51 protein-coding genes and 1 pseudogene (1 of these 52 only partly in view) are annotated in these 56,163 nt (G+C 70.2%); 21 read left to right on the top strand and 31 right to left on the bottom strand.

The genetic code is table 11. The features are described 5' to 3' along the window. On the bottom strand, positions 1-890 hold the 5' portion of the coding sequence (locus tag A6A27_RS19525; RefSeq protein WP_073836065.1) for a M14 family zinc carboxypeptidase. Its footprint begins 256 nt before the window's first position; the window shows 890 of its 1,146 coding nt (coding positions 1-890); its start codon is at positions 888-890; the stop codon falls past the left edge of the window. Positions 891-1,132: 242 nt separating this feature from the next. After that, positions 1,133-2,554, bottom strand: coding sequence for an MFS transporter (locus tag A6A27_RS19520; protein WP_073836064.1), 1,422 nt, complete (start codon positions 2,552-2,554; stop codon positions 1,133-1,135). A 246-nt stretch (positions 2,555-2,800) separates the two neighbouring features. On the opposite strand from A6A27_RS19520, the gene A6A27_RS46010 reads away from it, so the two are divergent. From A6A27_RS46010 to A6A27_RS19505, 3 genes are read left to right on the top strand one after another with little or no spacing between them, the layout of a single operon-like run. Further along, positions 2,801-3,085 carry a heavy-metal-associated domain-containing protein gene (locus A6A27_RS46010; RefSeq protein WP_073836297.1) on the top strand — a complete coding sequence of 95 codons (285 nt, stop codon included), beginning with the start codon at positions 2,801-2,803 and terminating at the stop codon, positions 3,083-3,085. A gap of 46 nt (positions 3,086-3,131) precedes the next feature. Then, entirely contained in the window at positions 3,132-3,458 is a 327-nt protein-coding gene (locus A6A27_RS19510) for a glutaredoxin domain-containing protein (RefSeq protein ID WP_083672705.1), read from the top strand. Between the two features lie 58 nt (positions 3,459-3,516). Next, a complete protein-coding gene (locus tag A6A27_RS19505) occupies positions 3,517-4,104 on the top strand; it encodes a carboxymuconolactone decarboxylase family protein (RefSeq protein ID WP_073836063.1) in 588 nt (195 codons plus the stop codon). Between the two features lie 24 nt (positions 4,105-4,128). On the opposite strand, the pseudogene A6A27_RS19500 reads toward A6A27_RS19505, so the two are convergent. Together A6A27_RS19500 and A6A27_RS19495 are read right to left on the bottom strand one after the other, a co-directional pair. Continuing rightward, a pseudogene (locus A6A27_RS19500) lies at positions 4,129-4,266 on the bottom strand (VOC family protein); the annotation flags it as partial. A 27-nt stretch (positions 4,267-4,293) separates the two neighbouring features. Further along, positions 4,294-4,668: a VOC family protein gene (locus A6A27_RS19495; protein WP_073836062.1), complete on the bottom strand. Its 375-nt coding sequence runs from the start codon at positions 4,666-4,668 to the stop codon at positions 4,294-4,296. Positions 4,669-4,722: 54 nt separating this feature from the next. Between A6A27_RS19495 and A6A27_RS19490 the strand changes: the two genes are divergently transcribed. Both A6A27_RS19490 and A6A27_RS19485 read left to right on the top strand, forming a co-directional pair. Next, positions 4,723-5,010 carry a hypothetical protein gene (locus tag A6A27_RS19490; RefSeq protein WP_073836061.1) on the top strand — a complete coding sequence of 96 codons (288 nt, stop codon included), beginning with the start codon at positions 4,723-4,725 and terminating at the stop codon, positions 5,008-5,010. 26 nt (positions 5,011-5,036) lie between these two features. Then, complete coding sequence (locus tag A6A27_RS19485; RefSeq protein WP_073836060.1) at positions 5,037-5,378, top strand: ArsR/SmtB family transcription factor; 342 nt, start codon at positions 5,037-5,039, stop codon at positions 5,376-5,378. Here the strand turns inward: A6A27_RS19485 and A6A27_RS19480 are convergent. The 3 genes from A6A27_RS19480 to A6A27_RS19470 form a co-directional block, all read right to left on the bottom strand. Beyond that, entirely contained in the window at positions 5,375-6,868 is a 1,494-nt protein-coding gene (locus A6A27_RS19480) for an FAD-dependent oxidoreductase (protein ID WP_083672704.1), read from the bottom strand. The genes A6A27_RS19485 and A6A27_RS19480 overlap by 4 nt on opposite strands. A gap of 76 nt (positions 6,869-6,944) precedes the next feature. Then, on the bottom strand, positions 6,945-7,442 hold the full coding sequence (locus A6A27_RS19475) for a GNAT family N-acetyltransferase (protein WP_073836059.1): 498 nt from the start codon (positions 7,440-7,442) through the stop codon (positions 6,945-6,947). Further along, positions 7,442-7,768, bottom strand: coding sequence for a metalloregulator ArsR/SmtB family transcription factor (locus A6A27_RS19470; protein WP_143194077.1), 327 nt, complete (start codon positions 7,766-7,768; stop codon positions 7,442-7,444). The genes A6A27_RS19475 and A6A27_RS19470 overlap by 1 nt, the downstream gene beginning before the upstream one ends. A gap of 250 nt (positions 7,769-8,018) precedes the next feature. Between A6A27_RS19470 and A6A27_RS19465 the strand changes: the two genes are divergently transcribed. From A6A27_RS19465 to A6A27_RS19450, 4 genes are all read left to right on the top strand, one after another. Next, the gene (locus A6A27_RS19465) at positions 8,019-8,402 is read left to right on the top strand and encodes an ArsR/SmtB family transcription factor (protein WP_073836058.1); all 384 of its coding nucleotides are present in this window, start codon (positions 8,019-8,021) and stop codon (positions 8,400-8,402) included. A 184-nt stretch (positions 8,403-8,586) separates the two neighbouring features. Further along, positions 8,587-9,330, top strand: coding sequence for an aquaporin (locus tag A6A27_RS19460; RefSeq protein WP_073836057.1), 744 nt, complete (start codon positions 8,587-8,589; stop codon positions 9,328-9,330). Continuing rightward, the gene (locus tag A6A27_RS44290) at positions 9,327-9,515 is read left to right on the top strand and encodes a hypothetical protein (RefSeq protein ID WP_073836056.1); all 189 of its coding nucleotides are present in this window, start codon (positions 9,327-9,329) and stop codon (positions 9,513-9,515) included. The genes A6A27_RS19460 and A6A27_RS44290 overlap by 4 nt, the downstream gene beginning before the upstream one ends. Further along, positions 9,512-9,919, top strand: coding sequence for an arsenate reductase ArsC (locus A6A27_RS19450; RefSeq protein ID WP_073836055.1), 408 nt, complete (start codon positions 9,512-9,514; stop codon positions 9,917-9,919). Before A6A27_RS44290 ends, A6A27_RS19450 begins: the two co-directional genes overlap by 4 nt. Before the next feature lie 148 nt (positions 9,920-10,067). On the opposite strand, the gene A6A27_RS19445 is transcribed toward A6A27_RS19450, so the two are convergent. Both A6A27_RS19445 and A6A27_RS19440 read right to left on the bottom strand, forming a co-directional pair. After that, entirely contained in the window at positions 10,068-10,583 is a 516-nt protein-coding gene (locus tag A6A27_RS19445; RefSeq protein ID WP_073836294.1) for a SigE family RNA polymerase sigma factor, read from the bottom strand. A gap of 71 nt (positions 10,584-10,654) precedes the next feature. Continuing rightward, positions 10,655-11,263, bottom strand: coding sequence for a permease-like cell division protein FtsX (locus A6A27_RS19440; RefSeq protein ID WP_073836054.1), 609 nt, complete (start codon positions 11,261-11,263; stop codon positions 10,655-10,657). A 148-nt stretch (positions 11,264-11,411) separates the two neighbouring features. On the opposite strand from A6A27_RS19440, the gene A6A27_RS19435 reads away from it, so the two are divergent. Beyond that, positions 11,412-13,232 (top strand): NAD(P)-binding protein, encoded by a 1,821-nt coding sequence (locus tag A6A27_RS19435; protein WP_073836053.1) that lies wholly within the window; start codon positions 11,412-11,414, stop codon positions 13,230-13,232. Between the two features lie 64 nt (positions 13,233-13,296). Here the strand turns inward: A6A27_RS19435 and A6A27_RS19430 are convergent, their stop codons facing one another. Then, positions 13,297-14,178, bottom strand: coding sequence for a LysR family transcriptional regulator (locus tag A6A27_RS19430; RefSeq protein ID WP_073836052.1), 882 nt, complete (start codon positions 14,176-14,178; stop codon positions 13,297-13,299). A gap of 162 nt (positions 14,179-14,340) precedes the next feature. Here A6A27_RS19430 and A6A27_RS19425 point away from each other — a divergent pair, with 162 nt between their 5' ends. After that, positions 14,341-15,237 (top strand): EamA family transporter, encoded by an 897-nt coding sequence (locus tag A6A27_RS19425; protein ID WP_143194076.1) that lies wholly within the window; start codon positions 14,341-14,343, stop codon positions 15,235-15,237. Here A6A27_RS19425 and A6A27_RS19420 read toward each other — a convergent pair. From A6A27_RS19420 to A6A27_RS19410, 3 genes are all read right to left on the bottom strand, one after another. Continuing rightward, a complete protein-coding gene (locus A6A27_RS19420; RefSeq protein ID WP_073836051.1) occupies positions 15,224-15,880 on the bottom strand; it encodes a maleylpyruvate isomerase N-terminal domain-containing protein in 657 nt (218 codons plus the stop codon). The two genes, A6A27_RS19425 and A6A27_RS19420, sit on opposite strands and share 14 nt — an antisense overlap. A 211-nt stretch (positions 15,881-16,091) precedes the next feature. Beyond that, positions 16,092-19,529: a phosphocholine-specific phospholipase C gene (locus A6A27_RS19415; protein ID WP_073836050.1), complete on the bottom strand. Its 3,438-nt coding sequence runs from the start codon at positions 19,527-19,529 to the stop codon at positions 16,092-16,094. 219 nt (positions 19,530-19,748) lie between these two features. Beyond that, positions 19,749-20,507, bottom strand: coding sequence for an LPXTG cell wall anchor domain-containing protein (locus A6A27_RS19410; RefSeq protein WP_143194075.1), 759 nt, complete (start codon positions 20,505-20,507; stop codon positions 19,749-19,751). A gap of 768 nt (positions 20,508-21,275) precedes the next feature. Between A6A27_RS19410 and A6A27_RS19405 the strand changes: the two genes are divergently transcribed. From A6A27_RS19405 to A6A27_RS19395, 3 genes are all read left to right on the top strand, one after another. Beyond that, the gene (locus tag A6A27_RS19405) at positions 21,276-21,932 is read left to right on the top strand and encodes a YeeE/YedE family protein (RefSeq protein WP_073836048.1); all 657 of its coding nucleotides are present in this window, start codon (positions 21,276-21,278) and stop codon (positions 21,930-21,932) included. Then, positions 21,932-22,348 (top strand): YeeE/YedE thiosulfate transporter family protein, encoded by a 417-nt coding sequence (locus A6A27_RS19400; RefSeq protein ID WP_073836047.1) that lies wholly within the window; start codon positions 21,932-21,934, stop codon positions 22,346-22,348. Before A6A27_RS19405 ends, A6A27_RS19400 begins: the two co-directional genes overlap by 1 nt. A gap of 119 nt (positions 22,349-22,467) precedes the next feature. Next, positions 22,468-23,628 carry an alkaline phosphatase PhoX gene (locus A6A27_RS19395; protein WP_073836046.1) on the top strand — a complete coding sequence of 387 codons (1,161 nt, stop codon included), beginning with the start codon at positions 22,468-22,470 and terminating at the stop codon, positions 23,626-23,628. A 110-nt stretch (positions 23,629-23,738) separates the two neighbouring features. Here A6A27_RS19395 and A6A27_RS19390 read toward each other — a convergent pair whose 3' ends face one another. Further along, the gene (locus A6A27_RS19390; protein ID WP_073836045.1) at positions 23,739-24,677 is read right to left on the bottom strand and encodes an AraC family transcriptional regulator; all 939 of its coding nucleotides are present in this window, start codon (positions 24,675-24,677) and stop codon (positions 23,739-23,741) included. A gap of 72 nt (positions 24,678-24,749) precedes the next feature. Here A6A27_RS19390 and A6A27_RS19385 point away from each other — a divergent pair, with 72 nt between their 5' ends. Next, on the top strand, positions 24,750-25,589 hold the full coding sequence (locus A6A27_RS19385; protein ID WP_073836044.1) for an NAD(P)H-binding protein: 840 nt from the start codon (positions 24,750-24,752) through the stop codon (positions 25,587-25,589). A 230-nt stretch (positions 25,590-25,819) separates the two neighbouring features. On the opposite strand, the gene A6A27_RS19380 is transcribed toward A6A27_RS19385, so the two are convergent. The 8 genes from A6A27_RS19380 to A6A27_RS19345 form a co-directional block, all read right to left on the bottom strand. After that, entirely contained in the window at positions 25,820-27,283 is a 1,464-nt protein-coding gene (locus A6A27_RS19380) for an FGGY-family carbohydrate kinase (protein ID WP_073836043.1), read from the bottom strand. Then, a complete protein-coding gene (locus A6A27_RS19375) occupies positions 27,283-28,902 on the bottom strand; it encodes a fucose isomerase (RefSeq protein WP_073836042.1) in 1,620 nt (539 codons plus the stop codon). The genes A6A27_RS19380 and A6A27_RS19375 overlap by 1 nt, the downstream gene beginning before the upstream one ends. After that, the gene (locus tag A6A27_RS19370; protein WP_073836041.1) at positions 28,899-29,909 is read right to left on the bottom strand and encodes a ketose-bisphosphate aldolase; all 1,011 of its coding nucleotides are present in this window, start codon (positions 29,907-29,909) and stop codon (positions 28,899-28,901) included. The genes A6A27_RS19375 and A6A27_RS19370 overlap by 4 nt, the downstream gene beginning before the upstream one ends. A gap of 13 nt (positions 29,910-29,922) precedes the next feature. Next, positions 29,923-30,558 (bottom strand): class II aldolase/adducin family protein, encoded by a 636-nt coding sequence (locus tag A6A27_RS19365; protein WP_073836040.1) that lies wholly within the window; start codon positions 30,556-30,558, stop codon positions 29,923-29,925. Then, the gene (locus tag A6A27_RS19360) at positions 30,555-32,027 is read right to left on the bottom strand and encodes an FGGY-family carbohydrate kinase (RefSeq protein ID WP_073836039.1); all 1,473 of its coding nucleotides are present in this window, start codon (positions 32,025-32,027) and stop codon (positions 30,555-30,557) included. Before A6A27_RS19360 ends, A6A27_RS19365 begins: the two co-directional genes overlap by 4 nt. Continuing rightward, a complete protein-coding gene (locus tag A6A27_RS19355; RefSeq protein WP_073836038.1) occupies positions 32,024-32,914 on the bottom strand; it encodes a carbohydrate ABC transporter permease in 891 nt (296 codons plus the stop codon). Before A6A27_RS19355 ends, A6A27_RS19360 begins: the two co-directional genes overlap by 4 nt. Next, a complete protein-coding gene (locus A6A27_RS19350; protein WP_073836037.1) occupies positions 32,911-33,822 on the bottom strand; it encodes a carbohydrate ABC transporter permease in 912 nt (303 codons plus the stop codon). The genes A6A27_RS19355 and A6A27_RS19350 overlap by 4 nt, the downstream gene beginning before the upstream one ends. Positions 33,823-33,895: 73 nt before the next feature. Further along, on the bottom strand, positions 33,896-35,221 hold the full coding sequence (locus tag A6A27_RS19345; protein ID WP_073836036.1) for an ABC transporter substrate-binding protein: 1,326 nt from the start codon (positions 35,219-35,221) through the stop codon (positions 33,896-33,898). A gap of 277 nt (positions 35,222-35,498) precedes the next feature. Here A6A27_RS19345 and A6A27_RS19340 point away from each other — a divergent pair, with 277 nt between their 5' ends. Then, a complete protein-coding gene (locus tag A6A27_RS19340) occupies positions 35,499-36,572 on the top strand; it encodes a LacI family DNA-binding transcriptional regulator (protein WP_073836035.1) in 1,074 nt (357 codons plus the stop codon). 27 nt (positions 36,573-36,599) lie between these two features. Here the strand turns inward: A6A27_RS19340 and bla are convergent, their stop codons facing one another. After that, positions 36,600-37,526, bottom strand: a complete 927-nt coding sequence (bla, locus tag A6A27_RS19335; protein ID WP_073836034.1) for a class A beta-lactamase — start codon at positions 37,524-37,526, stop codon at positions 36,600-36,602. A 279-nt stretch (positions 37,527-37,805) separates the two neighbouring features. Here bla and A6A27_RS19330 point away from each other — a divergent pair, with 279 nt between their 5' ends. Further along, on the top strand, positions 37,806-39,695 hold the full coding sequence (locus A6A27_RS19330; RefSeq protein ID WP_073836033.1) for a CocE/NonD family hydrolase: 1,890 nt from the start codon (positions 37,806-37,808) through the stop codon (positions 39,693-39,695). Positions 39,696-39,911: 216 nt separating this feature from the next. Then, positions 39,912-40,634, top strand: a complete 723-nt coding sequence (locus tag A6A27_RS19325; protein ID WP_073836032.1) for a VOC family protein — start codon at positions 39,912-39,914, stop codon at positions 40,632-40,634. Here the strand turns inward: A6A27_RS19325 and A6A27_RS19320 are convergent. Then, positions 40,585-41,517 (bottom strand): LysR substrate-binding domain-containing protein, encoded by a 933-nt coding sequence (locus tag A6A27_RS19320; protein WP_073836031.1) that lies wholly within the window; start codon positions 41,515-41,517, stop codon positions 40,585-40,587. The genes A6A27_RS19325 and A6A27_RS19320 overlap by 50 nt on opposite strands. Here A6A27_RS19320 and A6A27_RS19315 point away from each other — a divergent pair. Next, on the top strand, positions 41,499-42,926 hold the full coding sequence (locus A6A27_RS19315) for an aspartate aminotransferase family protein (RefSeq protein ID WP_241825343.1): 1,428 nt from the start codon (positions 41,499-41,501) through the stop codon (positions 42,924-42,926). The genes A6A27_RS19320 and A6A27_RS19315 overlap by 19 nt on opposite strands. 50 nt (positions 42,927-42,976) lie before the next feature. On the opposite strand, the gene A6A27_RS19310 is transcribed toward A6A27_RS19315, so the two are convergent. The 3 genes from A6A27_RS19310 to A6A27_RS19300 form a co-directional block, all read right to left on the bottom strand. Next, complete coding sequence (locus tag A6A27_RS19310) at positions 42,977-43,735, bottom strand: SanA/YdcF family protein (protein WP_083672701.1); 759 nt, start codon at positions 43,733-43,735, stop codon at positions 42,977-42,979. 159 nt (positions 43,736-43,894) lie between these two features. Then, on the bottom strand, positions 43,895-44,713 hold the full coding sequence (locus A6A27_RS19305; RefSeq protein WP_143194074.1) for a DivIVA domain-containing protein: 819 nt from the start codon (positions 44,711-44,713) through the stop codon (positions 43,895-43,897). A 102-nt stretch (positions 44,714-44,815) separates the two neighbouring features. Continuing rightward, positions 44,816-45,037, bottom strand: coding sequence for a hypothetical protein (locus A6A27_RS19300; RefSeq protein WP_073836028.1), 222 nt, complete (start codon positions 45,035-45,037; stop codon positions 44,816-44,818). 330 nt (positions 45,038-45,367) lie between these two features. Here A6A27_RS19300 and A6A27_RS19295 point away from each other — a divergent pair, with 330 nt between their 5' ends. After that, positions 45,368-47,770 carry a PEP/pyruvate-binding domain-containing protein gene (locus A6A27_RS19295; RefSeq protein WP_073836027.1) on the top strand — a complete coding sequence of 801 codons (2,403 nt, stop codon included), beginning with the start codon at positions 45,368-45,370 and terminating at the stop codon, positions 47,768-47,770. Between the two features lie 130 nt (positions 47,771-47,900). Here the strand turns inward: A6A27_RS19295 and A6A27_RS19290 are convergent, their stop codons facing one another. From A6A27_RS19290 to A6A27_RS19275, 4 genes are all read right to left on the bottom strand, one after another. Next, entirely contained in the window at positions 47,901-48,764 is an 864-nt protein-coding gene (locus A6A27_RS19290) for a ricin-type beta-trefoil lectin domain protein (RefSeq protein ID WP_143194073.1), read from the bottom strand. A 318-nt stretch (positions 48,765-49,082) separates the two neighbouring features. After that, positions 49,083-50,459 (bottom strand): FAD-binding oxidoreductase, encoded by a 1,377-nt coding sequence (locus A6A27_RS19285; protein ID WP_198940364.1) that lies wholly within the window; start codon positions 50,457-50,459, stop codon positions 49,083-49,085. 168 nt (positions 50,460-50,627) lie between these two features. After that, positions 50,628-54,104 carry a BREX system ATP-binding domain-containing protein gene (locus tag A6A27_RS19280; RefSeq protein WP_073836025.1) on the bottom strand — a complete coding sequence of 1,159 codons (3,477 nt, stop codon included), beginning with the start codon at positions 54,102-54,104 and terminating at the stop codon, positions 50,628-50,630. A 13-nt stretch (positions 54,105-54,117) separates the two neighbouring features. Further along, a complete protein-coding gene (locus A6A27_RS19275; RefSeq protein ID WP_073836024.1) occupies positions 54,118-54,603 on the bottom strand; it encodes a GNAT family N-acetyltransferase in 486 nt (161 codons plus the stop codon). 103 nt (positions 54,604-54,706) lie between these two features. On the opposite strand from A6A27_RS19275, the gene A6A27_RS19270 reads away from it, so the two are divergent. Then, positions 54,707-56,125 carry an RNA-guided endonuclease InsQ/TnpB family protein gene (locus A6A27_RS19270; RefSeq protein WP_338013299.1) on the top strand — a complete coding sequence of 473 codons (1,419 nt, stop codon included), beginning with the start codon at positions 54,707-54,709 and terminating at the stop codon, positions 56,123-56,125. The last annotated feature ends 38 nt before the right edge of the window (positions 56,126-56,163 follow it).

The raw sequence follows: 56,163 nt of genomic DNA, 5'->3' as shown, positions 1-56,163 counted from the left end.
CTCTTCTGGCCGACGGAGCGGACCTCGTAGAAGATGGCGCCCCGGGTGGCTGTCTGCGCCACGGGCTGCTCGCCCGCGGGAGCCGTCCCGCCCATGAGCATGCGGCTGAGCACGGCGTTGGTGATGTCGATCAGCGGGTAGTGCGCGACGTTGGCGAGTCCGTAGCGGCTGAGTGCGTCGACGCTCACCATGGCCATCTGGCGGTTCGTGAGCCACTGCTCGACCGTCATCCGTGACGGATCGATGGACCGGGCGCCGATCTGAAACTGGTTGAGCTGGTCGGTGCCGTTGACCACGGGAGCCTGGCCCATGTGGTGCAGATCGAGCGCCAGCTCCGGGGCCACCTGGCGCCACAGCCGCCAGAAGGCGGCGGACTCCGGCTGGGCGAAGTTCTCCCAGTCGCGGTTGAGGTCGACGCGGTTGGGGGTCGTGCTCTGCCGGATGTTCGCCTCGGAGCCGTCGGGGTTGTACATCGGGATCACCACGACGGTGAGCTTCTCGCGGATCAGGCGTGCCTCCGGGGACCCACTGGCGAGGTGATCGAGGATCTGGAGCACCGCCTCGGTGCTGTGCAGCTCATTGCCGTGGATCCGCGCCTGCAGCCAGAAGGTCATCGGCCCGCTGCCGACCGTCGCGTACAGCAACTCCCGCCCCTCGCCGGAAGTCCCCGCCGAGTCGACCCTGACCAGTCCCCGGCTGGTCCGCTCGATCCGATCGAGCACCTGACGGACATCGTCGTAACCGGCGACGCTGGACAGGCTCACATTCTGGTTGGGCTGCAGGCATGGACCGCCCGGCAGATGTGTCGGGCTGGCGGAGGCCGGCAGGGCGCCGGTCAGGACGGTGGCGAGCAGACCGGCCGTGGCGAGCGCCGCGAGGCTTCTACGCATCGATGCTCCTTGCGATCGGTTGGAGGCGAGTCACATGGCTGGTGGTTTGACGCCTTCGTATCCCGGACTCACCACCGTGGACAAGTCTTGTCTTTGCCAAGGCATCGGGGTAGCAGGGTGTTGCCGAAGGGCCGGCGGCGACCTCGGACATCCGGGACCGGGTCGCGTGGTTGACGCCGGTGGGCCAGCCAGGATCTGTCCGACCCACCGGCGTTCCATGCCGGCCATGGTTCCCGTACGGGTCAGCCCGCGGGCACCGGCTCGGCGGCGTCGGCCTGCCGCCGCTTCGCCGCGCGCAGCGTGAGACCGGCGGTGACGGCGCCTGCCCCGGCGATGATCCCAGCGCCGACGAAGGCGGCGGAGTAGCCGTCGGTCAAGACGGGCAGGTCGCCGAGCCGGTCCGCTCCGGCGGAGGAGGCGACCGCGGTCATGGCGGCCAGGCCAAGGGCGGAACCGACCTGGTAGCTGGTGTTGACGATGCCCGAGGCGAGGCCACCCTCCTCAGGCTGGGCGCTGGAGATCGCCGTACCGAGTGACGGGATGAACGCCAGGGACATGCCCAGCGCCGCGACCAGCGAAGCGGGCAGGACGTCCACGGCGAAGCTGCCGTCCGGGCGCACCAGGGCGAGCCAGCCGAGCCCGACGGCGAGAACCGCGAGGCCCGTGACCACCATGGGCTTCGCGCCGAACCGGACGATGGCCCGCGGGGCGAGCGCGACCATACCGACCATGATGAGGATCGTCATCGGCAGCAGCGCGGCGCCGCTGGGAAAGGCGCTGTAGCCGAGGACGTGCTGCAGGTAGAGGTTGAGGAAGAACCACATCGGGATCCACGCCGCGCCGAGCAGCAGTTGGGCGACGTTGGCGGCAGCGAGGTTCGGGGCGCGGAAAATCGACAGTCGCACCAGCGGCTCGCGGCGCGCCGCCTGGATGGCGACGAACGCGCCCAGGGCGACGACGGCTCCGGCGAGGACCAGCCAGGTCTGCCCGGAGGCCCAGCCGATCTCGGGGGCCCGGACGATTCCGTAGACGGCCCCGCCGAGGCCCACGGTCACCGTCAAGGCGCCGAAGACGTCCAGCGACCCCTTACGCGTGCCGCCGGCGGGCATCAGCGCCGGGGTGACCAGCAGCGCGAGCGCCGCGATCGGGATGTTGATGTGGAAGACCCAGGGCCAGCTGACGTATTCGGTGATGACGCCGCCGAGGAAGACGCCGGCGGTGCCGCCGGCGGGAGCCGCGGCGCCGTAGAGGGCGAGAGCGCGGGTAAGTTCCTTGGGTTCAGCGCCGAACAGCGTCATCAGCAGGGTGAGCGCGGACGGGGCGATGAGGGCCGCGCCGGCTCCTTGTACGGCACGGGCGCTGAGCTCGACCGCCACGCTGTCGGCCAGGCCGGCGACGGCGGAGCCGATGAGCAGGATGAGCCAGCCGGCGGCGAACATGCGTCGGGCGCCGAGGAGATCAGACAGTCGGCCGCCGAGCAGGAGCAGGCCGCCGAACGCGACGACGTAGGCGTTGAAGACCCAGGACAGGTTCTCGGGTGAGAAGCCGAGATCCGCCTGGATGCGTGGTAGCGCGACGCCGATGATCGAGGTGTCCATGATGACTATGAACTGGGCGAGGGCGATGAGTCCGAGGGCCCACCAGCGCTTCGATGGAGATGACATGGTGATTACTCCTTCAGTTACCCCTAGGGGGTATCGGTAGCGGAGTTTTTCTACCCCCCACCCGTATAGGTCGTCAAGTGGTATCGGCTTACACCTGCTGCAGAGCATGAGGGTCTGCCGAGGTCTTGAGACGGATACCAGGGAGGGGTATGTTCAGAACACCGGTCGACGGGCAGCTGGCCCGATCGCTTGGGCGGCCACCTGGCGCACCGCCACGGCATCGTCTGCGACACGGAGGAGATCCACATGTGCGGCAATGAATCGAACTGCGGCTGCGGCGCCGTCGCGATCGACAGCGGCCCTGCGGCCGCCGACACAGGTGCGGCGCCCCGGAGCACCTATCAGGTGTCGGGCATGACCTGCGGCGGCTGCGCCAAGAAGGTGACCGGACACGTCTCCGAGATCACGGGTGTGACCCATGTCCAGGCCGACGTGGCCGCGGGCACCATCACCGTCCTCAGCAAAAAGCCGCTGGACACCGCCGAGGTCCGCGCCGCCGTGCAGCGGGCCGGCTACCAGCTCGCGGACTGACCCGCAGGCACACCGCATCCCCGCGGCACCGTCTGGCACCCTGGGGATGCGGCCTGCCATCCGTCCCGGCGACGAGGAGACCGACCTGACTGCGAAGAATCTTTCCCACCACGATGCGCTCGTCGTGTACGGCACTGGCTGGTGCCCCGACGTCCGGCGCAGCCGCGCCCTGCTCGACCGAGCCGGGATCGCCTACACCTACGTCGACCTCGACGAGGACGAGGCCGCAACTGAACTCGTCCGGCGTCTGCAGCGGGGGCGACGACGCATTCCCACCCTGCTATGGCCCGACGGCAGCCTCCTGGTCGAGCCCACCGATGACCAACTACGAGCCCACCTGAACAGCTGCGGCGACATTGGGACAAGAAGGTGACTTCCCAGCTGTCGTTGATCGGTCCTCGGCTGGTCGCTGGGTGCAGCACGCTAACCCCATGAACCGCCAGGCTGCATTCCTCACTGACCCACCGAAGAGTTCGGCGGTGGCCGCCGCGTACGAGGCCGATGTCACCTCCGACGGCTACGTCAACAACCTCACTCGTGTCTGGTGCTGGCGCCCTGACGTGCTGGCGTCCTTCCAGGCCGTGCGTGCCGAACTCCTGGCCGGCTCAACCCTGTCGCCGAGGGAGGTAGCCGTGATGGTTGCTGCCACCGCCGCGGCCCTCGGCGACGCTTACTGTGCACTGGCGTGGGGATCCAGGCTGGCCGAACTCAGTGACGAGGCGACCGCCGCCAGAGTGCTGCAAGGCGTTGACAGTGACCTGTCCGAGCGGGAGGCCGCACTCGCCGGTTGGTCCCGCCAGGTCGTCCAGGACCCGAATGCCACAACCGAGGCCCACGTGGAGCGTCTGCGCGACGCGGGCCTCAACGACCAGGAGATCTTCGAGGCGACGACCTGGATCGCGTTCCGGCTGGCGTTCTCCACTATCAACGACGCGCTCGGAGCATCGCCTGATCCGCAGCTTGCCGAGAAGGCGCCGCGGCTCGTCCGGGAAACCGTCACCTACGGCCGCCAGGTCTAGGCCCACACCGGGGACACGGAGCCGTCAGAGCGGGTTGAGGCGGGACTTGAGCAGGCAGAACTCATTGCCCTCGGAGTCGGCAAGAACGTGCCAGGACTCCTCGCCGGTCCGGCCGATGTCGGCCGGGCGCGCCCCAAGCTTCAGGAGGCGTTCGAGCTCGGCGTCCCGATCGCGACGACAGAATTGCCCTTAGCGGGGCTGACTCACGGCGAGAATGTTGCCTTCGCTGTCCTTGAACCAGGCGCCACGCATCGTCGGCAATTCTGCGATGCCGTTGACGGTCTTGAGCCCAGGGATGTCGTACTCCTCGAACGTCACGCCGCGCCCCCGCAGGTCCGCCACTTCGGCGTCGAGGTCAGCGACCAACCAGGCCGCCAAAGTGTGGGGCGCCTGCCCGGCATTGGAGGTGGGATAGATGAAGAACTGCGTTCCACCGGACTCGAAATGAACGGCGTCCTCGCCCTCCCGCGAAATCGTCAGGCCCAGCGTGTCGCGATAGAAGCGCTTGGCCCGTTCCATGTCGCCCGCGGGAATGGCCGCCTGCGCCGGTGCGCCTGTCAACATGATGGTTCACCTCCTGCGACAGCGTAACCAGCACTAGGCCGGCGCGGTTCCGCTTTGTCCGGGACCGGTACCGTCACCGACAACCTGACCCGCGCTCTGACGAACCTCGTCGAGCCGGTCGTGGTAGCGATCGTGGCCCTCGTCATCGCCCGCGACGAACTGCGTACGCGGCTGCGCACGGCCGGCACCGCCCGGTTCCCGCTCGTCGGCGAGGGCGCAGCCGTGATCTCCGCCTACTTGACGGCCGAACGCAACCACGGCCGAATCGCGTCCGACGCCGACACGCTCGCGCCCACTGGTCCCGGTTCCACCGGCCGATCGATGGTGCTCGTGGAACGATAGAGGGCGTGAGAACTGCGAAAACTGCTATGCCTGCTATCTCGCCGCTGGCTGGCGAGCCGATCAAGCGTGCCGATGCCGAGCGGCTCGCGGGAGTGCTGAAGGCATTCGCCGACCCGGCCCGACTGCGGCTGCTCAGCCTGATCCAGTCCGCCCCGGAGGGCGAGGCGTCCGTCAGTGACCTCACCGCGCCGCTGGAACTCTCCCAGCCGACCGTGAGTCATCACCTTCGGATCCTCACCGAGGCCGGCCTGCTCGAACGCGAGAAACGCGGCGTCTGGGCGTACTACCGGGTAGTGCCGTCCGCGATCGCGGCGATAGCCGACCTGTTGACCCCACCCCGCAAGCGGACGACGAAGAGGACTCGCTAAGCGGCGCTGCCGAGGACCGCGCTGTCGTAGCCGGCGGGCAGGATGATCCGGTACGCCACCGCTTGCCTCGTGGCGTCCTTTTCGCGTGCGCCACCGGTGGTGCCAGCCGACCCAGGGCAAAGCTGATCAGGGACGCTGATCAGGTTCAGCGGTGGCAGGCCGCCGGAGCTTCCGGTGGCGAGGCCATGGCCGACCGGCTCCGGGCTGGTGCCGCAGCAGCTGTCGGTGCCCGAGGAGTCGGCGGGGTTGCTGTTGCAGACTCCGGTTTCGGGCAGGTCGAGCTGGACGTCGCGGGCGGCGGTCCAGTCGCCGGCGAGGGCGGCGACGACGGAGCGGACCTGCTCGTAGCCGGTGGCCATGAGAAAGGTGGGCGCCCGGCCGTAGCTCTTCATGCCGACGGCGTAGTAGCCGGGCTCGGGGTGGGCGAGCTCGTCGACCCCGTGCGGGGGGACGGTGCCGCAGGAGTGCTCGTTCGGGTCGATCAGGGGGGCGAGGGCGCGGGTGGCACCCATGATCGGGTCGAGGTCCAAGCGCAGTTCGGCGGCGATGGTGTGGTCGGGTCGGAATCCGGTGGCGGCGACGATCCGGTCGACGGTGACGGACTCGTCGGTGCCGTCGACGTGGCGGACGACGACAGCGACGCGCCCGCCGGTCGGGGTGATCGCGTGGACGGAGAAGCCGGTGAGCAGGCGGATGCGGCCGGCGTCGACGTGGTCGCGCAGGCGCGAGCCAAGCGCCCCCCGCGTCGGGAGGGCGTCGGCGTCGCCGCCTCCATAGGTGCGGGTCGGGGAGGCGGAGCGGATCGCCCAGGTGACCTCGGTGCCCGGCGTCTCGGCGGCGAGTTCGGCGAGGGAGAGTAGGCTGTTGGCGGCGGAGTGGCCGGCGCCGACGACCAGGGTGTGGCGGCCGGCGAACCGGTCGCGGTCCGCGCCGAGCACGTCGGGGAGGGCGTGGTCCAGGTACGCCGTGGCGTCCTGCTCACCGCGGGCGGGGAGGCCGGAGCCGCCCAGGACGTTGGGGGTGCCCCAGGTGCCGGATGCGTCGATGACCGCACGGGTCAGCAGTTCTTCACCGTCGGTGAGGCGGATCAGGAACGGGGCCTGCTCGCGGCCGGTGGTCCGGAGCCGATCAAAGCCGAGGCGGCTGATCGCGTCCACGCGGATGCCGTAGCGCAGGTGGGGCTTGAGCTGCGGCAGGTCGGCGAGCGGCTGCAGGTAGTCGGCGACGAGGTCGGCGCCGGTGGGCAGGGCCTCGAGGTCGGGGGCGGCCCAGCCCGCGTCGTCGAGCAGGCGCCGTGCGGCCGGATCGATGTTGTACCGCCACGGGGAGAAGACGCGGACGTGGCCCCACTGCTGCACTGCCGTGCCGGCGGTGTCGCCGGCTTCGAGGACGGTGAAGGGCAGGCCGCGCTCATGCAGGTGGGCGGCGGCGGCGAGGCCGACCGGGCCGGCGCCGATGACGGCGATCGGCAACTGGTCCAGGGTGCTCATCACAGAACTCCTTGTGTTGATGTTTATCGAATCAGCATGGTGCAGTAGGCCGCCTGTCCAAGGCGGCGGTCGAGCGTCAGGTGATGGTGGGGCTGCGGCGTTCGAGGAGGATGACGTCGCGCCAGTGGCCGTGGTGGCGCCCGACGCGTTCGCGGGTGCCGATGACCCGGAACCCGGCGCGCTGGTGCAGGGCGAGGCTGGCGGCGTTCTCGGGGAAGACGCCGGACTGGATGGTCCAGATGCCGGCGGCCTCGGTCGACGTGATCAGGGCACCCAGGAGCAGCCGGCCGGCGCCGCGCCCCTGGGCGGCGGGGTCGATGTAGACGGAGTGCTCGACCACGCCCGCGTAGACGGCGCGGGTCGAGGTGGGTGAGACGGCGACCCAGCCGACGACGGCATCGTCTGCGTCGACGGCTACGAACCGGTGTTCGGCCAGCCTGCCGGCGTCGAACGCCGCCCAGGTCGGCGCGGTGGTCTCGAAGCTGGCGTTGCCACCGTCGAGGCCGGCCTGGTAGATGGCGAGGACCCGGTCGGCGTCGTCCGCCGTCATGGGGCGGACGGTGACGTCGGCCATCAGCAGCCTCCCTTCGGTTGGGGAGCCGGGCGGCCCATCACCACGTCGGCGGCCGACGGGAAACAGCCGACGCAGGCGTCGTTGAGGCGGTAGTGACGGGCGGTGCCGACGGGCTGGACGAGCACGAACCGCACCTCGGTGAGGATCTTCAGGTGTTGGGAGACGGTGGACTGGGCCAGTCCGACCGCGGTGACGATCTCGCCGACGCACATCGGACGGGCGTGCCGGGCGAGGTACTCGACGATCTGCACCCGGGTCGGGTCCGCGAGGGCCCGGAACCACGAGGCGTAGGTCTGGGCGGTGTCCCGGTCGAGCAGGTCGTCCACCAGCACTCCTTCTATCGTTTATCGTCGATTGGCGATGAAAGTCTAGCGGGTCTGGGTCGCGGCAGCGCTCGGCCCGCTGCGCGGGGTGGACACCTGGGCACAGGAGTCGCAGAACCGGGCACCCGGCAGCAGCGTGCGTGGGCGGCGGGTGGAGCCGAACATGCTGGTCCTCGTTTCGTCGCGACGCCTGTCTTGACGTTCGTCGAATCAGAGGCTTGCACGCTGATTATAGAGATGTCAACCTAGAGGGATGTCGAAGCAACAAGCGTCGCTCCCCCTCGTCGACCTCAACGCCGAGGCGCCGTGCTGCCCCCCGCTGGCGCAACGCCGGGTCCCGGCCGAGATGGCCGCGGTGCTCGCGCCCGCGTTCAAGGCACTCGGCGACCCGGTCCGCCTGCAGCTGATGTCGATGATCGCCTCCGCCGAAGGCGGCGAGGCGTGCGTGTGCGACCTGACGCCGCCGTTCGACCTGACCGGGCCGACGATCTCCCACCACCTCAAGACGCTGCGCGAGGCGGGCCTGGTCGACGCCGAACGGCGGGGCACCTGGGTCTACTATCGCGCCCGCCCGCAGATCCTGCGCCAGCTCGCCGCCCTGCTGTCGATCGAGCCGACCGCCGCAACTCAGCGGTGAGCCGCCTCTGCCGCCGCGCAGGCCGGAAGACTGTCGTGCTGCGACGCGGCAGTGTGGTCATCTCGCGGCGGGACGGCAGGACGGTGTTCGATCGGGCCGACCGGGACGGCACCCTCGCCGCACTGGCGGATCTGCACTCCTACCCGGCAACCTGCTGTTGATCAGCAGGAGAGAGAACAAACTGATGACCATCACACTTCGGCGGCGCCTGCTGGCCGAGTTCGTCGGCACCGCCCTGCTGGTCACCGCCGTGGTCGGCTCCGGCATCATGGCCACCACCCTGTCCCCCGGCGACGTCGGCCTCCAACTGCTGGAAAACTCCACCGCAACCGCCTTCGCCCTCGGCGCGCTGATCCTGATCTTCGGCCCCGTCTCCGGGGCCCATTTCAATCCGGTCGTGTCCGCCGCCGACTGGTTCCTCGGCCGCCACGCCGGCACCGGCCTCACCGCCCGGGACCTGGGCGGCTACGTCGCGGCCCAGGTTCTCGGCGCGATCGCCGGATCAGTGCTGGCGAACCTGATGTTCGACCTCGCCGCCGTCGACTTCTCCCACAAGGACCGCGCTGCGGGCCACCTGTGGCTCGGTGAGGTCGTCGCCACGGCCGGCCTGATCCTGCTGATCTTCGCCCTCGCCCGCTCTGGCCGCGCCGCCGTCGCCCCCGCCGCGGTCGGCGCGTATATCGGCGCGGCGTACTGGTTCACCTCGTCCACCTCGTTCGCCAACCCGGCGGTCACCGTCGGCCGCGCCTTCACCGACACCTTCGCCGGCATCGCCGCCACCTCGGTACCCGGCTTCGTCCTGGCCCAGATCGTCGGCCTCGCCGTCGGTGTCGGCCTACTCGCCGCCCTCTACCCCGACGCGGACGCCGCCGCGGACCAGGTTGTCGTCCCCACCGACGAGGACGTCGCCCTCAGCCGCCCTTCATGACACCGCACCCGCGCGATGCCGACACGGCTCGGCCTGACCACGTCTTCGTCAACCGCCATCACGACCCCGGCCTCTACCGCACCGTCGACCGCAACAGCAACCCGGATCGCCATCTGGCCCTCGACCCCGACGGCGCGCCGGTCAACCGGCCCCACGACCCGTACTGCCCGAAAGGCACCCCATGAACGACAAGCCCAGCGTCCTGTTCGTCTGCGTCCACAACGCCGGCCGATCCCAGATGGCCGCCGGCTGGCTGCGCCACCTCGCCGGCGACACCGTCGAGGTCCGCTCCGCCGGCTCCGCCCCCGCCGAGACCGTCAACCCGGCCGCCGTCGAGGCCATGCGCGAGGTCGGCATCGACATCACCGACCAGACCCCCAAGCTCCTCGAGTACGAGACCGCGGAGTCCTCCGACGTCATCGTCACCATGGGCTGCGGCGACACCTGTCCCGTCTTCCCTGGTAAGCGCTACGAGGACTGGAAGCTCGAAGACCCCGCCGGCATGGGCCTCGTGGCGGTCCGCCCGATCCGCGACGAGATCCGCACCCGGGTCGAGAAGCTGCTCATCGAACTGCACCCCGACGCCTGACCCATCGCCGGGTCATCAGCCAAGCGTCCAACGGGCTCCCCCGGCGTACGCCAACCGGGCGTCGCCGCGGATCCCCTTGCCAAATATTTCCATCTGTCGCTGCCCTTGGCGTGGGCATGAGGCGGACGGCCAGACTGGCTGCGGGCGGTCAGGTCCGTACGAAGTCCTCGCCGAGCAGTGCCCGCAGTCTGTTCAGTGCACGGGCGTTCTGAGTCTTTACCACTGACACCGATACGTTGAGGATGCCGGCCACTGTTTCGACGCTCTGATCCTCCCAATGGCGGAGCACCAGGATGGCCTGGTCGCGGATGGGCAGGGCGGCCAGGGCCTGTAGCAGGGCGACGTGCAGTTCCACGGTGTCGTCGAGCCGTCGGTGCGCCGCCTCGGGCAGGTCGGCGAGCACGAGTTCGGCGTCGCTGCGCCGCTTCTTCTGGTCGAAGACGGCGTTCATCAGGACGCGGCGGCTGTACGCCTCGAGATTGGTGGCATGCCGGATTCTGCCCCACGCCGCGTACATCTTCGCGAAGGTGATCTGGGTCAGGTCCTGTGCGAGATGCCAGTCCCGGCACATCAAGTAGGCGGTACGCCGCAGCCTCGGCGCGGTGGCCTCCACGAACGCGGTGAACTCCGCCTGTCGAGCGGTTTGCTCACGCCGTCGGGCCACGCCCCACCGGGCCACGAGACCGTGCCTGGCGTCAGGGAGTGATCCGGCGGCGTCGGTCCGGGTATCCGCCATCACCTGGCCGCCCAGGCATTCGTGCCGGGCGGGCATTCGCTGCCGATGACCTCGTCGACCCCGGGCATACGCTCGACGCGCGCCGCCAGGTTGGCGTACTGTGACCGCCCGGTCAGCTTGATCCCGAACGACTCCGGCAGCTGGCTGGCTTTGACGGCGGCGACGAGTTGCGGCGCGTCCTCGAATATCTTTCGATACCTGATCAGGGCCTGTTCGCGGCTTTCGTAGGCCATGGTGTGGACTGCCGGATCGGCGTGCAGCATGCTTTCCACCGCGCTGCGCTGTTGATCCGTGAGGTCCGCGGTGAGGAAGATCGAAACATCGGTTGAGGTGTCCTGGACCGGAGAATCGCACGCCGGGTTCACCAGCATCGCAAACCCTGCTGGCACGGTCGCCGGTGACGCCGAACGTTCCGCCGGTGGCGCCACGTTCACCGCCCCCAGCGCCGCGATGGTGGCCACGCCCGCCACGCCTGCCGCCACCAACCGGTGTCGGCGGCGGCGCATGCTGGTGCCGGTGGCCATGGCCTGTCCGGCCAGGTCACCCGGCGGCGGCTCGGGCTCGTCGGCCAGGGCGCGGGCGAAGAGTAGCCGCAGGTTCTGATCCAAGGTTCACTCCCGTGCTCTGGTGGACTCCACCTCTGATGACTGGTCAGGACACCGGATCGGTCACATCGACGGATGGACGGTTGCCGTTGCTGCCTGCCGCCGGCCGGTCGGGACGCTGGCCGTGGCTGTCGCTGACTACCATTCAGGTGTGTCCGATGACACCAGGCAGGGGTTCGACCCGGAGCCGGTGGGCCAGCGGTTCGTGGTCTGCGGGGCCGGAGCACTGGCCCGCCGGCTGGTCACCGAGTTGATGGACCGCTACGGCGTCCCTGTCACGGTGGTCCTGCCGTCGTTGACTGACAGCCACGCGCCGGACATCGCCGAGTTCGGGCCGGAGACCGGAGCTGCGGTACCGCGCCCGAACCTCGTCGTGGCCCACCGCCTGACCGCCGAGGTGCTGGAGCGCGCCGGAGTGCGTGATGCCGCTGCCGTGGCGCTGGTCGGCGACGACGACGTGACCAACGTGGACATCGCGATGATCGTGCGTGAGCTGGCACCGGAGGTACGGCTGGTCGTTCGGCTCTTCAACGCGGTCCTCGGCGAGGGTGTGGCCACCATGCTCGGGGACTGCGTGGTGCTGTCCGGGTCAGAGATCGCCGCGCCGGCGTTCGTCGCCGCCGCCCTCGGCGAGGACGCTCCGGCCTACCTGCGGCTCCGCGACGATGATCTGGTACGTATCGCGAGCCGCGCCGCCCTCGACCCCGCTGCGGACGTCGTCTGCGGCCTGGCCGACACGACCGGTCCGGAGCCGATCGCCCTCCCGGCGGACCAGGAAGCCGCCGACCTGGTCCTGGTCCGGACGTATGGCCGACGTCCGCCGCCACCGACCCGCCGGCGTCCCCGCCTGCTGCGGGCCGCCGGGTTGGTCTTCGGCCGCCGCCTGCGGCTGGCGCTCACCGGGATGGTCGCGCTGTTCGCCGTCGGCAGCGCCGTGCTCGCGTACGCCCGCGGCCTGAACCTGGCCGAGGCCGGCTATCTGACCCTGCTCACCACATTGGGCGGCGCCAACGCCGACCCGGCCGCCCCGCTGATGGCGAAGGTGACGGAGGTCGTGCTGGTGGTCGCCGGCGTGGCCCTGCTACCCACGGTCACGGCTCTGATGGTCGACTCGCTGGTGCACGCCCGGCTGGCAGTGGCCGCCGGCGGGCTCATCGACCCGGTCGACGACCACGTGATCGTTGTGGGCCTGGGCAACATCGGCACCCGGGTGATCGAGGAGCTGCACTCGTTCGGCATCGAGGTGGTCGCGGTCGACCGAGCGGAGTCAGCCCGGGGCGTCGCGGTCGCCCGAGAGCTGGGCCTGCCCGTGATCGTCGGGGACGCGACCCGCCCCGAGACGCTGCGGGCCGCCTCGGTGCAGACCTGCCGGGCGTTGGTGGTGCTGACCTCCGACGACGTGACCAACCTGGAGACGGCCCTGACCGGGCGCTCGGCGCACCGGGCGCATTACACCGCGCCGGACACGACGGTGGAGCCCCTGCGGGTGGTGCTCCGGCTGTTCGACGACGGCTTCGCCCAGCGGGTCCAGCGGACCTTCGGCATCCACCAGTCGCGCAGCGTGTCCTACCTCGCCGCGCCCGCGTTCGCGGCCGCCATGATGGGCCGCCAGGTCATCGACACCATTTCCGTCGGCCGCCGGGTGCTGCTGGTGGCCGACCTCCCGGTGGGCGCCGGTTCCGACATCGAGGGCCGATACTGCCGCGACCTGTCCCAGCCCGGCGCGGTCCAGGTCATCGCGATGCGGACCGGGCGGGCCGATCAGACGATCTGGGCCCTGCCGGAGCGCCGGCCGCTGGTCCGGACCGACCGGCTGATCGTGGTGGCCACCCGCGCCGGGCTCGCCGCGCTGCTGCCCCGCACCGTGCCCAGCGCCGATCCGCCCCCGCTCGCCGCCGCACCTCCGATGCGGCTGTTGGGTCCGCCGCCGGTCCACCCGACCACACATCCGACAGAGCCCGAACCGGCGTGACCCGGGACCGCCCGATGACGACACCACTCCCCCGCCGTCCGTCGACCTCTTGCGGTGGGCTCCGCTACGCGGGGCGCTCCTGCCGGGGTTGTCCCGTCCGGTAGGTTTCGCAGGCCAGGTTGACGAGTTCGGTGAGGTGGGCGGGCGGGTCGTCCTTCCACCACGCCAGCCAGACCGGTATCGGCTGGGCGTCGCGGACGGCGCGGTACGCCACCCCGGGTCTGGGGTTCTGGTTGGCGGTGGCCTCGGAGGTGATGCCGACCGCTTGGCCGGCGGCGATGAGGGTGAGCCACTCGTCGACGCCGTGGGTGGTGCGGATGGTCGTGGGTTCGGCACCTGGCGGGAACAGGGCGGTTGTGGTGGTGCCGGTCCGACTGTCGATGGCGACGGTGTACCTGGCCAGGTCGGCGGTGCGTACCGATCGTCGCCGGGCCAGCGGGTTGTCGGTGGCCACGGCGGCGTAGCGGGCCTCCACGCCGAGTAGCGCCGTGTCGAAACGGGGATCGGCCAGGTGCCGGCGGATCACGGCGACGTCGGCGGTGCCTTCGCTGAGCCCGGCGGTCGGGGTGTTGGATTGGACGAACACCAGCGGCACCTGGGGGTGGGCGGCGGCCCACGTCTTCTGCAGCCGTCTGGTGTGTTTGCCCAGCGCCGCCCAGGCATAGCCGACGCGCAGCTCGGTGCGGGACTCCTCGACGATCCGTTGCAGGTGGGCGACCTCGTCGAGTACCCGGCGGGCGGCGGCGACGACGCGGGTGCCGGTGGGGGTGAGCGAGACGTGCCGGGTCGTTCGCTGGAGCAGGCGAGCGCCGAGCGCCGCCTCCAAGGCACTGACGGAACGTGAGACCGCCGCCTGGGAGACGCCCAGGACAGCCGCCGCGTCGGTGAATGTGCCGACGTCGACCACCGCGACGAGGGTACGGAGCTGACGCAGCTGCACATCCATACGCCAAGCGTATAACTCTGACGGCTAGTGCATTTCTTGTATCAGTCGGTGCGGGTCGACACTGCCTTCATGACCGTGAAGACGGCAGGTGAAGTTGCTGCTCAGGGCCGCTGTCAACCGGCTGGACCCGACCGTGGACCGCTGCTGCGCGGGATCGCCACGATGACCGGAAGTGCGGCGAGCAGCCAGGTCGGGGCGGCCCTGGGTGCGCACGCGTTCGCCACCCTCGGGCCCGCCGGGGTCGTCGCCGTGCGGCAATTCGTCGCGGCGGCGGTGCTGCTGCCGGCCGTACGCCCGAACCTGCGTCGCTTCACCTGGGCGCAATGGTGGCCGACCCTGCTGCTCGGGCTGGTCTTCGCCACGATGAACCTCAGTCTCTACACCGCGATCGACCGGGTCGGGCTCGGCCTGGCCGTCACCCTGGAGTTCCTCGGCCCGCTCGCCGTCGCCCTGGCCGGTTCCCGAACCCGGCTCGACCTGCTCTGCGCGGCGGGCGCCTGCGTCGGCGTGTACGTCCTGGTCCTACCGGGTCCGGCCAGCGACTACCTCGGAGTGGGGCTCGGCCTGCTGGCGGCGGCGTGTTGGGCGGCGTACATCCTGCTCAACCGGATCGTCGGGGCCCGGCTGCCGGGGTTGCAGGCACCGGCGGCGGCAACCCTGGTGTCTGCGCTGCTCTACCTGCCGGTCGCGGCGATCCTGCTCGCGCAGGGACGACTGGCCGGTACCGCGATCCTCTACGCCGTCGGTGCGGGCATCCTCAGCTCGGTGGTGCCCTACGCCGCCGATCTGGTCGCGCTGCGTACCGTGCCGGCCCGCTTCTTCGGCGTGTTCATGAGCATCCACCCGGTGCTGGCCGCGCTGGCCGGCCTCGCCCTCCTCGGCCAGGTCCTGGAACCGCACGAGTGGCTCGGCATAGCCATCGTCGTGTCGGCCAACGCCCTGGCCGTCCAGGCCGCCTCGACCGCCAAGCCGCGGCACGCCGCGACGACTCGTGCCCGGGCCGCCCTGGATCGACTTACGGCGGGAGGGATCATCCGAGGCCGGCTCAGTCGAGGATGAACGGGAGCCGCACGGCCAGCTCGCCCAGTTCGACCTTTTCCGCGTCGGTCGGCGCGCGGCGTCCGGTGCCGACGAGCAGCGCATCCCTGTCGGAGTACGACGCGGGGAACGAGGCCCCGGCGATCTCTTCCAGCAGCTCGCGTGACCAGGCGAGTCCCTCGGCGGGCGGGTCCGCCGCGCCCGGGAGATGCGCGGTCAGGTCGAGGTGGTGCAGCGTCCACTCCAGGACGTAGGCGGACAGGTAGTCGGCCACGGTGAGGACCTCGCCACGCGTGCCGACCCGGACCGCTGGGTCGGCGAGTTCGGCGGCGCGCCCGGCGGCGGAGCCGACGTCGTCGAGGTGGAACTTCAGCAGCCGCGGATCCTCGTACGCGGCGGCCAGCCGGACGATCAGCGCGTCGAGCGGGTCGTCGCCGGTCGGCGGCGTTTCGGCGACGTCCCAGTAGGACACCGCGTTCCGGCTCGGTTCCGTTTCGGCTGGGGTCACGAGGGTGATCAGGACGTCCTGAGCGTCGATGATCAGGTGGGAGACCAGGTCCCGCACGAGCCAGCCGGTACAGCCGGACGGCTGTGCGAAGTCCTCGTCCGGTAGTTCGGCGACCGCCGTGCGCAACGCTGCCCAAGAGCGTGAGAAGAGATCCACTGCGGCACGGTATTGCCGGATCGGGGCGGTGTCGAGGGCGACACCGTTGGGCGCGAACAGGTGTCGCCGGCGCTCCGGCCAGGAGACGGGCCGGCCGGCACGGCGGCCCGTCTCCTGCCCAGCACCGAAGCTCCGCGCGCGGGGACGATCATGCGTCCCCGCGCGGGGGCGGTCATGCGCCCCGCGCGGGGGCGGTCAGGCCGCCGGCCGGTCAGGCATCGGCGATCGGGCTGGTGCCGAGGCGGACGTTGTCGATCGCCCAGTACCAGTTGTTGCCAGCATTGAAGATCCGGAAGTTGACCTTCGCCGACGTGGCCCCAGCCGGGACGGGGCAGGAGAGCCGGACGAGCCGGTTCTCCTGGTCCTGGCCCTGGTTGGTGTTCCCGGAGGTGGCGCTGCTGTAGCGCAGCAGCTGGACCTTGTCGCCGGTGTCGAACTGGACGGTGACCTCGGCCTCCTGCGGGCTCTCTTGGCGATAGTGGGAGTCGAAGCCCAGGTGGAGGGTGGCGGTGCCCGATGGGATGGCCACCGCCGGGGTGGTCAGGGTCGAGTCGAACCGGCCCCGGCCGGACGGGCTGCCGGTGTCGTCCCAGTCGTCGGGGTCGGCGACCGCGACGACGCCGAGAGAGCGGCTGAAGTTGGGGCGGTTCTGCCCGCCGGGGAACCAGAACTGCTTGGACAGGAAGGTCCAGCCCTGCAGCTCCCGGGTGCCCTGCGGCATGGCCGGCGCGTTGGTGACCGTCCAGCCCTCGGGGGTGGTCCGGGTCCAGCCGAGCAGGCCGGGCCGGCTGAGGTCGGCCGCCGGGGCGAGCGCGGGGACGACGGACTCGAAGTCCTCCGCGAGCAGGTAGCCGGTCATGACCGGCCCGGTCTTGGCGGACAGGGACGCCGTCGCCTGCTGGACGCTGCCGCTCAGATTCGCCGTGACGGTCGCCTTGAGGCTGCCGGAGACGCGCGCCGCCGAGGCGGGCGCGACGACGTCCCACTCCAGCCGGGTGGAGGAGCGGGCCGGAACGGCCGTCGGCGCGTCGCCCCTGGGGGTGGCGGTCCAGCCCGTCGGGAGGGCCAGCGTGGCGGCCAGGTTGGTAAGCGGAGTGGCGCCGGCATTGGTGATGGTGGCGGTCACGGTCACCGGCCTGCCCGGCGAGATCACGGTGCCGTCGGTGCCGGGCGAACTCGCCGGACCGGTCAGCGAGACGCTCATCGCAGGGGCGACCCGGGAGCGGACACGTGCGTCGGCGAGCCTCAGCAGGCCGTTGCCGTCGCCGTGGGCGGCGACCACCAGGCTGCCTGCGGTGGCGTTCGGGGCGGGCGTGACGGTGAAGCGCACCTCGGCCGAGTCCCCGGCGGCAACCACCGTCGGCGCTGCGGCGGCCCGCTCGACCGTCCAGCCGGAGGGGGCGAGCAGGGCGACCGAGAGCCGGTCGAGCTTGGCGTCGGCCTGGTTCCGCACGGTGACGACGACGTCGGCCGGGCTGCCCTGCGCGAACGGCGTGTCCAGGGAGGGCAGCGGCTCCGGCGGGGTGATCGTCGCGGCCAGCGCCGGGGCGGTACCGGTCGCCGGGTCGGTGACGCCGGGCCTGCCGTCGGCCAGGCGGCCGGTCATCCGGCGCAGGAACGCCGGGTCCTCCTGGTCGACGACCACGACGTCGTACCAGCCGTGGTCGGGGAGCTGGATCGGCACGGTCTGGGTCTCGCCGGGCGCGAGGGTGACGGTCTGGACATGGTCGCCGGGGTTGCGCGGGTAGACCGATTCGCCGACGAGGAGCGTGCGGGTGGCGGTGGAGGGGTTGGCGCACTGGACCTTCACCTGGCCGGGGACGGCCTGCTCGACCAGGTACGCCTCGGCGCCCACGCCGGTGCCGCGCAGCTCCCAGACGGACCAGCCGGGGCCAGTGACCTGCAGGTCGTAGCCGCCGGCGTCATACCCGACGGTGTTGTCGGCGGTCCCGCCCGCGGAGACGGTCCACGTGCGTGGGGCGGTGCCGTCACCGGGGTAGGCGGTGAACGTTGCGGCGGTGGTGCCCGCGTTGCCGAGCCGGAGGCGGACGCCGGAGCCGGTGACGTCGGCCCGCAGGGACAGCCGGTACGGCGAGGGGCGGGTCGGGCGGGTGCCGGCCTCCTGGTTCGGGAGCGACTGGTTCTTCGGCGGTACGGGGTTCCAGCGGCCGACCGCCGACGGCACCGAGCCGGGCTGCTCCAACCTGGGCTGCGGGTATCCGCGGTTGAAGTCGAAGGCGGAGGTCAGGTCGCCGAACACGCTGCGGCGCCAGGCGCTGATGTTGGGCTCCTGGACACCGGTCCACTTCTCTAGGAACCGGATGACCGAGGTGTGGTCGAACGCCTCCGAGCAGACGAAACCGCCCACCGTCCACGGCGAGACGACCGTCATCGGCACCCGCGGGCCGGGGCCGACGGGGAGGCCGTTGAACCAGTCGTCGCTGTTGCCGGAGTCCGGCCGGGGCTCGACCGGGGCCGGCACGTGGTCGAAGTAGCCGTCGTTCTCGTCGAAGTTGATGAACAGGGCCGTCTTCGACCAGGTCTTCGGGTCGCTTGCGATGGCGTCGAGAACGTCGTAGATGAGGTTGGCGCTGCCGACCGGGGTGGAGGAGCTGGGGTGCTCGGAGAGCGCCGCCGTCGGAACCAGCCAACTCACCTTCGACAGCGTGCCGTTCTTGATGTCGGACCGGATCCGCTGGACGAGGGTGTTCGGCTCGGAGCGGTAGGCACCCCGCAGGAACAGCCGACGTTCCGCCTCGGTCAGCGCGTCGACACCCTGCTGGAACTGGGCCAGCGCGGCCTTCCGCTGGTCCGCGGTCTTGCCCCACAGGCCGTCGTAGAACTGCTCGGTGGTCGAGTACTGGCCGCTGACCTTGGCGAGGATCTTCCGGCCGATCTCCTTCCAGGGCCGGAAGTACTCCACCGCGTTGTCGGTGAAGTTGTCCCACTCCTGGTAGATCTGCCAGGAGACGCCGGCGGCCTCCAGCCGCTCGGGGTACGTCGTCCAGTCATAGCCCGCGTGGGTGTAGGAGTAGGCGGCGTTGGTGACCGCCCGGTTGACGCCGTCCGGCTCGTAGCCGGTCTTGCCGGTCCACAGGTAGTTGCGGTTGGGGTTGGTCGAGCCGTAGACCGAGCAGAAGTAGGCGTCGCAGATGGTGAAACGGTCGGCCAGTTCGTACTGGAGCGGGATGTCGCGCCGGTCGTAGAAGGCCATGGTGCTCTGGCCCTTGGCCGCGATCCAGTCGTTCCACCAGCCGTTCGCCCGGGCCTGGTTGGCGTCGGAGAAGCCGTGCGGGAGCGCACCGAGGTACTGGATGTCGCTCTCGCGGCGGCCGGCATCGACCGCCGCCTGCCGGGCCGAGAACGGCAGGACCTTGCCACCACCGGACCGCGGCTGCTCGAAGGCGGTGGCCCCGGTGGGCAGACGCAGCGGCGTACGGTCGCCGAAGCCGCGCACGCCCTTGAGGGTGCCGTAGTAGTTGTCGAAGGAACGGTTCTCCTGCATCAGGATGATGACGTGTTCAATCGCATCCATACCGCCGGGAGGCAGCGGCGCGGCCATCGCCTTCAGCAGTGACGGGGGCAGAAAAGAAAGGGCGGCGCCACCGGCGACAGCACCGAGAAGCCTGCGGCGGGAGATGTCAGACATGGTGCGGAGAGTAGGTCGCGCCGGTAGCACGAGGTAACCCTTGAGCGACGAGTCTTCGTTGACTGTTCAAGCATCAACGTGGAATGTTCCATCGGCCGTATTGCCACGTTCTCCGTCGCACCCGTTCACCTTCGTCGCCCACGTGCAGCGGCATGACCGAGAACGAGACCGGCCGCCGGACGCGAGGTCCGACGGCCGGGTTCCCGAGTGGCGCGGAGGTCAGCTGGTGAAGCGGATCTTGTCCCGGCGACGACGCAGCGCCATCAGCAGGACACCGCCGCCGATCAGCGCAAGGCCGGTGAGCGAGATGCTCGTGGCAGCCACACCGGTGATCGGCAGGCCGCCCTCGGTACCGCCGCCACCGGTGCCGCCACCCACGGATGAGCCCGGGGCACCCGGCGTGCCGGAAGGATTCCCGGAGGGGTTCTCCGAACCGCCCGGGGTCGCCGGGGTCGACGGGTTCGGCGACGGCGACTCCGAGGAGGCGCACGGCTTCAGCCAGAACACCTTGTGCTTGCCGTCGGCCGACTTGCCGCCGATCAGCTCCACATCGAGCTTGATGTGGTAGCCCTGCTGCTTCTGCGTGAGGCCGGACAGGTCGAGGTCGTTGGCGGAGAGCCGGATGACCTCGTCGTGGTCGTTCTCCGCGCCGGAGGCCGGATCGTTGCTGATCAGCACGTTCTGCCGAGACCAGACGACCTTGTCCTTCGGCGTGCTCGACGGCGGCTGCGCCCAGAGGGTGACGTTCGCCTTCTGATTCTCGTCGAAGTTGAAGAACTCGAGCTCGAACTCGCAGGTGACGTGCGGCTCGTTGTCGACCTTGTCCGAGAAGGGCATCCCGTCGATCTTCACGGTGCCGTTGTCGCCCGGCGGGTTGTGCGGGTTGCCGGTAGCCCAGGCCGGGGCGGCCAGCCCGAGCAGGGCCGTGGCGGCGGCTGTGGTGAGGGCCGCGCGCGCCACGCGCCGACGCTGTCGCATGAGGAATCCTCCGAAAGTGGTAGAGGGGACGGCACATGATCGCACACCCGACACGCCCGTCGATATTGGATGTTCACCGGCTGCGACGACGCGGTGCGAAGGCGGAGGTCGAAGAAGGCCACGTCCAAGGGGGTCGGGTGCGGACGTCCGACCGCGCCGAGGCCGGAGCAGAGCGCCACCAAGCCGTTGATCAGCGACGTTTCGCCATGATCATCCCCGGATCGCTATTAATCCATACGGTATGTATGCTCGCTGACCGAGACCTACCCCTCCAACTCATGCCAACCCGCCCATTCGCCCCGGGTGACGATGGCCAGATCGGAGCGACATGGCCTGCTCACACGTGCGGGAATGCCCCCTCTTCCCGCTGCTCAACGCAAGCTTGCGCGACTGGCGGAACTACTACTGCGACAGTGCGGAGGGTTGGCGGACGTGTGCTCGATACAAGCTGTCCCGGACGGGGCAGCTCGTGCCGATCACGCTCCTGCCGAATGGAGTCGACGCGTCACACCTGAGACGCGCTCCCGCCGCTGGCGGGTCAGGCCCGGCCGGTCCGCCACAGGCACCGTCACCGTTCAATCCGGGGCCCTCACAGCGGTTCGAGCCGGTACCGGTCCGGGAGTCCAACCCGGCACCGGCAGCCGCTCAAGGCGTCAACCCCGGGTCACCCGCACCAGGTACGCACCCCTCCGAAATGCCATCGACCCCACCGGCGCCTCGGCAGGCTCGTTGGTGGACCCGCCTCGCAGAATGGATCGCAGGTTCCGCATGACCGAATACTGGCCCTGGTGGGCCGGGGCTGTCGGGCTCGCCCTCACCACCATCAACTACGCCGTCACGACCGATCGATCCTTCGGGGTGTCCGGTGCATGGGACCGGGTGCTGCACTGGCGCGCCGAACGCCGGGTCGAACGGGTGAACGCCCAGTTCGCTGACGAACGTGTCCTCGCCGAGGCTCTCGCCGCGGCCGCCGCCGACCAGTTCGGAGCCGGTTCCGCCGCACCTGCCGCGCGTCCCGCCCCGCACGACGACGCGCGGGCCTCAGAACCGGACGTGCGACCGCCAGCGGCGGCCAGCCCCGCCCTGGCGAGCCTGCTGCCGGCACCCCTGATCAGCCAGGTCGCCCTGCTCCTGTCGGTCTTCGTCGGCGGCTGGGTGGCGGCGGTCACCACCGGCCGGTTCCAGCTCCGGCTCGACATGGGCGCCGCCTTCGCCCAGATCGTGACCGACAAACCGATCGCGATGATCGGCGCGCTGTTCGTCGGCGGTCTGCTCGTCGGCTTCGGCACCCGTCTCGCCGGGGGGTGCAGCAGCGGTCACGGGCTCAATGGCTGTGGCCGGCTACAGCCGGTCAGCATCGTCGCGACTGCCGTCTTCTTCGGCACCGGCGTCCTCGTGTCGTTCCTGCTGTGGAAGGTGATCTGATGCGCACCCGGGGTGGGCTACTCGTCGCCAACATCATCGCTGGTCTGGCCCTCGGCTACACCGTCGCGAACATCGGGTTCGGTGACTACGCCGAACTGAACCGCATGTTCACCTTCCAGGAGCTTCGCATGCTCCTGGCCTTCGCCGGCGCCGTCGCGATCATCGTCGTGGTGTTCGCCGTATTGCGCGTCCGCCGCACCCCGGGGCGCATCCATGCTGGCGTGATCCCCGGCGCGGTGCTCTTCGGCACCGGCTGGGCGATCTCGGGTGGCTGTCCGGCAATCCCGATCGTGCAGGTCGCCAGCGGGTACCTCCCCGCCTTGGTCACGATGGCCGGCATCGTCGTCGGCGTCCGGCTCTGCCGCTGGGCCAACACGCGGTACTTCCACCTCGACAGCGGATCCTGCGAGCGGTAACCGAACCTGAGGGGTGTCTACCGATCGCCAAGCGGTCGCCGTGCGCCGTTCACCTCACGCTCCGCCGTTGGATAGAAAACCACCATTATGTTCTCGGTACCCGATATCGAGGAGGGTTCATGGATCGGCGCACACTACTGAGGGCGACGGTGGCCGGAGCGGGTGGTTTGGTACTGCCATTCACGGCGTGGTCCACGGCGTACGCGGCACCGGCACAGAGCGCCGCCAGCCCCTACGGTCCGCTGCAGGCCGCCGACGCCAACGGCATCCAACTGCCGGCTGGCTTCACCAGCCAGGTCATTGCCCGGTCCGGCCAGGTGGTGCCCGGCACGTCGTACGTCTGGCACAGCGCGCCGGACGGTGGTGCCGTGATCCCGAACGGCAGCGGCTGGATCTACGTGTCCAACGCCGAGACCAGCGCCACGTCGGGCGGCGGCGCGTCGATGATCTCGTTCAACTCCAGCGGCCAGATCACCGGCGCCTCCCGCATCCTGTCCGGCACCAACAACAACTGTGCCGGCGGCAAGACCCCGTGGAACACCTGGCTGTCCTGTGAAGAGATCAGCCTCGGCCGGGTCTGGGAGACCTACCCCCTGGGCGGTGCGGCCGTCGCGCGACCGGCCATGGGCCGGTTCAAGCACGAGGCCGCCGCCGCCGACCCGGTCCGTAAGGTCATCTACCTGACCGAGGACGAGACCGACGGTCGGTTCTACCGGTTCGTCCCGACCACCTGGGGTGACCTCTCCGCCGGCACCCTGCAGGTCCTCGTGGCCGGCACTGCAACGTCCGGCACGTTCACCTGGGCCACCGTCCCTGACCCCGACGGGTCCCCCACGGTCACCCGCAGGCAGGTCTCCGGCGCCAAGGTTTTCAACGGCGGGGAGGGTTGCCACTACGCCAACGACACCGTCTGGTTCACCACCAAGGGCGACAACCGGGTCTGGCAGGTCAACCTCGCCAACAACACCTACGAGCTGGCCTACGACGACAACCTGGTCAACCCGGGCCCGGCCCCGCTCACCGGTGTCGACAACGTCACCGGCTCGACGTTCGGGGACCTCTACGTCGCCGAGGACGGCGGCAACATGGAGATCTGCATGATCACCCCGGACGACAAGATCTCGGTGTTCCTGCGGATCAACGGACAGAGCTCGTCGGAAATCACCGGCCCCGCCTTCACCCCCGCCGGCGACCGGCTCTACTTCTCGTCCCAGCGCGGCACGACGGGATCCTCGTCCGGCGGCATCACCTACTGCGTGACCGGGCCCTTCCGTACCTGACCCCTGACCCGCATGGCTCAGCCTGGCCCGTCCCATCCGTGGGGCGGGCCAGTCGGGCCTGTCTCGCCAACGGTGTTTCCAGCGCATCGCGACTTGACCGCCGCACCCTGCTACACCCCGGCGGCCACCCGGTGTTGTCGCGGGCTCACGCCACGCCGACGTTTGAAGGCGGCGCTCAGGGCGAAGGAGCTGCCGTAGCCGACGCGATGGGCGACCGCGCCGACGGTGGCGCCGGGCTCGCGGAGCAGGTCCGCGGCGAGGGCCAGGCGCCATCCGGTGAGATATGACATGGGCGGTTCGCCGACCAGCGCCGTGAAGCGGCGGGCCAGCGCCGCCCGGGATACCCCGGTCTTGGCGGCCAGGGACGCCACGGTCCATGGCTGGGCGGGGTTGTTGTGCAGCGTCTGCAGGGCCCGGCCGACCACCGGATCGCTATGTGCCTTGTACCAGGCAGGGGCATTCGCTCCCGGCCGGGCGAACCACTCGCGCAACGTGGCGATGAGCAGCAGGTCGAGAAGGCGGTCGAGTACGGCTTCCTGACCGGGGTCGTCCTTCACGATCTCGGTGGCCAGCAGTGGCACCAACGGGGACTCCCACGATTCACGCGGGACGACCAGCAGCGGCGGCAGTGCGCTCAGCAGCCGTTGGCCGACTGCGCCCTGCATCGTGTAGGTGCCGGTGAGCAGCATCGTCGGGCCGTCCACGCTGTTGCCCCAGGTGCGTACGCCCAGTTGCGTCATCTCGAACAGTTCCTGCCCGTCCGGGGACGTACAGCGCTGGCCCGGCTGGATGATCACCTGCGGCGCCGTGGTCGGGTCGTCGGCGACGGTGTACGGCCCGGTGCCGCGAATGATCGCCACATCCCCGAGGTGCAGCCGTACGGCCGCGCCCTCGTCGGGAACGATCCAGGCGTCGCCTCGGACCATGGCCACCAGGGTGAGCGGCGCCTCGTCTTTGATCGCCATCGACCAGGGTGGCGTCAGCATCGAGCGGAGCAGGAACGCGCCCTGGGCTCGGGGGCCGTCAAGCAGGCCTACAACAGCATCCACGTAGACGATTACACACAAGATTGCGCGTCTTGGCTATGTGAAGTCTCGCCAGCCGGCACTTCAATGGGCCATATGACGGACGAACAAGAGCAGAAGATGATCCTGGTCCTCGGCGGTACGGGCAAGACCGGCCGCCGGGTCGTAGCACGGCTGCGGGGCCGTGAAATGCAGGTCCGGGTCGGTTCCCGGTCCGCCGCGCAGCCATTCGATTGGACGGATCGGACATCCTGGGCACCGGTGCTCCGTGATGTCGGCGCCGTGTACGTGTCCTTCTACCCGGACCTTGCCATGCCGGGCGCGCCTGAGACGGTCGGCGCGTTCGCAGATCTCGCGGTGGCGTCCGGGGTATCCCGGTTGGTGCTGCTGTCCGGCCGGGGTGAGGAGGAGGCCCAAGCCGCCGAGAAGCTGATCCAGTCCGCCGGGGTCGACTGGACGATCCTGCGGTCGAGTTGGTTCAGCCAGAACTTCAGCGAGGACTACCTACGGGAGCCGGTGCTCGGCCGCGAGGTCGTCCTCCCGGTCGGGGACGTGCCCGAGCCGTTCGTGGACGCCGACGACATCGCCGATGTGGCCGTGGCGGCGCTGACCGAGGACCAACACGCGGGGCAGATCTATGAATTGACCGGTCCTCGCCTGCTCACCTTCGCCGACGCGGTCGGCGAGATCTCGAAGGCGACGGGCCGGCGCATCGACCTCGTCCCGGTCTCCGTCGAGGACTACACCGGGGCGCTGGCCGCCGAGGGCGTGCCGGCGGAGGCCGTCGAGTTGCTGACATACCTGTTCACGACCGTGCTGGACGGCCGCAACGCCCTGTTGGCCGACGGGGTGCAGCGAGCCCTGAACCGACCGCCCCGGGACTTCGCCGACTACGCCAAGGAGGCCGCCGCCACAGGTATCTGGAACAACGAGTAGGAGACGCCGGACCGTGACGGAACGCGCCCCGGTCCTACGGGTCGCGAATCGCCACCTGCCGGCCGCGCCGGGCGCGTCTTCGCGGATCTTTGTCGCGGGACCGTCCACTCGATTGCAGGTTCACGGAACCTGTCGACTCTGGGCCTGGTCCGGCTGGCCAGGCCCAGGCGAGCCGGGTTCAAGGAAGTTAAGATCGGATCCTTGTCCTATGAAGAGCGGGCTACGAGTCGTCACGGCTCGGAGAGGCGGTGCACGATCGGCGCGGTGGACTCGTACAGCGCCAGGTAGTCGGCGAAGAGGGCGTCGTACCGGTCACGGTGCCGGGGGTCCGGCTCGATCGAACGGATCATCGGGTTCCATGCTGCGGTGTCGGATGCCGCCCCGGTCGCGGCCGCGGCCAGCATCGCGTCGCCGTACGCCGCACCGGTCGTCTCCCGGGGAAGCTCCTGCACCAGGCCGGTGACGTCGCTGACGATCTGCGTCCACAGGTCGCCGGTGGTCCCGCCGCCGACCGGTACGACCCGCGCCGGCACCGCCCCGGCCTCGCGCATTGCCGCGATGTTGTGTCGCACCCCGTACGCGACCCCCTCCAGTGCCGCCCGGTACAGGTGGCCTCGGCCGTGGCCGAGGGTCAGTCCCGCCACCACGCCCCGCGCCCGGGGGTCGAAGATCGGCGTACGCTCCCCGGCCAGGTAGGGCAGCATCAGCAGTCCGTCGCTGCCGGGCGCGACCGCGGCCGCCTCCCTGGTCAAGGCGGCGTAGTCCGCGCCGGTCAGGTCGGCCAGCCAGCCGGTGACCGACCCGGCGGTGGCCATCCCGGCGGCGAGGCAGTTCACCCCGGGACGTAGGCCGACGGTGGGCCACAGCCGGCTGCTGGTCAGCGGCCGGTCGGTCATCGCGACCAGGAACATGGTGCTGCCGTACATCAGCATGAGGTCGCCGGGCGCGCGGACGGCGACGCTCTCCGCCTCGGCCCAGGCGTCGATGGTGCCGGCGGTCACCGGCAGACCGGCGGGCAGGCCGGTCTGCCGGGCGGCCGCGGCGGTGACCCGGCCGGCCACCTCGTTCGCCCAGCGCAGCGGAGGACGCCGTATGTGCGGCGCGATCTCGTCCCACCAGGCGGCGTCCCAGTCGCCGGCCCGCTGGTCGTAGAGCGGGCTCACCTGGCTCGCCGAGTGGTGGTCGAGCAGGTACTCGCCGGTGAGCCGGTGCACCAGGAAGGAGCTGGCCATGAACATCATTCGAGTTCGGTCGAAGATGTCCGGCTCGTGCCGGGCGAGCCAGTACAGCTTCGGCCCGATCGCCTGGGAGGTGAGGATCGACCCGCGGCGCACGATCTCCGCCGCGCCCCACCGGTCGGTGAGCAGGCCGATCTCCTCCTCGGCCCGGGTGTCGATGCCGTAGAGGACAGCTGGCCGCAGCGGCCTGCCGGCCTCGTCGGCCGGCAGCAGGCACGGTCCGATGCCGCTGACCCCGAGGCCGGCCGGGCGCATATCGGGATCGGCGGTCAGTTCGGCGATCACCCGCCGGAAGTCGTCCCACCAGACCGACTCCGGATCGTGCTCGTACCAGCCGGGTCGTGGGCTGCTCAGGCCGTGCGCGACCTGCGCACGGGCCACGACCCGGCCGTCCGCGGTGACGGCGACGCCTTTGGTGCTCGCGGTGCCGACGTCGACGCCGAGGAAGACGTCCATCAGAGCAGCGGGACGTTGTCGGGACGGCTGCCGCAGAGGTTGACTCGCATGCCCAGCTGGTGCGCGGTCAGCGCCTTCGCGGCGAGCAGTTCGTCGGCGCCGGCCGCGTCGGTGGCGTAGCTCACCTGGATGTGGTTCGACCGGTGCCGGGCCATGAACTGGTCCCGGGTAACGCCGTGCAGCACAGCGTGCATGATCGGCCACTCCCGGGTGGTCGCCGCCCACCGCCGTTCGGTCTCCGCCGCGGGTAGCTCCACCACGGTGGCCCGGCCGAGGTCCATGTGCAGCTCGCCGCCCTCGACGAAGATCCGCGACCAGACCAGCTCGCCGGGCTTGGCCACGCCCCGCACCGTGCCGCCACCGAGCCGGAAGTAGAGCGGCGGCTGGCGCATCGAGTCGGTGCCGGTGTACCCGCCGATGTGGTGCTCGGGCGGCACCGCGCCGGAGATCTCGAAAACCCAGACGAAGTCGTCCACCGTGCCGCTGGCGTCGTGGTCGCCCCACCGCACGTCGTGCAGGGTGGTCTCCACCGGCTGCCCGAGCACGCCGGCCAGCCGGGTGGTGAGCAGGGCGTCCAGGCCGGCGCACTCGTCGACCTCGTTGAAGTGGGTGATCGGGGCGCCGTCGCGGATGACCGCGCCGTCGTCCCCGGTGACCGGCGGGCGGTCGGCGTTGTTCAGCAGGCCCTCTGCCAGGTCGGAAGCGGGAAGGACGTCGGCGAGACCGAGCTGGTACTGGATGCCGATGATGTCGCACCGGAACCGGTCCGCGATCCGGGCCGCGGCGGCGTACATCCGCAACTGGAGCAGGACCTGCTCGCGGGTGAGCTCGGTAGCTTCGTCAGTGCCGAAGTGGAAGGTCATGCCCCGGTCGGTCAGCCACCGCAGGGCGGCCACCGCCTCGTCCTCGCTCGCCCGCATGGTCTCGGCGTACAGGGCGGACTGGGAGAGCCGCTCCTTGAAAACGTTGAGCGGGAAGAGCAGCTCGTCGGGGATGATCGCGTTGTACATGCCCATGCAGCCCTCGTCGAAGACGCCGAGGATGGCGCCCTCTCGGCGCAGCCGGCCGAGGACGTCGTCGGCGGCCTGCCGGGCGCGGCCGTCCACGATGGACGCGTCGAACGGCGTGACGTGGCTGAGGTCGTGCTGGATGCTGCCCTTGGTCAGCCATTCGTCGAGGCGGGCGTTGAACCAGTCGTCGGTGAAGGTGCGGCTCCACAGGGTCTCGAACGGCCGCCCGGCCTTGGCCAGCGAGGCGTTGAGGTTGAGCAGACCGACCAGGCCGGGCCACTCCCCTTCCCAGTTGGCCACGGTGAGGATCGGGCCCCGGTGCCGCAGCAGCCCGCCGAGGACCTGCTGGGAGAACATCCACACGCCTTCGGCCATGACCACCGAGGCGTCCGGCGGCAGCGCGCCGAGCACCGCGAGGCCCTGCGCCTGGCTGGCGATGAAGCCGTGCCCCTCCGGCGTGTCCGCCGGGTGCGCCCGCTCCAGGGTGACGCCCCGCTTCCGGAACGCCTCCGTGAGGAGGGCCTCGAAGCGCTGTTGGGCGGGCCAGCAGAGCTGGTTGGCGGACAGCCGCTGGTCGCCGTTGGCGACGAGGTACGCGTGCTCGATCATGACGTCTCCAGGGTGTAGCGACAGGCCATCTCGGCGAGGGGTACGGGCTGGTAGTCGTCGGCGTGGCCGGCCTGCCCGAAGAGGCGCATACGCTCGGCGACCATCCGCTGCATCGCCTCGCGGCCGGGGCGCAGGTAGTACGCCGGATCGACGTTCAGCCGGTCCGTGCCCAGCGCCTGCCGCGCCGCCCCGGTGAAGGCCAGGTGCGAGTCCATGCCCTGGTTGATCTTGCGGACGCCCATGGTGACGGACCGGACCTTCTCCGCGTCCGGCACGCCCCAGGACTCGGGCAGGCCGGCGCCGTACCGGTTGTTCTGCTCCCGCAGCTGAGCGGGCAGCGAGGACGAGCCGTGCATGACCAGGTGGGTCTGCGGCACCAGGCTGCTGATCTTTTCGATCAACGTCATCTGCAGCACGGACCCGTCCGGGGGTGCGTCGAACTTGTAGGCGCCGTGCGAGGTGCCGATCGCCACGGCGAGGGCGTCCACGCCGGTCGCCGTCACGAATTCCCTGGCCTGGTCGGGGTCGGCGAGCACGATCGGTGCCCGGGATCCGTCGGTCTTGGAGCCGCCGATCGTGCCCAGCTCGCCCTCGACGGAAACCCCGTGGCGGTGGGCCTCCGCCACCACCTCGGTGGTCACCGCGAGGTTCTCGGCGAACGAGGACGGAGTGCCGCCGACGCGGAGGCTGCCGTCGATCATGACGCTGGTGAAGCCGTTGTCCATCGCTCGCCGGCAGGTGGCGGGGTCCGGGCCGTGGTCCAGGTGCAGCACCACGGGCAGCTGCGGGTAGCCGTCGATCAGGTGATGCAGGGCCGACCAGAACCGCTCGTCGCCGCCGTGGGCGGTGACGCCGGCCAGCGAGGCGAGGATGACCGGGGACGACGTCTCGGCGGCGGCGTCGAGGACCGCCTCGGCCTGCAGCACGTCGCTGACGTTGAACGCGCCGAGGGCGTATCCGCCGCGCCGCGCCTCGTCCAGCGCCTGTCGGAGAGTGACCAGTGGCATGGGGTGCCCTTCCTCAGAGCGACGTGGTGATGCCGAGCGAGTGGTAGTCCAGGACGATCGGCTTGTCGGTCAACGCCCGGGCGTGCAGCAGCACCTTGGCGGCGCTCTCCACCGCGACGGTGGCCTTGAACGCGTCCCGCAGGTTCTCGCCCACCGTGAGCAGCCCGTGGTTCGCCCAGACCACGGCGTTCAGGTCCCCCATCACGTCGCACATCGCGTCGCCGAACTCGGTGCGGTTGCTGAGGGCGAACGGCATGATCGGGACATCGCCCTTGGTGTAGATGACCATGTTGACCAGGGCACCGGTGATCGGCTGGCCGGCCACCCCGAAGACGTTGGCGAAGACCGGCTCGGTGTGCACGATCGCGTTCACGTCCGGCCGCCGGCGGTAGACCGCCAGGTGCACGGTCACCTCGGAGGACGGCTGGTGCGGCCCCTCGATGACATTGGCATCGGCGTCCACCACCACCATGTCGTCGGCCGTCATCCGGTCGTACTCCAGATCGGTCGGGGTGATCAGGAAGCGGTCCGTGCCGGGCAGCCGGACGCTGATGTTGCCCTGGGTGTTGAAGTTGAGGCCGTAGCGCATGGACAGCAGGCAGTAGTCCAGCACGTCCTGCTTGGTCTGCTGCAGGTCGAACTCGGTCACCGGATCTCCTTCGGATCGGAAAAACTACGGTCGTGCGGGATGAGGGTCGGATAGAGGTCACGGAACCGGCGCGACTGCGCGGCGTACCACTGGGCCGTGCCGGGGTCGGGGTGGGCGACCGGCAGGCAGGCCGGTGCGGGCAGCTCGGCGAGCGACGGATAGCGGCCGATGCCGGCGCCGGCCTGCAGGGCCGCGCCGCGGGCCGCCGCGTGCCCGGGCACCGGGGTCAGTGCAAGCCCGGCGGCGGAGGCGCGGATGGCCAGCGCCCGGCGGCTGCGGGCGCCGCCGCCGACGGCGTGTACGTCGCCGATCGTGACGCCCCGCTCGGTGAGCGCGTCGGCGATCTTGCGCAGCTCGAACGCGGACGACTCGAGGAAGGCGCGGGCGAGCTGCTCCCGGGTGGTCTCGAGGGTGAGCCCGACGACGGCACCACGGGCCCTCGGGTCGTTGTCGAGTGTCCCGGATCCGGCGAAGTACGGCAGCACCAGCACCTGCGGCGGCTCGGGCGACGCCGCCTCGAAGAGGGCGTCGCGCTCGGCCGGCCCGGCGACGCCGGCCAGCGTGGCGAACCAGTCCAGCGCCCAACCGCCCGCGGCGGTGCCGGCCAGGGTGAGCCAGCGGCCCTCGCCCATCGGGTACGACGCCAGGCCGGTGCCGACGAGGCCACCGGGACGTGCGGGTGATCCGACGGTCAGGCAGTCGCTGGATCCGAAGGAGAAGACGGCCGCCGAGCCGAACCGGCCACCGCCGCCAAGGAACGACGACGCCTGGTCGTGCGATCCGACCACGAGCGGCAGGCCGGCCGGCAGTCCGGTGGCGCTGGCCGCCTCGGCGCTGAGCTTGCCGATCATGGTGCCCGGTGGGACCACCTCGGGCAGCAGGGCGACCGGGACGCCGGCGGCGGCGAGCAGGTCGGCCGACCAGACGCCGCGGTCGACGTCGAAGCCGCCGGTACGGGCCGCCATGCTGGTGTCCAGCGCCGGCCGCGCGCCGAGCCGGGCGGCGACGTAGTCGCCCAGGCAGCGATAGCCACGCACGTCCGGACCGGTCCAGTCGGGAATCTTGTAGACGGAGAACATCGGGTGCGGCGGCTGGCCGGTGATCCGCTGCACCTCGCCGGCGCCCAGTTCCGCGGTGACCTGGTCGGCCAGGCCGGCACCGCGCCGGTCCATGCTCACCGGCGCCGGAGCGAGAGCGTTGCCCTCGGCGTCGACCGGCAGGACCGCCTCGCCCTGCACGCTGAACGAGATTGCCTCCGGCGGGTCGGCGGCCACCGCGTCGTGGGCGGCGACCTCGGCGAGCAGCGCGGTGGCCGCGGCAAGTACCTCGTCGGCGTCGGTCTCGACGATCCCGGGCGCCGGCCGGTGCAGGGTGGTCGCGCGGGCCGCGCCGGCGATCTCGACGCCGGCCGCCGAGATCGCCACGACCCGTACGCCGCTGGTGCCCAGATCGACGCCGAGCAGGCTCATTTGATCGCCCCGGACAGGCCGTTGACCAGGTGGCGCTGGACCAGCAGGAAGACCACCACGATCGGGATCGAGATGAGCACCAGGATCGCGAACAGCGCGCCCGGCTGGCTGAGGAAGGTGCCGCGGTAGGCCAGCGGGATCAGGGTCAGTGGCTTGAGCGTGTTGTCCTCGAGCGTGACCAGCGGCAGCAGGAAGTCGTTCCAGGACGACATGGACTGCCAGATCGCCACGACGGCCAGGGCGGGCCGGCTCAGCGGCAGGTAGACCTTCCAGTAGACGGAGAACTTGCTGGCGCCGTCCAGCATGGCCGCCTCGTACAGCTCGTTCGGCACGGCGAGGAACGACGTACGGATGATGATGACCGCGAACGGCAGGCCCAGCGCGGTGTAGACGAGCACCAGGCCGGCCAGGTTGTTGTACAGGCCCATGGCCTGAAGGATCTTGAAGGTGGCCACGACGATGCTCGACATCGGCAGGATCAGCGCCAGGGTGAGCGCCCCGAAGATCACCGCCTTGAGCGGTACGCGCAGCCGGGCCAGCGCGAACGCGGTCATCGAGCCGAACAGGATGACCAGCAGCACCGACGGGACGGTGACCAGCAGGCTGTTCACCAGGTTCCGCAGGATTGGATTGTTCGTCCAGATCTGCACGTAGTTGCCCAGCGACGGCTCTTGCGGGAACATCCCGAGGGCGGTGGTGCCCGGGTTCGAGGTGGGCAGCAACGACAGGCCGACGACCATGACGAGCGGGGTCAGCCAGAGCACGGCCAGCGGGGCGAGAACGGCGTGTGACCAGTGTGGAAGGCGACGGCGGTGCGGCCGGACCGGTCCGGAGTCGGCTCGTGCCGGCGCGCCGGTCGCCGGGATGGCCTTGCGGTCAGCGGTCATTTCTCGTCTCCGGTGAGGAAGCCCGATCCGAACGCCCGCACCATCGACAGCGAGCTGATCACCGCGATCAGCAGCAGGACCGCGCTGATGGTCGAGGCGTACCCGACGCTCTGCAGTTGGAAGGCCTGCTTGAAGGTGTAGGTGGGGAGCATCTCGGAGGCGTGGTTGGGTCCGCCCTCGGTGAGGACATAGACGAGTTCGAAGGTCTTCAGCGAGCCGATGATGCCGAGCAGCAGCAGGGACAGGTGGGTCTGCCGGAGCAAGGGCCAGATGATGCTGCGGATCGTGCGCCAGGTGCCGGCGCCGTCGATCTTGGCGGCGGCTAGCACGCTGCTGTCGATGAGCTGCAGGCCGGCGAGGTAGAACAGCATGGAGAAGCCGGTCCACATCCACACGTTGACGACGATCGCGGCGAAGATTGCGGTCTTCGGGTCGGCGAGGTAGCCGTGCACCAGGAAGTCGAGCCCGGTGGCCCGGCCCAGCTTGGCGACCACGCCGTTGAACGGGTCGAAGATGCGCTGCCAGACGATGCCCACCACGACCGGGGAGAGCACGGCGGGGATGAAGAAGATCGCCCGGTAGATCGCCCGGCCACGCAGCTTCTCGTTGAGCAGCATGGCCAGGAAGAACCCGATGAGGGCCTGCGGGATGATGGTGAGCAGGATCCACCAGCCGGAGTTCTTCAGGGTGGTCAGGAAGATTGGGTCCTGGAAGAGCCGGGTGTAGTTGCCGAGACCGACGAATCTGCCCGGGTTCACCCCGTCCCAGTCGAGGCTGCTGGCCTGGAAGTTGTAGACGATCGGGTAGATCACGAAGATCCCGAACAGCACGATGGCCGGCAGCAGGAAGAGGGTTCCGGCAAGCCACTCCCGGGGAGCGGTGTGCTTCTGAACGGTGTGGTCACTCATTGGTCTGCTCCGTGGCCGGATGAGGGTGTGGGCCGCACACCCTCATCCGCCTGGTTCGGGCGGCCTGGGCCGCTCAGCCGTTGACCTTCTGCTGTTCCGCCTGCACCTTCGCGGCGGCCGCCTGGGGCGTCAGCTCACCTGTGGCGATGCCGGACAGTGCGTCCCCGAGCGCGGTGTCCATCTGCGGGGTCTTCAGGTAGCGGGAGTACTTCACCTGCGGCATCCAGTCCGAGGTCAGGGTCGTCCAGATCTGCTTCTGCTTGTCGCTGGTGAACTTCTCCGGGTTCAGGCCGGTCACCGCGGGCAGGTCGTTGAACGTGTTGATCAGCTTCTGGGCGCCCGCGCCGGCGATCCAGTCGGTGAGCACCTTGCACGCCAGGTCGGGGTTCTTGGTGTTCTTGGCGATGCCCAGCGAGACGTCGATGCCGCCGACGAGCTGCGGCTGGGCGGCGCCGCCCGGGATGGTCGGGAACAGGAACGGCTGGTAGCCGGACATGCCCTCGGACAACGGCGGCAGCCCGGTCTTGGTCGGGTCGGACTGCTGGATCCACCAGGCGCCGAGCGGGATCATCGCCGCGTTACCCGCCTCGAACTGGTTCGCGCCGGTCGGGTAGGCGTCCAGGCCGATCGCGCCCTTCTGGGCGATGCCGTCGGTGAAGAGCTTGGCCCAGTAGTCGAACGCTTCGACGAGCTTGGGGTTGGTCCACGAGTCGGAGCTGTCCTCGGCCTTGTAGACCAGGCCCGGTTCGATGTTGTTGGCGATCTGCAGGAAGACGACGTTGCGCAGCCAGCTGTCCTTGGCGGGCAGCATGAACGGCGCGTACTCCCCGCCCTTGAGCTGGTTGACCGTCGCCTTGAGCTGGTCCCAGGTCTGCGGGATCTGGGCGTGCTTCTCGTCGAAGATCTTGGTGTTGGCCCAGAGGTTCACGGTCTGCACCAGCAGTGGGAGCGTGTAGAAGTTCTCGTCGCTGGCCGGGTTGCCCATCCGGGCCTGCTCGATGCCGATCGGATAGAACTTCTTCTGCCAGTCGGCGCCCCACGTCTTCTGGGCGCAGTCCTGCAACGGCATGAGGTTTGCCCGGTACTGCTGGGTGAGCGCGCCAGGCTGAAGGCCGACGATGTCGGGCATCGTGTTGGACGCGGCCCGGGTCTGCAGGTCGACCAGGTACTCGGGGTAGTTGAAGATGGTCGCGTCGATCTTCGCATCCGGGTTCGCCTGCTTGAACGCCGCGATCATCTGCTGGGTGGTCTGTTCGATCGGACTCCACGACCGGAAGGTCAGGGATCCCGACCCGCCGCTGGTGGACTGGTTGTCACTGGCACCGCCGGCGCATGCGGCGAGCCCGAGGGTGAGCGCTGTCGCCGCAGCAACGGCGCCAAGTCTTCTTTGCCGCTTCACTGTCAGGTCCTTCCCACGGACGGGGCCGGAGGCGGCCCGTGGATGTAGACGATTACATGAGCTGTGCCACAGGCACAACCCCCTCTTGCGCTGGACTTTTACACGTAGCCGCAACAGCACCTTCACAGCCCGGCAATGTTTCTCGCCTCACCGGCCCGCTTCTTGCCAGGGAAATCTGTAATCGATTACATTCCGTCCGTGGCTCATCGACCGCCGCCCGCCCGACGGGTAACCTGTGCTCACCTCACCACCGGAACGCCACCGCGAAGGGCCTGCCTTGACCACCATCCGTGACGTGGCCCGGCTCGCCCAGGTGTCCACCGCGACCGTGTCGCGCGTGTTCGCCTCCGACACCGCCGTACGACCGGACACCGCCGAGCGCGTCCGCCGCGCCGCACGGGAACTCGGCTACGTGCCGAACTCGCTGGCCCGATCCCTGCGCCAGCAGACCTCGGCCACCTGGGCGCTGATCATCGCGGACATCGAGAACCCGTTCCTCACCCAGGTCACCCGCGGCGTGGAGGACGTGGCCCAGTCGGCCGGGTACTCGTTGCTGCTGTGCAACACGGACGAGAACCCGGAGAAGGAAGACGGCTACCTCAGCATCGCCGCGCAGTACCGGGTATCCGGCGTGCTGATCACGCCGACGTCGGCGACCAGCCGGGTCGACCGGCTGCTGTCCCGAGGCCTGCCGGTCATCACCATGGACCGGCCGTTACGGCAAGACCTGGCAGTGGACACGGTCCTGATCGACTCACGTCGCGCAGCCCGAGCGGCAGTCGACCGCATGATCGCCCACGGCCACCGCCGGATCGCCTGTATCACCGGACCGCAGCGCGTCTTCACCGCCAGCGAACGGGTGCTCGGCTACCGAGAAGCCTTACAGGACGCCGGACTGCCGATCGACGAGAACCTCATCCGCTACGCCGCCTTCAACGAGAACGGCGGCCGCCAGGCCGCGGACGCCCTGCTGGAAACGGCGGACGTCGAGGCCATCCTGGTGGCCAACAGCATGATGGCCGTCGGCGTCCTACGCATACTGCGCGACCGGCAACTCACCCCCGGCCAGGACGTCGAGCTGGTGGTCTTCGACGACGCGCCCTGGACCGGGCTACTCACGCCAGCGATCTCCGTCATTCACCAGCCCGCGTACGAACTGGGCCAGGCGGCCGGCAAGCTGCTGCTCGATCGGCTGCGCTCCCCCGGCCAGCCAGCCCGAACGGTGATGCTGAACGCCACCCTGCCGGCGGACGGCGAAGCACCACTGCCACGCGTGCGCCGGCCCGACCTGGCCACCACCGATCCGGTCACCGCCGCGATCCTGACCCGATCCGCCCACCTCAACCCGTAACCTCAGCCGGCATCCGACGCGCTGCGTCTACCGGCGCAGGGCCTCGACCGTCAGCTTCGCCGCCTGGGCGATCAGCTTGTCGTCGTACTCCGCGTCCTGCTCGTCGCGACTGGAGAGGACCGCGAGCACGATGGGGGCGCCGTCGGGAGGCCAGATCACCGCGGTGTCGTTGCGGGTGCCGTACCCGCCGGAGCCGGTCTTGTCGCCGACCTGCCAGCCGGCCGGGACGCCGGCCCGGATGAGCTTGTCCCCGGTCGTATTCCCCTTGAGCCAGCCGGTCAGCACCGCACGGTCCTCGGCGGAGAGCGCGTCGCCGAGGACGTACGCCCGTAGATCGGTGGCGAGGGCCCGAGGAGTGCTCGTGTCGCGCCGGTCCCCGGGGGCCGCCTCATTGAGGTCGGTCTCGATCCGCTCCGGGTCGGTGACCTGGTCGCCGAGATCGCGCAGCGCCCGCTCGAAGCCGGCCGGGCCGCCGAGCCGCTTCAGCAGCAGGTTCGCGGCGGTGTTGTCGCTGTATCGAACGGCGGCGTCGCCCAGCTCGCGCAGGGTCATCCCGGTCCCCACGTGCCGCTCGGTGATCGGCGAGTGGGTCACCAGGTCGGCCCGTGCGTAGCGGACCACCTGATTCAGCTCGGCGGTTGAGGCCGCGTCCAGCATCGCCGCGGCCGCGAGCGCCTTGAAGGTCGAGGCGTAGCCGAACCGGTCGTCGGCGCGATGCTCGACCGTACGACCGGTGCCGGTGTCGATCGCGTAGACGCCGAGCCGAGCGTCGAACTCCGCTTCGAGCCGCGCGAAATCCGGCATGACCCGGGGCGGCGGGGTGGTGGCGACCGGGCTCGACGGAGGGCTCGACGGGGCGGCCCCCGGCGCGTCGGCTGTCGAGCACGCGGTCAGCGGGGCGAGCGCGAGCGTGGCGGCGAACGTCACGGCGGCCCGACCGGGCGCAGGAACCATGACCAGGTACTCCTTTCGTCGGTCGACGCCCGGCTGCCGGCGACGAGCGGATGCGACGGCGGCGCCCCGGTGCCAGCAGCGACATGTCGTCGGCGTACGGCCGACGATAACGATGCCGGCGATGACCGACGCGCGTCTCGGCAGATGTCTATGCGGCGCGCCAAGGACTTCGTGCATCTGCTTGATGACGACCAATCGGCCCTTTTCGTAGCGTCCCCGTAGTGGTCGAGTCGGCGCGCCGAGTGAGCGCTGCCGCGCGGGCCGGATGTGGAGGAAGCCATGAGGGCGATCGTTTCGGTCGGCGCAGCGATGGCGATGCTAGCCGTGACGGCGCCGGCGATGGCCGCCGAGCGGGTCGAGGCGCCGACGATCGTGGTGAAGGACGGAGTCACCCAGCCGGAGTTCGGCTACGCCGACGCGATCCGCGAGCGGATCTGGGTCGACACGGACTTCGACAGCGACCGGGACGGCACCAAGGATATCATCCGTGTCGATCTCATCCGGCCGGCGGCGAGCGAGCAGGGCCTGAAGGTGCCCGTCATCATCGACGACAGCCCGTACTACGCGACTTTGGGGCGCGGCAACGAGTCCGAACTCAAGGCCGACCTCGATGGTGATGGCCTGCTCGACCGCTGGCCGCTGTTCTACGACAACTACTTCGTGCCCCGTGGCTACGCCGTTGCACTCGTCGACATGCCCGGCACGGCCGGTTCCACCGGCTGCCCGACGATCCAGGGCGCGAACGAGAACGCCTCCGGTCCGGCAGTCATCGACTGGCTCAACGGCCGCCGCAGCGGGCACGATTCCCACGGCGATCCCGTCGTGGTCGACTGGCACAACGGCAAGTCCGCGATGATCGGAAAGTCGTACGACGGGTCGCTGGCGATGGCCGCGGCGGCGTCCGGCGTCAGTGGCCTGTCCACGGTCGTTCCGATCTCAGGCCCGTACAACTACTACGACTACACGCGTACCGGCGGCATCGTCACGCGTGGCAACAACTACCTGGGATCGCTCGCCCGGACCATCACTGCTGACGACCCGGCGCGTCAATCCAGGTGCGCGCCGGTCTGGAACGAGATAGGGGCCAACGACGGCGACGAGCACGGCGACTACACGCCGTTCTGGCACGAGCGGAACTACCTGGACGACGCCGCGAACATCAACGCCAGCGTGTTCCTCGTCCACGGCATCCAGGACGACAACGTCCGGCCCGACCACTTCAGCAAGTTCTGGGAAGCGCTGAAGACGTACGACGTCCCGCGCAAGCTGTGGGTCGGCCGCGTTGGTCACATCGACCCGTTCGACTTCCGTCGGGAGGTGTGGGTCGACACGCTGCACCGCTGGTTCGACTACTGGCTTCAGGGGATCAACAACGGCGTCATGAACGAGCCGAAGGTCGACGTGGAACCGTCCGTCGGCGTCTGGGAGCAGCACGCCGACTGGCCGATCCCCCGCACCGGCAACGTCAACATGTGGCTGCGTCCCGGCACCGACAGCGCCGGCGGGCTCGCACTCACCCCGGCCGCGGGCGCGCCGACCACCCGTTCGTTCATCGACAACCCCAACCAACTCGAAGCAGCGATGATCGACAACCCGAACCAGCCGTCAGCGAACCGTCTGGCCTTCCTGTCCCCGCCGCTCGAGGAGGACCTACGTATCTCGGGCACCCCCGTGATCAACCTGACCGCATCGTCGAGCCTCGACGAGGCCTACTTCGGCGCGATCCTGGTCGAATATGGGCCGAGCACGCAGAACAGCCGAACCGGCGACGGAGTCCTCCAGACGACGCTGCCCGAGGAGTGCTACGGCGAGTCGAGCCCAGCCGACGACGGGTGCTACCGGCCCGTTGCGTACCGGCCGGCCAACGTCACCCAATGGCGGGTAACCAAGGGAATCCTCGACGGGCAGAACCGCAACTCCGTCGCGGCGGCAGAGCCCATGACACCGGGCCAGACGTACGAGATCAGTATTCCGCTGCTGCCGGAAGACTACGTCTTCTCCGCCGGCAACCGGATCGGCGTCATCATCGTCGGCAGCTACCGCAGTTACTCAGCCGAGCGGCTCACCTCGCGGCCGACCATCACGATCGACACCAAGGTCAGTCACCTCGCCCTGCCGGTGCTCGGCGGTCAGCAGGCCGCTCGTCGAGCCGGGATCCCGCTTCGCTAGTACGGTGTCCACCAGCGTTCGCCGCCGACCTTGCGCCAGCAGGCGCAAGGCCGGCGGCGAACTCGTCGACACGACGGGCGTACGCGAGCGTCGCCCGCTGACGCAAATCTCTTTGCGTGGCAGGACCCCGAGCGCCTAGCGTTGCTTCCCTCACGAGCAGGGAAGACATGCCCTGTCTGCGGCTTTTGAAGCATCAGATCGGAGGTGCGGAGCGGAATGACCTGTCACCTCGTCGCGCTCTGCTTCGATGCGAACGACCCGCTCCGTCTCGCGCGCTTCTGGGCCGGCGTCCTCGGTTGGGAGATGATCGACGACCCCCAGGACGGCATCGCGCTCCTGCCGAGCGATGACACCGGGTTCCGGCTCCGATTTCTGCCGAGCCAGGAGCAGAAGGCCGGCCAGAATCAGATGCACTTCGATCTGACCAGCGCCTCCCTCGAGGACCAGCAGCAGACGGTGGCGAGGTCACTCGAACTCGGCGCCCGGCACATCGACATCGGGCAGCGCCCGGAGGACGGTCATGTGGTGCTCGCCGACCCCGAAGGCAACGAATTCTGCGTCATCGAGCCGGGCAACAACTTCCTCGCCGACTGCGGATTCATCGGAGCGCTTGCCTGCGACGGTTCGCAGGAGGTCGGGTACTTCTGGAGCGACGCGCTGGACTGGCCGTTGGTCTGGGACCAGAACCAGGAGACCGCGATCCGCTCGCCGCACGGCGGCCCGAAGATCACCTGGGGCGGTCCGCCACTGATGCCGAAGACCGGGAAGAACCGGCTGCACTTCGACCTCGCTCCACCCGCCCACGGTGATCAGCAAGCGGAGGTCGACCGTCTCGTCTCCCTCGGGGCGACGCGTATCGACATCGGCCAGGGCGAGGTCAGCTGGGTGGTCATGGCCGATCCTGACGGCCACGAGTTCTGTGTGCTGACCCCGCGATAACGAGGTCGCGTAGTTCGTCCAGCACAATCTGGCTCGCTGCGGTGAGAGTTGATCGGCTGCGAACGGCCGCATAGACGTGGCGGGTCAACGGTCGGCGCAGCGGGCGGATGGCGACGTGGTAGCGACGGTCCACGGCAAGCTCGGGCAGGAGCGACACGGACAGGCCGGCCTCGACATGCGCCAGAAGCAGCTCGTAGCTGGCGAAGCGGCCAGCCACGACCGGCTCGAAGCCGGCCTGCCGGCAGGTGCTCGTCACCAGGTTCGACAGGTACGTGCCGGGCATGTCGATGGACCAGGCCGCACCGGCGAAGTCGGCCAGGTCCGCCGGTGCCTCCGACGCAGCCTGCGACTGCGGCAACACGAGCACGATGGCGTCGGTAAGCAGGGGGATGGTGTGCACGTCCGGGTCCAGCGGCATGGACCCGTCGATGAAGTCCGCGGTCACGATGATGTCGTAGTCACCGCGGCGCAGGGCCGGATGGCTGGCCTGTGGGTCGAGTTCGGCGACCTCAAGCTCGATGCTTGGATGCGCCTTCCGGAGCCGCGCGGCGAGCGGAATGACGACGGCCCGGATGGCGCTGGAGAAGGCCGCGAGGCGTACCGGCCCGGTTGGTTGTCCGGACAGGCCCTGTAGGTCCACCTCGGCGGCCTTGATCTGGTCGAGGATGATGCGGGCGTGCCGGGCGAGCGTGCGCCCAGCAGGCGTGAGCTGGACCCGGCGGCCGGTGCGCCGCAGGAGTTCGGCGTGGGCCTCCGCCTCCAGCACCGCCAGCTGCGCTGACACTGCCGACGGACTCATGTGCAGGGCGGCCGCGACGGCCCGCATGGTGCCGAGGCCGTCCAGCAGGCTGAGCATCTCCAGGCGTGCTGTGTTCAGCCGCATCGGAAACCCCCTGTGCGCGAATTCCGCACAGCATAGCCAGAAACCTCAGCTTTTCCCGCATAAGGAACGGTCCTATCGTGAGGCGTATGACGCTGACTACCGAGCAGAGTGCCGCCGAACAGTTCTGGTCTGACGCCGACCGCCATCTGGTGCGCTACGGCGCCGCATTCACGCCCGAGATCATCGAGCGCGCGGCCGGGAGCTTCGTGTACACCGCCGACGGCCGGCAGATCCTGGACTTCACCTCGGGTCAGATGAGCGCCATTCTCGGGCACTGTCATCCCGCGATCGTGCAAACGGTGCAGCGGGAAATCGCGAGCCTGGACCACCTGTTCAGCGGCATGCTGTCGCGCCCGGTCGTCGACCTCGCGCGCCGGCTCGCCGAGTCCCTCCCCCCGCCACTGGAGAAGGCGCTGCTGCTGACGACCGGCGCCGAGTCGAACGAGGCGGCCATCCGGATGGCCAAGCTCGTAACGGGCAAACACGAGGTCGTCGCCTTCGCCAAGTCGTGGCACGGCATGACGAACGCCGCAGCCGCGGCAACCTACAGCGCCGGCCACCACGGCTACGGGCCTACCCCGCCGGGAAACTTCGCGATCCCCACGCCCAACCCGTACCGCCCCGACTTCACCACCTCCGACGGGGAGCTGGACTGGCAGCGGCAGCTCGACTTCGGGTTCGCCCTCGTCGATGCCCAGTCATCGGGGAGTCTCGCCGCGTGCATCGTCGAGCCGATCCTCAGCTCTGGCGGCATCATCGAGCCACCGCCGGGCTACTTCGCCGCCCTGGCGCGCAAGTGCCGCGAGCGCGGCATGCTGTTGATCGTCGACGAGGCGCAGACCGGCCTGTGCCGCACCGGCACGTGGTACGCCTTCCAACGTGACGGCATCGTGCCGGACATCCTCACGCTGTCCAAGACGCTGGGCGCCGGCCTGCCGCTCGCCGCGGTGATCACGACCGAAGAGATCGAACAACGGGCACACGAGCGGGGTTACCTCTTCTACACCACACATGTGTCCGACCCCCTCGTCGCCGCCGTCGGCAACACCGTGCTCGACGTCCTCCAGCAGGAGCAGATGGACGTACGGGCACGGGAGCTCGGCGAATTCCTGCGCGCCGGCCTGCTTGACATCAGAGACCGGCACGGCGTGGTGGGAGACGTACGGGGGCGTGGCCTGATGCAGGGGATCGAACTCGTCCTCGACCGGGAGACGCGAGAAGGCTCGGACGTCCTCGGCGCCCAGGTCACCCGCCGCTGCCTCGAGCTCGGTCTCCACATGAACGTCGTGCAGCTGCCCGGCATGGGAAGCACCTTCCGGATCGCGCCACCCCTCACCACGACGCGCGAGGAACTGGCCCTCGGTCTGGAAATCCTGGACCAGGCGATCGGCGAGGCAGCGCCGGCCTGACCGGCCGCGTCACCCGTTCATGTCGCTGCGGCCAGAGAGGCGGTGGGCGTCTACTCGTCGAGGGCTTGCTGGAGCACCGGGTCGGGAGCTGAGGACACCGCGGGCGGGCGTGCGGTCACCAGGTCGTAGGCCACCTTCCACGCCGCGGGTACCTCGCGTGCGGCGTTCTTCGCCAGAGTCACTCGCCGGCAGCCGTCACAGCGGGCGGCGACTCCGCTCGCGTCGATGCCGAGGCGCCGGCACAGCGCCACCGCGCGGGGCAGATGCAGTGACTGGCTGACGAGCAGCGCCTGGCGTACGCCGTACACGTCATGAGCGCGCTTGCAGGTGTCGTAGCTGTCGAGACCGTACGGATCGCCGACGATGTGCTCGGCGGGCACGCCTGCGGCGACCAGGTACGCCGTCATCGCGGCGATCTCGTCGCCGGAGGCGCCGGCGCGGTCGCCGGAAACGAGCACGGCGCTCGCCTTGCCGTCCTTGACCAGTTGGATCGCCACGTCCAGCCGCCCCTTCAGGAACGGCATGGGCTGGGTGCCTCCCGGTGCCAGTTGCGCGCCGAACACGATCACGACCGGCGCCTCGGGCGCCTCATCGTACGGGTACAGGTGGCCGGCGGCGTTCGCCCGAACCCAGAGCGCCGGAGCAGCGAGGAGCAGCGCAAGCCCGGCCCCGACGACGAGGGCCCGCTGGACGAGTCGACGTCGCCGACGGGCCGGCCGGGAGCTGGAGCGCCCGGGCAGCCCGTCGGGGCGCGGACCGTCCGAATCGCCGGGTGGGAGCGACGCGGAAGGGTCTGGCGTGACGGTCATTGCCCGATGGTAGGCACCACCTCAAGCGGAAACCGTCGTGGACGCTTCCTGGCAGCGGGTTGAGCAGCAGTCAAGCGGTCGAGCGCTCGCGTCCCCAGGCGGCCAGCGGCTCGAGTGCGTCGTTGAGGCGCGTGCCGTCCTCGGTGTCATGCTGGAGCGTCAGGCGGTGCTGGATGGCCGGATGGTGCCGCCAGCCCTGGCGTCGGCCTTGTTGATCGTTGCCATCGCTACGGTTGGCTCGTCCACCCGGGCCACCGGGACCACCCGGACGCGGACCGGGCCGGATACGCCAGCGTGGCCGGTCCCGGGCGGAGCAGCCGGCCCGGGCCCGCCCGCGGTCCTCTCAGCTTTCGTCGGCTCGGCGGCGAGACGCTCGAGCGCGCGGGCAAGTTGTTGCCGGCCGTCGTCAAGGTGCCGGGCCACCGCCCGGATCTGCGCGATCATCGTCTCGCCGCCGGTCGGCATCACCTCCCGTGCCGCGTCGTCTCGCTCGACCCCGACGCCGCGGCGGTCGTTGTGCATCGCCCGCCGCGCCTCCTGCGCAGCGCCGCCGCCCGCCGCTCGTACGGAGTTGTCGTACTGCGCACGGGCGTACTCGGCGACCCGATGCGCGTACTCGTGGGCCTGGGCCATGATCTGCTCGGCTTCCCGTTGGGCCTCGGACAGCAGGTTGACCTCGTTGGCTCTGGGCAAGTCCGCGGCCGCGTCGGCGCTCGGGATCACCCCGTAGCGGTGCAGCTCAAGCTGGCCGGCGAGCCGCTCGTTCTCGGCCCGCAACCGTGCGATCTCGCTAGCAAGCAGGTCAAGCTCGTCGGCGGCCTGGATGCGGAAACGGTCGACCTCATCCGAGTCGTAGCCCCGACGGGCGAGCGACGGGGTGTTGAACTGCCAGCGCCTTACCCGATCGGCGGTTGGCCGCACCGCCGGCGCAGCGGGAACCTGTGTTCCGTTGCCTGTTCTGATCGGGGTCTCGCTCATCGGTCACCTCCGGGACCCTCAACTTCTGCATGCCCACGCTGTCCGGGCGGCATGCCCGGGCGACTACGGAAGCTGGCCGCCCGGGCATGGCCGGGAGCAGGGCTACTTGCCGCCGGTCAGGGCGATCAGCGCGCTGGCGGTGCGGAAGTACGGGTTGCGGCCGAGGTCCCCGATCGTGACAATGCCGAGCGCCTCCTTGAGCAGCTTGGCACCACCGTCGCTGACTCCGGCGAGGGCGGACACCGGGGCGTCGACCAGCTCGGTGACGGTCTGGTCCTGGTAGGCCTTGTCGACCAGCTTGGTGAGGTCGGCGGTGACGGGCATGAGAACTCCTTCTCTACGCAGCCTGGCATTTCCGGCTACTCGGTCGAAACCGAATGAATTAGATCATCATTCGCGCCACGAGGTCCACAAGGGACTGCGCAGCCGTCACTACCACCTTCCTCGCTGCCGAACGGGTGGTCGATCTCGTCGGCGAGATCCTCAGCGTCCGCATCGGATGGCATCGACCGGAGAACATAGCAAAACGGCCCGGTGGCCCAGGCCAGTTCGCCGCCTCATCGTCCAGGCCGGGTGGTCGCTGGCATTGCGACCGCATTGCCAACGAGGTACCGTGGTTTGCGATGCAGTCGTATTGCGAAAAAGGTGGGTCCCATGCGTCTGATCCCGCTGTCCGAGGCATCCGCCGAAATGATCGATCTGGTGGGCGGCAAGGCGGCCGCCCTGGGCGAGTTGATCCGCGCGGGCGAGCGTGTGCCGCCGGGGTTCTGCGTCACCACCGATGCGTACCGGTCGGGCACCATCCCGCAGGCGGAGATCGTCGACGCGTACGAGCGGCTCGGTGCGGGCCCGGTGGCGGTGCGGTCCAGTGCGACGGCCGAGGACCTGCCGGACGCAAGCTTCGCCGGGCAGCAGGACAGCGTCCTCAACGTCACCGGCGCCGCTGAACTGATCGCTGCCGTCGAGAAGTGCTGGGGCTCGCTGCACAACGCCCGCGCGGTCGCCTACCGCGACGCCCACCACATCGATCACGACGCGGTCCGGATGGCCGTCGTCGTACAACGGATGGTCGCCGCCGAGGTATCGGGGGTGCTGTTCACGGCGAACCCACTGACCGGCTGCCGCACGGAGATGATGGTCGACGCCGCGCCGGGTCCCGGCACGGCGGTGGTGGACGGTCAGGCTGTCGTCGACCACTACCTCCTCAACGGGTTGGACCAGGATGGCACCGGTTGCCTGGCAAGGGCCCAACTGGCCGAGCTGCGGGCCGTCGGCGAGCGCCTCCAGCGGCACTTCGGCTGCCCGCAGGACGTGGAGTGGGCGATCGACGAGGACGGGACAATGTGGCTGCTGCAGTCGCGGCCAATCACCACCCTCTTCCCCCTCCCTCCGGACACCGACAAACCCCTTCCGCGCGTCTACCTGGAGTTCGGCCACGTCCAGGGCATGCTCCAGCCCGTCACGCCGATGGGCATGTCCACGCTGACGTCGCTGGTCGCGGCGATGCTCGCCGCGCTCGGTATCAGGGCCGAGATCGTCGACATCGGTGGGCGGCTCTACGGCGACCTGACCGACCTGGCGCGCAGCAGATCCGCCCGCAGACGACTGGTCAAGCTCATGGCGGTCGACTTCGGACCGCGCGCCCAGGCGGTCATGCAGCAGGTCCTGGCGGACCCGCGGTTCGCTCCGGGCAAGGACCGCCCGGAGCGCCGAAACGGGTCGAACGGGGCGTCCCTGCGGACGGCCGTGCGGCTGGTGGTCGGGGTCGTGCGGGCGCTGGCCCGACCCGACGCGGCGCGGACGCGTATGTTCGACGCCATCGAGCAGCTGAAACTACGGTCCGCTGCGCCCGACGGCCTGTGTGCCGCCGCGGAACGGCTGCGCTTCGTGCAGGCCCAGGAGGCGGCGAGCAGCCCAGCTGACATCGTCTCCCCCATCGTGGCCGGCATGCTCGCGGCCGCGCTGCCAGCCCAGCTGCTCAAGGGCGTCGTTCGCGAGGACGAGATCCACGCCGTACTGGGTGGGATGCCTTACAACGTCACCATCGAAATGGATCTCGCGCTGTGGCGGCTCACCCAGCGCGCCGGCGACCACCGACAGTTGCTGCTGCACACGCCGCCCGACGAGTTGGCCGCGCGGTACCGGCAGGGGACGCTCCCGGACATCGGGCTGGCGGCGTTCCTGGACACCTACGGCCACCGCGGCGTCGCCGAGGTCGACCTCGGAGTGCCGCGCTGGAACGAAGACCCGGCGCCGGTCTTCACCATGATCGCCAACTACCTACGGGTCACCGATCCGGAGCAGGCACCCGACCGGCGCTTCGCACGCGCGGCCGCCACGGCGGAAGCCACCCTGCACGAGCTCGGCGCCCGGGCCCGCCGCCGCAGGCCGGTGCGGGGGCGACTCGCCGGGTTCCTGCTGCGCCGTGCCCGGGCGTTGGCCGGACTGCGCGAGGCGGGCAAGTTCGCCGGCCTGTACCGGCTGCAGGAGATGCGGCGGCAACTGCTCTCCGTGGGCGTTGACCTGACCGGCAGCGGGCTGCTCGATCAGCCCGGCGACATCATGTTCCTGACCCTCGACGAGGTGCACGACGCCGTGCACCAAAACGTCGACCACCGGCAGACGGTCGCCTCCCGCAGAGCGGTCCACCAGCGGGAGTCGCGCCGCCGGGCCGTACCGGTGGCGCTGCTGTCGGACGGCACCGACCTGGAGGCGATCCTGCCGGCGCCGGCCACCGCGGATGGCGCGCTGACGGGCGTAGGGGCGGCAGCGGGCCGCGCGACCGGACCCGCCCGAGTCGTCCACGACCCGGGCACCGCCCACATCGAACCCGGCGATGTCCTGGTCACCGCGACCACGGACCCGGGATGGACCCCACTGTTCCTCACCGCCGGGGCGCTGGTCACCGAAACCGGTGCGGTCATGGCCCACGGCCCCACCGTGGCCCGGGAGTACGGCATCCCCGCCGTCATCTGCGTCCCGGACGCGACCCGGAAAATCTCCACGGGTCAGATCATCACCGTGGACGCCGCGGCCGGAACGGTGACGATCCACTGACCGATGCCGGTGAAGACTCCCGACCAGGCCGAATTCCGGGTCGTTGGCGAGTCCGAGCGCATTGCCCGAAGCACGACCAGGGCATCGGGCCCCGCAGGCAGTCCAGCCCGCGGGGCCCGTTGTCACGCGGTCAGTTCCACAACTGGAAATGGTCGCTGCCGGAGCAGGCCCACTGGAAGATGTTCCCGTTCTGGCCGGCGGTCGATGCGTCGGCGTCCAGGCAGGTCCCGGTGCCGACGTTGTGCAGTCCGGCGTTGGCGTCGCCGTTGGTGTTGAGCTGCCCGCTGCCCGAGAACCACCACCGCTGGTAGGGATCGCCGGTGGTGTTGCAGGCCCACTGGGTGATCGCCCCGCCGTTGCGGATGTCGGACGAGATGGCGTCCAGACAGGTGCCGGTACCGACGTTCTGGAGCACCGGGTTGTAGTTGTTCGCGCCGACCACCACGCGCCACTGCTGGTAGCTGTCGCTGCTGTTGCAAGGCCACTGGGCGATCCGCCCGCCGTTGCGGACGTCGGACGAGATGGCGTCCAGGCAGGTGCCGGCGCCCCGGCTCTTCAGCTGGAACGAGAACCCGGTGATGGCGTCGCGCGCCGTGTTCAGGTAGTTCCGCCATGCCCCGTTGTTGTAGGTCGACCACGGGGTCCAGTTGCTGCCGTGGTTGGAGATGTTCCACGCCGCGTTGGCGTTGCACTGGACCTGGTAGGCGCAGGCGTCACTGACCTCGGGGTGCCAATAGTTGTTGATCTGCCACAGGCCGCGGTCGATCGAGCCGGGGTTCTGGCCCGTCGCCGACGGGTTGCAGCTCGACTCGGCCATGGCGACCGCCACAGCGACCACGATCTGCCGGACGTTGCCCGCAGACGTGCTGACGTTCGCGGTGTACGAGAAGCCGGCCTTGGCGGCCACCTTGGCACAGACCGTGGCGGCGGCAGAGGCCGCCGCGGCCATCGTGCCCGTGGGCACACCGACCCCCGCGTCCAGCGATGCCGGCACCGGTCCGTCGGTGCGAGCGGTACCGTCGGCCGACGCCGAGGCCGCACCTGTCGGAACCATCAACACAGCGGCCAGCGCCACGGCCAACAGTCGCACCGGTCGAATCCGGCCGGCGCCCCGCCGCCACGGGAATCTTCTGCTTACGGGATCGAATCGCACGCATGCCTCCCAAGGACGACGGCTTATCCACCAGGGACCTGCACTGCCCGCTTCGCACTCCTGAACCGAGCAACCCCGATTATGATAGATCTAGATGTCTCGATTTAACTATGGCGATTGTGTAAGTCCAGCGGTTACGAGACGTGCAACAGCGGAGGGCTAACCGACGAGGCTTCGTTTTCCCGAACCAAACACCCCGGCTGGATCGTAAAAATTCTTGATCTCACTGAGCCGACCAGCGTCCGCGCTGGGCCAGGCACCGTAGGGACCGTCGGTGGCCTCCAGGGATCCCCGGAAGTTGGCCAAGGCGAGGCCGGGAGCGGCGAACGGCTCAAGCGCGTCGAGGACGCTGCCTACGACGGCCGGCACGACCTGCTCGAGCCCGGGCAGCAGCGGTCCGAGTCCCAGCAGCGAGAAGGCCCCGCCGCGGCCGCTCACGGCGTTGGGCACCGCCGCTTGCCGGGCCAGTGCGCCGCCGAGGAGTCGCAGCTCCACCATCGCGAGCGGCACCTCCACGTGCGGGCCGGCCGCCGCGATCAGCGCGTCCACCGCCTCGGCCGGCAGATGCCGCAACACGACCCCGGCGTGATGTTCCGGCATCGGATCAGTGGGTTCGGAGTGGATGGCGTCGACGCCGACGTACGGCATCTCTGCCACCGAGTCGATCAACACCGGTGCCGCCGCCCGCATCGGAGCGAGCATGCGCTCACCTTCCTCGACGCCGCCGAGGTGCGCTATCCGCAGATGGACCACGAACTGCCCGCGAAGCGGCTCGGGCAGCTGCGGCAGGTCGGGCAGGCGCAGCAGGGCGATGGACGTGGTCGTCTGCTCGGACAGCGTCGGGGCCCAGGTCCGGAAGGCGTGCAGTACGTCCGCCGTGGCGCTCGCCGGGTAGAAGATGCCGCCGCCGTAGAGGCTGCGCACCGGAACCAGATCGAATTCGATCGCGGTCACCACGCCGAAGCCGATGCGGCCGGCTCCACGCAGGGCCCAGAACAGGTCCGGCTCACTCTCCGCGTCGGCCCTCCGGAGCATTCCATCCGCGGTCACCAGCTCGACCGCCCGAACGTGGTCGGCGGCGAATCCGAAGGTGCGGGCCATGACCGGGACACCGCCGCCGAGGGTGTAACCGACCACGCCCACGCCGGAGGACGACCCGTTGAGCGGGGCGAGGCCGTGCTTGGCCGCCGTCTCGATCACGCTCCGCCACCGTACGCCGGCGCCCACTCTAGCCCGCCGGGCGACCGGGTCGACCCGAACCTCGTCGAGTCGCCGCGTGGTGATCAGGATGCCGCCGTCGGTGGCTGCCAGCTGGCCGTGGCCGGTCGACTGCACGGCCACCGCCAGTCCCTGCTCGGCGGCCCAACCTACCGCCGCCGCCACATCACCGGCGTCGGTGGCTCCCACCACGACGTCCGGCCGGTGGACGATGGCCGCGTTGAACCCGGCGATCTCAGTAGTGAAGCCGTCGTCGCCGGGCTGTAGCACGGGTCCGCGGACCCGCCGGGCCAAGGCGACGGTGTCGACCGTACGCACCGGTTGACTCCTCATGGACAGGGCGCCCACAAGCCGGGCGCCGGATGACATGACGGTGTCAGCCGGCGCTTGGGTCGGACTTGGCCCACGCATGGACTGGCGTTCAAGCGGGATCCAAGCGACGTACGGCCGAGGACGGAACGCCGGTACGGGCCGACCCGGCCGAGGTCAGGCAGTGAACTGCACCGATTGGCTGAGGCTCGCCTGGATGAGGTGCGCCACGCCCAGCCGCCGATGCGCGGCGAGCGCGGCGTGCGCATGCACGCCCGCCTGTTCGGTTCGGCCCAGCCGGTGCGCGAGCTCGGCGAGCGCGTAGTGGTTCGAGCCCCACGTGGCGCCGCCGGAGCCGACGCCGGCGAACCGGTCGGCGAACGGGGAGAGGATCTCGTAGAGGCGAGCCGGGTCCGGTACGCCGAGCCGAGCGGCGACCAGAGCCCACTGGTACGTCACGATGTCCCAGGACCAGTCGCGGCGGATCGTCCAGCCCCATTTCTCCAGCAGCTTCCCGGCGAGCGCCTCGTCACTCGATTCGCAGGCCGCCAGGACCGCGGTGGGGCGCAGCAGTTGCAGCTCCGGCTCATCGGCCCGAGTGACCAGCTCGTCGAGTAGCTCACCCGGCCGGCCCTGGAAGCGGCGGCTGGTGTAGAGCAGGACCAACCTCATCCACTTCCCGCCCCACATGTTGGTCCGCCGCTGCTCGGTGAAGGCGTCCTCGACCAAGCGTTCAGCCTCGGCCCAGCGCCCGTCCAGGATGGCCCGACCGCCGGCGGCGTAGGTGACCTGAGCAGCGAGCTCGGGCATGCGGATCTCGGTCAACAGGTGGCGGCATCGCGCCAGGTCGCGGTCGTACCCGGCGACGTCGCCGGTGGACATCAGCAAGATCATGCGATGCAGCCGGGCCACAATCTCCACCCGCCGGGGCAGGGGGCCAAGCTCGAGCATCTCGTTCACGGCGGCCAGCCGTCGGCCATCACGGTCCGGGATCGAGGCGGCGGCTACCGCGTAGTTGCTCAGGGTACGTGCCCGCAGTTCCACGTCGCCGTACCGGCGGGAAAGCTCGACCGCCTCCTCGGCGAGCCGCTCCCCCTCGTCGCGTCGGTCACCGTAGAACAGCTCGACTCCGAGCGTGCCGAGCAGCGCCGCCCGGCGCACGTGGTCGGCCGGCTCAAGCCGGGCGAGCTGGTCCTCCAGGATCGCCACCATGCGCTCGTCCACCTGCCCGTAAGTCCGCCAGTTCCAGAGCGTCACGCCGCCGAAGACGGTAGCCGCAGCGATCACCAGCGAGTCGTCGCCCAGCCTGGTACCGAGCGCGACCGCCTCGTTCAGCGCGACGTGCGCGCCCACCACATCTCCGGCGAGTCGCCTGGCCTTGCCCAGTTGCACCAACAGCTCGCATCGGCATCTGACCGCGTTCGCACCCGTGGGGTCGAGCGCGGCCAGGGCGACGGTGAGGAACTCAACCGCCTCGTCATAGGCGAGCTGCGCCTCGGCCAACTCCGCGGCTCGCCGGGCGTAACCGACTGCCTTCGCCGAGGCCCCGATCCGGGCGGCGGCGGCGAAGTGGTGGGCGAGCAGCCCGATCGTGGCGGGATCCTCGCCTCGGTGCAGGCTCTCGAGCGCCTCGCCGACCCGCCGGTGCACGCGCGCCCGCTGCAACCGGCTCAGCTCCGCGTAGAGAGCGTCGCGGACCAGGGAGTGGGCGAACCGGTAGTTCCAGCCGTCGGGCACCTCGACCAGCAGGCCGCTCGCGACAGCCGGTTCGAGCAGGCTCAGCACCCGTTCGTAGTCCAGGCCGGCGGCATTCTCCAACAGCACCGTGTCGACATCGCGTCCGATGACGGCGGCAGCTCGCAGCAGGGCCTGGGTTTCCTCGGGCATCCGGGCGATCCGCCGGCCGATAACGTCGCGCACGCTCTCCGGCACCGCGGACTCCGCGATCACCTCCTGGTTGGTCCAGCCGCCGGGGTGCTCGCTCGCCAGCAGCCGCAGCAGCTCCCGGAGATAGAACGGGTTCCCGCCGGTCCGCTCGTGCAGCGCGACGACGACGGCGACGTCGGGCTCCACCACGCCCGACCGGAGGTAGTCACGCACGTCGGCCGCGGAGAACGGCGGCAGGCTCACCCGCTCCACGCCCCGTTCGTTCGCCAGCGCGCCGAGCATCTCGCGCAGCGGTTGGTCATGATCGCCCGGCTCAGCCCGCATCGTGGCGAGCACCAGTATCGGCAGCCGGCTCAGTCCGCCGGCGAGATGGGTCAGCAGCCGCAGCGAGGCGGCGTCCGCGAGGTGCACATCGTCGATGACCAACAGCGTCGGCTGCCGCTCCGCCACCGTACGCAGCAGCTCACCCACAGCCTCATAGAGGTGAAACCGTGCCGCGTCCGGGTCACCCGCCGGCTCCCGCGACTCAACGACCCCGGTCAGCGCGGCGAGAAGGCGTTCCTTCTCCGGGCTCGGCGGCACCGCGTGCATCAGTTGGATCCACGGCCAGAACGCAGGAGTGGCGCTGCCCTCCACGCACCGGCTCCAGGCGACCGCCATCCCCGCCGCCGTCGCTCGCTCGACCACGCGTTCGGTGAGAAAGGTCTTGCCGACGCCGGCCCCGCCAGCGACGAAGAGCAGTCCACCCCGGCGCCGGGTCGCGGCCGTGAGCCGGTCGTCGATCGACTCGAGCTGCGGGCCCCGGCCCACCATCGTCGCGGCCGCAGCCGGCTGCGGCGTTTGCACGACGCCCGGTTCATCAGCTGGCCGGGCGTCGGCTGCCCCGGGGCCCAGCAACGGCTCGGAGCGCAGTACGGGAGGTGTGGCCGGGATCGCCGCGGGCGTGTCCGGGCGGGAAGTGAGCGCCAGCGCGGGATCCTGCCGCAGGATCGCCCGCTCGAGCGCCTGTAGCTGTGGGCCTGGCGGCAGCCCCAGCTGCTCGTCCAACATCGCGCGCGCCTCGCGGTACGCCTCCAGTGCTTCGGCCTGGCGGCCGTCCCGGTACAGCGCCACCATGAGCTGGGCCCACGACCGCTCCCGGAACGGGTCCTGCCGCAGCAGCGCCCGGGCCTGCGCGGCTGCCTGCGCGTTCCGTCCCAGGCCGAGCCGGGCTTCGGTGAGATCCTCGGTGGCGTCCTGGCGCAGCGCGGTCAGCCGGGTGACCACCGGCGTCGCGAAGGCTTCGTCCGCGAACTCGAGCAACGGCTCGCCGCGCCACTGCTCCAGCGCGACGGCCAGCAGCCGTTCCGCCTCCCCGGGCAGGTCCGCGGCGAGCGCGGCCCGACCGGCCTCGACCTGCGTTTCGAACCGCACGGCGTCCACCTGATCCGGCCGCACCGCGAGCAGATAGCCCGGCTCCCGGGTGAGGAGCACGGTGGGCGCGGCGCGTGGCGAACGGTCCGGCTCCAGGATGCGCCGCAGCTGCGAGATGTACGCCTGCAGCGTGCCGGTGGCGCTCGACGGCGCCTCATCCGCCCACAGGCCGGCGATGATGCGATCCAGTGATACGACCCGTCCCGCCTCCAGCGTCAGCAACGCGAGCACGGCGCGCTGCTTCCGAGTGCCGAGGCGCAGCTCGCCGCCGCCCGGGCCGGTGACCGTCAGCGGGCCGAGTACGCGAAAGTCCAGCGCCGCCGCCCAGGGAGCAGCGGGCTCTGCCACGCCCATCCCGCCTCCCCTCTCAGAGCTCGCGCACCCACCACCCGGCCTCCGGGTCATCCTTGCTGGCCGGGAGACCCGCTGGGAATACGGCGGTCGGCTCTACCTGGCAGACCACAAATCCAGCGCCGGCGAGGAGCGCGCGCGCCGCTGGCTGGTCGGCGCTCAGGTGAACCCACAGTCGCTGTGCCCCCTCGGCCTGCAGCACCCTGGAGAGCTCGGCGAGCAGGCGCCGGCCGAGCCCACGCCGTCGGAACGGCACCGAAACCGCAAACCGTCCGAGCCACGCCGTCGGATCATTCGGTTGGTGATGGACGACGCACGCGGCGAGCGGCGCCACGGAGGGATCGCTGGAGACGTCCGAGAGGGTGGCGACGCGGAACCCGACCGCCGGCACTTCCGACGCGGGGTCCGGCTCGTGCAGCATCCGCAGCGCGGCGGCAGCCCGCTCCGGCCGCACCATGCGCAGGAGCAGCGTACTGGGCGTGGGGACCTCGTACTGTGCCATGCCGGCACCGTGGCATCCGCGACTTGGACGCGGCTAGTGCGGTGTCCACTAACGTTCGCCGGGTTGGCGGCGGCCGGATTTTGTCGTACCTGTCGGGTTGGGTGTGGTGGTGCCTCGTCGTCGGGATCCTGCTGCGCCTCGGGTGGTGTATCGGACTGCGCGTGTGGCGGTGCGGGTGACGTCGGGGCAGCGGCGGCGGTGTTTCGGGTTGCTGCGCTCGGCTGGTGACGTGTGGGCGTGTGTGTTGGAGGTCAACGGGTGGCGGCGCCGCCGTCAGGACGCGCCGCTGACCGGCTACCAGGCGTTATGCCGGGAGCTGTCCGGGTCGGGTCCGGGCACGTTCGGTGAGCTGGATTCGGTGGGTGCCCGGTCGGTGTTGCGGCGGTTCTCCGATGCCTGGTTCGCGGCGGCGAAAGCCCGTAAGGATGGTGACTTGTCGGCGCGGTTTCCGCGTCGTCGTCGGGCGTTGATGCCGGTGCGCTGGCATCACGGCACGTTCACCCTCGACGGCCGGCGGGTGCGGATCCCGACCGCCCAAGGCGCGTCGCCGTTGTGGCTCCGGTTGGCGCGGGAGGTGCCGTATCCGGTCGAGCAGGTCCGCTCGGTCACCCTGCTGTGCGAGGGCGGCCGCCTGTTCCTCGACATCACCGCCGAAGTCCCGGTAGCGGTGTATCCACCCGGTGAGGGCCCGGACCCGGGCCGGGTGGCCGGGGTGGATCTGGGCATCATCCACCCGTATGCGGTGGCCGGCCCGGACGGTGAGGGGATGTTGGTGTCGGGGCGGGCGATCCGCGCCGAGCACCGTATGCACCTGGCCGACACGAAAGCTCGCCGCCGTGCCGTCGCGCGGCGGGCGCCGAAGCCGGGTCAGCGAGGATCACGGCGGTGGCGAAAGTACCGGCGGCGGGCTCGGCTGGTGGAGGGCCGGCATCGGCGCAGGGTCCGGCAGGCCCAGCACGAGGCCGCCCGCCAGGTGGTGTCGTGGGCGGTGGAGCAGCGGGTTGGTGTGCTCAGGGTCGGTGACCCGCGCGGTGTGTTGGACATCGACGCGGGGCGGCGGCATAACCTGCGGCTGCGGCAGTGGCAGATCGGTCGGCTGATGCAGGTCCTCACCGACAAAGCTGTCCAGGCCGGCATCACCGTCGACCCCGTCAACGAACGCGGCACCTCCTCCACCTGCCCCGCCTGCCTACGGCGGGTACCGAAACCCCGCGGCCGGACCCTGTCCTGCCCGCACTGCCAGTTCATCGGGCACCGTGACCTTGTCGCGGCGGCCATCATCGCCACCCGTATCCCGGGCGGCGGACCCACCACTTCGGCAGCCGTTGTGCTGCCGGAGGTGGTCACGCACCGTCGAGCCGGACGGCACCTGCCCGGTGCCGGCCAGTCCCGGCGTGACCCCCGCCGCCCACACCGGGTGGCGAGAGGGTCAGTTGGCCTGCGGAGGCCCGCCCCACCACCAGGTGGGGAGTCGCTCGCCTCAACGGCGAGGATCCACAACGGTGCATCGGAAGCCCGGTGAACGTTAGTGGACACCGCACCAGTGAGGCTCCGCCTCGG

Source organism: Micromonospora sp. CB01531 (assembly GCF_001905095.1).
Lineage (GTDB): Bacteria > Actinomycetota > Actinomycetes > Mycobacteriales > Micromonosporaceae > Micromonospora.
Note: the sequence above shows the minus strand (reverse complement) of the source record. Positions and strands in the feature narration are given on the sequence as shown.

Excerpts from the sequence above, each read along its gene's own strand:
- A6A27_RS19320 (WP_073836031.1), bottom strand. The coding sequence starts at position 41,517 with ATGCGGCTGAACACAGCACGCCTGGAGATGCTCAGCCTGCTGGACGGC.
- A6A27_RS46010 (WP_073836297.1), top strand. The coding sequence starts at position 2,801 with ATGTGCGGCAATGAATCGAACTGCGGCTGCGGCGCCGTCGCGATCGAC.
- A6A27_RS19450 (WP_073836055.1), top strand. The coding sequence starts at position 9,512 with ATGAACGACAAGCCCAGCGTCCTGTTCGTCTGCGTCCACAACGCCGGC.
- A6A27_RS19495 (WP_073836062.1), bottom strand. The coding sequence starts at position 4,668 with ATGTTGACAGGCGCACCGGCGCAGGCGGCCATTCCCGCGGGCGACATG.
- bla (WP_073836034.1), bottom strand. The coding sequence starts at position 37,526 with ATGGTTCCTGCGCCCGGTCGGGCCGCCGTGACGTTCGCCGCCACGCTC.
- A6A27_RS44290 (WP_073836056.1), top strand. The coding sequence starts at position 9,327 with ATGACACCGCACCCGCGCGATGCCGACACGGCTCGGCCTGACCACGTC.
- A6A27_RS19410 (WP_143194075.1), bottom strand. The coding sequence starts at position 20,507 with ATGCGACAGCGTCGGCGCGTGGCGCGCGCGGCCCTCACCACAGCCGCC.
- A6A27_RS19415 (WP_073836050.1), bottom strand. The coding sequence starts at position 19,529 with ATGTCTGACATCTCCCGCCGCAGGCTTCTCGGTGCTGTCGCCGGTGGC.
- A6A27_RS19370 (WP_073836041.1), bottom strand. The coding sequence starts at position 29,909 with ATGCCACTGGTCACTCTCCGACAGGCGCTGGACGAGGCGCGGCGCGGC.
- A6A27_RS19520 (WP_073836064.1), bottom strand. The coding sequence starts at position 2,554 with ATGTCATCTCCATCGAAGCGCTGGTGGGCCCTCGGACTCATCGCCCTC.
- A6A27_RS19305 (WP_143194074.1), bottom strand. The coding sequence starts at position 44,713 with ATGAGCGAGACCCCGATCAGAACAGGCAACGGAACACAGGTTCCCGCT.
- A6A27_RS19510 (WP_083672705.1), top strand. The coding sequence starts at position 3,132 with ATGCGGCCTGCCATCCGTCCCGGCGACGAGGAGACCGACCTGACTGCG.
- A6A27_RS19465 (WP_073836058.1), top strand. The coding sequence starts at position 8,019 with ATGTCGAAGCAACAAGCGTCGCTCCCCCTCGTCGACCTCAACGCCGAG.
- A6A27_RS19280 (WP_073836025.1), bottom strand. The coding sequence starts at position 54,104 with ATGGGCGTGGCAGAGCCCGCTGCTCCCTGGGCGGCGGCGCTGGACTTT.
- A6A27_RS19505 (WP_073836063.1), top strand. The coding sequence starts at position 3,517 with ATGAACCGCCAGGCTGCATTCCTCACTGACCCACCGAAGAGTTCGGCG.
- A6A27_RS19275 (WP_073836024.1), bottom strand. The coding sequence starts at position 54,603 with ATGGCACAGTACGAGGTCCCCACGCCCAGTACGCTGCTCCTGCGCATG.
- A6A27_RS19380 (WP_073836043.1), bottom strand. The coding sequence starts at position 27,283 with ATGGACGTCTTCCTCGGCGTCGACGTCGGCACCGCGAGCACCAAAGGC.
- A6A27_RS19295 (WP_073836027.1), top strand. The coding sequence starts at position 45,368 with ATGCGTCTGATCCCGCTGTCCGAGGCATCCGCCGAAATGATCGATCTG.
- A6A27_RS19375 (WP_073836042.1), bottom strand. The coding sequence starts at position 28,902 with ATGATCGAGCACGCGTACCTCGTCGCCAACGGCGACCAGCGGCTGTCC.
- A6A27_RS19395 (WP_073836046.1), top strand. The coding sequence starts at position 22,468 with ATGGATCGGCGCACACTACTGAGGGCGACGGTGGCCGGAGCGGGTGGT.
- A6A27_RS19400 (WP_073836047.1), top strand. The coding sequence starts at position 21,932 with ATGCGCACCCGGGGTGGGCTACTCGTCGCCAACATCATCGCTGGTCTG.
- A6A27_RS19430 (WP_073836052.1), bottom strand. The coding sequence starts at position 14,178 with ATGGATGTGCAGCTGCGTCAGCTCCGTACCCTCGTCGCGGTGGTCGAC.
- A6A27_RS19480 (WP_083672704.1), bottom strand. The coding sequence starts at position 6,868 with ATGAGCACCCTGGACCAGTTGCCGATCGCCGTCATCGGCGCCGGCCCG.
- A6A27_RS19425 (WP_143194076.1), top strand. The coding sequence starts at position 14,341 with ATGACCGGAAGTGCGGCGAGCAGCCAGGTCGGGGCGGCCCTGGGTGCG.
- A6A27_RS19325 (WP_073836032.1), top strand. The coding sequence starts at position 39,912 with ATGACCTGTCACCTCGTCGCGCTCTGCTTCGATGCGAACGACCCGCTC.
- A6A27_RS19360 (WP_073836039.1), bottom strand. The coding sequence starts at position 32,027 with ATGAGCCTGCTCGGCGTCGATCTGGGCACCAGCGGCGTACGGGTCGTG.
- A6A27_RS19460 (WP_073836057.1), top strand. The coding sequence starts at position 8,587 with ATGACCATCACACTTCGGCGGCGCCTGCTGGCCGAGTTCGTCGGCACC.
- A6A27_RS19310 (WP_083672701.1), bottom strand. The coding sequence starts at position 43,735 with ATGACCGTCACGCCAGACCCTTCCGCGTCGCTCCCACCCGGCGATTCG.
- A6A27_RS19330 (WP_073836033.1), top strand. The coding sequence starts at position 37,806 with ATGAGGGCGATCGTTTCGGTCGGCGCAGCGATGGCGATGCTAGCCGTG.
- A6A27_RS19405 (WP_073836048.1), top strand. The coding sequence starts at position 21,276 with ATGACCGAATACTGGCCCTGGTGGGCCGGGGCTGTCGGGCTCGCCCTC.
- A6A27_RS19350 (WP_073836037.1), bottom strand. The coding sequence starts at position 33,822 with ATGAGTGACCACACCGTTCAGAAGCACACCGCTCCCCGGGAGTGGCTT.
- A6A27_RS19485 (WP_073836060.1), top strand. The coding sequence starts at position 5,037 with ATGCCTGCTATCTCGCCGCTGGCTGGCGAGCCGATCAAGCGTGCCGAT.
- A6A27_RS19475 (WP_073836059.1), bottom strand. The coding sequence starts at position 7,442 with ATGGCCGACGTCACCGTCCGCCCCATGACGGCGGACGACGCCGACCGG.
- A6A27_RS19385 (WP_073836044.1), top strand. The coding sequence starts at position 24,750 with ATGACGGACGAACAAGAGCAGAAGATGATCCTGGTCCTCGGCGGTACG.
- A6A27_RS19355 (WP_073836038.1), bottom strand. The coding sequence starts at position 32,914 with ATGACCGCTGACCGCAAGGCCATCCCGGCGACCGGCGCGCCGGCACGA.
- A6A27_RS19300 (WP_073836028.1), bottom strand. The coding sequence starts at position 45,037 with ATGCCCGTCACCGCCGACCTCACCAAGCTGGTCGACAAGGCCTACCAG.